Source organism: Clostridioides sp. ES-W-0016-02 (assembly GCF_020641035.1).
Taxonomy (GTDB): domain Bacteria; phylum Bacillota; class Clostridia; order Peptostreptococcales; family Peptostreptococcaceae; genus Clostridioides.
In genome coordinates this window covers 3,823,585-3,881,255 of record NZ_CP061361.1, presented here as the reverse complement: position 1 = coordinate 3,881,255, position 57,671 = coordinate 3,823,585, and the positions used below count along the sequence as shown (strand labels likewise).

Annotated in this window: 56 protein-coding genes, 6 pseudogenes and 1 riboswitch (2 of these 63 only partly in view); of the genes and pseudogenes, 53 read left to right on the top strand and 9 right to left on the bottom strand. The window is 28.5% G+C overall.

Annotated features, from left to right (window positions below; all coding sequences use genetic code 11):
* The 20 genes and pseudogenes from IC758_RS17980 to IC758_RS17885 all read left to right on the top strand — a co-directional run.
* Positions 1-168: pseudogene (locus IC758_RS17980) on the top strand (YdcP family protein) (it extends 147 nt beyond the left edge of the window).
* Between the two features lie 13 nt (positions 169-181).
* Positions 182-574, top strand: a complete 393-nt coding sequence (locus IC758_RS17975; RefSeq protein ID WP_227835036.1) for a YdcP family protein — start codon at positions 182-184, stop codon at positions 572-574.
* 6 nt (positions 575-580) lie between these two features.
* Positions 581-1,348, top strand: a complete 768-nt coding sequence (locus IC758_RS17970; protein WP_227860656.1) for a hypothetical protein — start codon at positions 581-583, stop codon at positions 1,346-1,348.
* Between the two features lie 70 nt (positions 1,349-1,418).
* Positions 1,419-2,709 (top strand): annotated as a pseudogene (locus IC758_RS17965) (FtsK/SpoIIIE domain-containing protein).
* 3 nt (positions 2,710-2,712) lie between these two features.
* Entirely contained in the window at positions 2,713-2,997 is a 285-nt protein-coding gene (locus IC758_RS17960) for a hypothetical protein (protein ID WP_413927694.1), read from the top strand.
* A gap of 264 nt (positions 2,998-3,261) precedes the next feature.
* Positions 3,262-4,449, top strand: a complete 1,188-nt coding sequence (gene mobT, locus IC758_RS17955) for a MobT family relaxase (protein ID WP_227835038.1) — start codon at positions 3,262-3,264, stop codon at positions 4,447-4,449.
* A gap of 68 nt (positions 4,450-4,517) precedes the next feature.
* The gene (locus tag IC758_RS17950; protein ID WP_227835039.1) at positions 4,518-4,739 is read left to right on the top strand and encodes a hypothetical protein; all 222 of its coding nucleotides are present in this window, start codon (positions 4,518-4,520) and stop codon (positions 4,737-4,739) included.
* A gap of 206 nt (positions 4,740-4,945) precedes the next feature.
* A complete protein-coding gene (locus IC758_RS17945) occupies positions 4,946-5,584 on the top strand; it encodes a DUF6037 family protein (protein WP_227835040.1) in 639 nt (212 codons plus the stop codon).
* 71 nt (positions 5,585-5,655) lie between these two features.
* Positions 5,656-6,159 carry an antirestriction protein ArdA gene (locus IC758_RS17940; protein ID WP_227835041.1) on the top strand — a complete coding sequence of 168 codons (504 nt, stop codon included), beginning with the start codon at positions 5,656-5,658 and terminating at the stop codon, positions 6,157-6,159.
* Between the two features lie 203 nt (positions 6,160-6,362).
* A complete protein-coding gene (locus IC758_RS17935; protein ID WP_227835042.1) occupies positions 6,363-6,542 on the top strand; it encodes a hypothetical protein in 180 nt (59 codons plus the stop codon).
* A 107-nt stretch (positions 6,543-6,649) separates the two neighbouring features.
* Positions 6,650-7,141 carry a hypothetical protein gene (locus tag IC758_RS17930; protein WP_227835043.1) on the top strand — a complete coding sequence of 164 codons (492 nt, stop codon included), beginning with the start codon at positions 6,650-6,652 and terminating at the stop codon, positions 7,139-7,141.
* On the top strand, positions 7,128-7,310 hold the full coding sequence (locus IC758_RS17925; RefSeq protein ID WP_227835044.1) for a hypothetical protein: 183 nt from the start codon (positions 7,128-7,130) through the stop codon (positions 7,308-7,310). The genes IC758_RS17930 and IC758_RS17925 overlap by 14 nt, the downstream gene beginning before the upstream one ends.
* Positions 7,311-7,529: 219 nt before the next feature.
* A complete protein-coding gene (locus IC758_RS17920) occupies positions 7,530-7,943 on the top strand; it encodes a DUF3795 domain-containing protein (protein ID WP_227835045.1) in 414 nt (137 codons plus the stop codon).
* A gap of 160 nt (positions 7,944-8,103) precedes the next feature.
* A complete protein-coding gene (locus tag IC758_RS17915; protein ID WP_227860655.1) occupies positions 8,104-8,508 on the top strand; it encodes a conjugal transfer protein in 405 nt (134 codons plus the stop codon).
* Positions 8,480-9,924: pseudogene (locus tag IC758_RS17910) on the top strand (ATP-binding protein); the annotation flags it as partial. The gene IC758_RS17915 and the pseudogene IC758_RS17910, both read left to right, overlap by 29 nt.
* Positions 9,925-9,966: 42 nt before the next feature.
* A complete protein-coding gene (locus tag IC758_RS21290; RefSeq protein ID WP_413927714.1) occupies positions 9,967-10,848 on the top strand; it encodes a recombinase family protein in 882 nt (293 codons plus the stop codon).
* A 417-nt stretch (positions 10,849-11,265) separates the two neighbouring features.
* Positions 11,266-11,514: a hypothetical protein gene (locus tag IC758_RS17900; protein WP_227835047.1), complete on the top strand. Its 249-nt coding sequence runs from the start codon at positions 11,266-11,268 to the stop codon at positions 11,512-11,514.
* A 187-nt stretch (positions 11,515-11,701) separates the two neighbouring features.
* Entirely contained in the window at positions 11,702-12,280 is a 579-nt protein-coding gene (locus IC758_RS17895; RefSeq protein WP_227835048.1) for a TetR/AcrR family transcriptional regulator, read from the top strand.
* Positions 12,281-12,336: 56 nt separating this feature from the next.
* Complete coding sequence (locus tag IC758_RS17890; protein WP_227835049.1) at positions 12,337-13,281, top strand: alpha/beta hydrolase; 945 nt, start codon at positions 12,337-12,339, stop codon at positions 13,279-13,281.
* 478 nt (positions 13,282-13,759) lie between these two features.
* Positions 13,760-14,112 (top strand): annotated as a pseudogene (locus IC758_RS17885) (RNHCP domain-containing protein).
* 200 nt (positions 14,113-14,312) lie between these two features.
* On the opposite strand, the gene IC758_RS17880 reads toward IC758_RS17885, so the two are convergent.
* A complete protein-coding gene (locus tag IC758_RS17880; protein ID WP_227835050.1) occupies positions 14,313-15,269 on the bottom strand; it encodes a diguanylate cyclase domain-containing protein in 957 nt (318 codons plus the stop codon).
* 720 nt (positions 15,270-15,989) lie between these two features.
* On the opposite strand from IC758_RS17880, the gene IC758_RS17875 reads away from it, so the two are divergent.
* The 5 genes from IC758_RS17875 to IC758_RS17855 all read left to right on the top strand — a co-directional run bounded on the left by IC758_RS17875 (position 15,990) and on the right by IC758_RS17855 (position 19,815).
* Entirely contained in the window at positions 15,990-16,985 is a 996-nt protein-coding gene (locus IC758_RS17875) for an ATP-binding cassette domain-containing protein (RefSeq protein ID WP_227851327.1), read from the top strand.
* Complete coding sequence (locus IC758_RS17870; protein ID WP_227435633.1) at positions 16,972-17,826, top strand: ABC transporter permease; 855 nt, start codon at positions 16,972-16,974, stop codon at positions 17,824-17,826. The genes IC758_RS17875 and IC758_RS17870 overlap by 14 nt, the downstream gene beginning before the upstream one ends.
* Positions 17,826-18,617: an ABC transporter permease gene (locus IC758_RS17865; RefSeq protein ID WP_227860654.1), complete on the top strand. Its 792-nt coding sequence runs from the start codon at positions 17,826-17,828 to the stop codon at positions 18,615-18,617. The genes IC758_RS17870 and IC758_RS17865 overlap by 1 nt, the downstream gene beginning before the upstream one ends.
* A 28-nt stretch (positions 18,618-18,645) precedes the next feature.
* Positions 18,646-19,185, top strand: a complete 540-nt coding sequence (locus tag IC758_RS17860; protein WP_227835053.1) for a CDP-alcohol phosphatidyltransferase family protein — start codon at positions 18,646-18,648, stop codon at positions 19,183-19,185.
* A 165-nt stretch (positions 19,186-19,350) separates the two neighbouring features.
* Positions 19,351-19,815: a hypothetical protein gene (locus IC758_RS17855; RefSeq protein WP_227435640.1), complete on the top strand. Its 465-nt coding sequence runs from the start codon at positions 19,351-19,353 to the stop codon at positions 19,813-19,815.
* A 155-nt stretch (positions 19,816-19,970) separates the two neighbouring features.
* On the opposite strand, the gene IC758_RS17850 is transcribed toward IC758_RS17855, so the two are convergent.
* On the bottom strand, positions 19,971-21,110 hold the full coding sequence (locus IC758_RS17850) for a macrolide family glycosyltransferase (protein ID WP_227435642.1): 1,140 nt from the start codon (positions 21,108-21,110) through the stop codon (positions 19,971-19,973).
* A 126-nt stretch (positions 21,111-21,236) separates the two neighbouring features.
* Complete coding sequence (locus IC758_RS17845; protein ID WP_227435644.1) at positions 21,237-21,452, bottom strand: TetR/AcrR family transcriptional regulator; 216 nt, start codon at positions 21,450-21,452, stop codon at positions 21,237-21,239.
* Positions 21,453-21,806: 354 nt separating this feature from the next.
* Here IC758_RS17845 and IC758_RS17840 point away from each other — a divergent pair, with 354 nt between their 5' ends.
* The 3 genes from IC758_RS17840 (at position 21,807) to IC758_RS17830 (ending at position 24,386) form a co-directional block, all read left to right on the top strand.
* The gene (locus IC758_RS17840) at positions 21,807-22,457 is read left to right on the top strand and encodes a PadR family transcriptional regulator (RefSeq protein ID WP_227435647.1); all 651 of its coding nucleotides are present in this window, start codon (positions 21,807-21,809) and stop codon (positions 22,455-22,457) included.
* Between the two features lies 1 nt (position 22,458).
* Entirely contained in the window at positions 22,459-23,409 is a 951-nt protein-coding gene (locus tag IC758_RS17835; protein ID WP_227860652.1) for an SDR family NAD(P)-dependent oxidoreductase, read from the top strand.
* A 263-nt stretch (positions 23,410-23,672) separates the two neighbouring features.
* Entirely contained in the window at positions 23,673-24,386 is a 714-nt protein-coding gene (locus IC758_RS17830) for a response regulator transcription factor (RefSeq protein WP_227835057.1), read from the top strand.
* Positions 24,387-24,461: 75 nt separating this feature from the next.
* Here IC758_RS17830 and IC758_RS17825 read toward each other — a convergent pair whose 3' ends face one another.
* Both IC758_RS17825 and mgtA read right to left on the bottom strand, forming a co-directional pair.
* Positions 24,462-25,991 (bottom strand): ABC-F family ATP-binding cassette domain-containing protein, encoded by a 1,530-nt coding sequence (locus tag IC758_RS17825; protein ID WP_227860651.1) that lies wholly within the window; start codon positions 25,989-25,991, stop codon positions 24,462-24,464.
* A 661-nt stretch (positions 25,992-26,652) separates the two neighbouring features.
* Positions 26,653-29,343 carry a magnesium-translocating P-type ATPase gene (mgtA, locus tag IC758_RS17820; protein WP_227860650.1) on the bottom strand — a complete coding sequence of 897 codons (2,691 nt, stop codon included), beginning with the start codon at positions 29,341-29,343 and terminating at the stop codon, positions 26,653-26,655.
* A 360-nt stretch (positions 29,344-29,703) separates the two neighbouring features.
* Positions 29,704-29,862, bottom strand: a riboswitch (M-box (ykoK) riboswitch).
* A 410-nt stretch (positions 29,863-30,272) separates the two neighbouring features.
* On the opposite strand from mgtA, the gene IC758_RS17815 reads away from it, so the two are divergent.
* From IC758_RS17815 to IC758_RS17805, 4 genes and pseudogenes are all read left to right on the top strand, one after another.
* The gene (locus tag IC758_RS17815; RefSeq protein ID WP_227824515.1) at positions 30,273-33,152 is read left to right on the top strand and encodes an EAL domain-containing protein; all 2,880 of its coding nucleotides are present in this window, start codon (positions 30,273-30,275) and stop codon (positions 33,150-33,152) included.
* A 364-nt stretch (positions 33,153-33,516) separates the two neighbouring features.
* Positions 33,517-33,609: pseudogene (locus IC758_RS21285) on the top strand (AsnC family transcriptional regulator); the annotation flags it as partial.
* A gap of 162 nt (positions 33,610-33,771) precedes the next feature.
* Positions 33,772-33,978 (top strand): Lrp/AsnC ligand binding domain-containing protein, encoded by a 207-nt coding sequence (locus IC758_RS21280; protein WP_413927693.1) that lies wholly within the window; start codon positions 33,772-33,774, stop codon positions 33,976-33,978.
* Positions 33,979-34,049: 71 nt separating this feature from the next.
* A complete protein-coding gene (locus IC758_RS17805; RefSeq protein WP_227481826.1) occupies positions 34,050-34,634 on the top strand; it encodes a DJ-1/PfpI family protein in 585 nt (194 codons plus the stop codon).
* Positions 34,635-34,638: 4 nt separating this feature from the next.
* On the opposite strand, the gene IC758_RS17800 is transcribed toward IC758_RS17805, so the two are convergent.
* Positions 34,639-34,962 carry a winged helix-turn-helix transcriptional regulator gene (locus IC758_RS17800; RefSeq protein WP_227435669.1) on the bottom strand — a complete coding sequence of 108 codons (324 nt, stop codon included), beginning with the start codon at positions 34,960-34,962 and terminating at the stop codon, positions 34,639-34,641.
* 154 nt (positions 34,963-35,116) lie between these two features.
* Between IC758_RS17800 and IC758_RS17795 the strand changes: the two genes are divergently transcribed.
* Entirely contained in the window at positions 35,117-35,635 is a 519-nt protein-coding gene (locus IC758_RS17795) for a nitroreductase family protein (RefSeq protein WP_227435671.1), read from the top strand.
* Between the two features lie 243 nt (positions 35,636-35,878).
* Here IC758_RS17795 and IC758_RS17790 read toward each other — a convergent pair whose 3' ends face one another.
* Entirely contained in the window at positions 35,879-36,490 is a 612-nt protein-coding gene (locus tag IC758_RS17790) for a phenylalanine--tRNA ligase beta subunit-related protein (protein WP_227860649.1), read from the bottom strand.
* Positions 36,491-36,660: 170 nt separating this feature from the next.
* On the opposite strand from IC758_RS17790, the gene IC758_RS17785 reads away from it, so the two are divergent.
* From IC758_RS17785 to clpP, 7 genes are all read left to right on the top strand, one after another.
* Complete coding sequence (locus IC758_RS17785; RefSeq protein WP_227481828.1) at positions 36,661-38,067, top strand: PLP-dependent aminotransferase family protein; 1,407 nt, start codon at positions 36,661-36,663, stop codon at positions 38,065-38,067.
* A gap of 168 nt (positions 38,068-38,235) precedes the next feature.
* On the top strand, positions 38,236-38,979 hold the full coding sequence (locus tag IC758_RS17780) for an ABC transporter ATP-binding protein (RefSeq protein ID WP_227435679.1): 744 nt from the start codon (positions 38,236-38,238) through the stop codon (positions 38,977-38,979).
* A complete protein-coding gene (locus tag IC758_RS17775) occupies positions 38,972-39,829 on the top strand; it encodes an ABC transporter permease (protein WP_227860648.1) in 858 nt (285 codons plus the stop codon). Before IC758_RS17780 ends, IC758_RS17775 begins: the two co-directional genes overlap by 8 nt.
* A 57-nt stretch (positions 39,830-39,886) precedes the next feature.
* On the top strand, positions 39,887-40,324 hold the full coding sequence (locus IC758_RS17770; protein WP_227435684.1) for a LytTR family DNA-binding domain-containing protein: 438 nt from the start codon (positions 39,887-39,889) through the stop codon (positions 40,322-40,324).
* A 15-nt stretch (positions 40,325-40,339) separates the two neighbouring features.
* Positions 40,340-40,783, top strand: coding sequence for a DUF3021 family protein (locus IC758_RS17765; protein WP_227481831.1), 444 nt, complete (start codon positions 40,340-40,342; stop codon positions 40,781-40,783).
* A gap of 134 nt (positions 40,784-40,917) precedes the next feature.
* A complete protein-coding gene (locus IC758_RS17760; protein WP_227824512.1) occupies positions 40,918-41,400 on the top strand; it encodes a helix-turn-helix domain-containing protein in 483 nt (160 codons plus the stop codon).
* Positions 41,397-41,981: an ATP-dependent Clp endopeptidase proteolytic subunit ClpP gene (clpP, locus tag IC758_RS17755; protein WP_227435691.1), complete on the top strand. Its 585-nt coding sequence runs from the start codon at positions 41,397-41,399 to the stop codon at positions 41,979-41,981. The genes IC758_RS17760 and clpP overlap by 4 nt, the downstream gene beginning before the upstream one ends.
* A 377-nt stretch (positions 41,982-42,358) precedes the next feature.
* Here the strand turns inward: clpP and IC758_RS17750 are convergent, their stop codons facing one another.
* Positions 42,359-42,850, bottom strand: coding sequence for a DUF2284 domain-containing protein (locus IC758_RS17750; protein ID WP_227435693.1), 492 nt, complete (start codon positions 42,848-42,850; stop codon positions 42,359-42,361).
* A gap of 279 nt (positions 42,851-43,129) precedes the next feature.
* Here IC758_RS17750 and IC758_RS17745 point away from each other — a divergent pair, with 279 nt between their 5' ends.
* From IC758_RS17745 to IC758_RS17720, 5 genes and pseudogenes are all read left to right on the top strand, one after another.
* Complete coding sequence (locus IC758_RS17745; RefSeq protein WP_227435695.1) at positions 43,130-44,206, top strand: glycosyltransferase; 1,077 nt, start codon at positions 43,130-43,132, stop codon at positions 44,204-44,206.
* Between the two features lie 78 nt (positions 44,207-44,284).
* Positions 44,285-46,333 (top strand): annotated as a pseudogene (locus tag IC758_RS17735) (exosporium glycoprotein BclB-related protein).
* A 145-nt stretch (positions 46,334-46,478) separates the two neighbouring features.
* The gene (locus IC758_RS17730) at positions 46,479-47,240 is read left to right on the top strand and encodes an epoxyqueuosine reductase (protein WP_227435699.1); all 762 of its coding nucleotides are present in this window, start codon (positions 46,479-46,481) and stop codon (positions 47,238-47,240) included.
* A gap of 263 nt (positions 47,241-47,503) precedes the next feature.
* Complete coding sequence (locus IC758_RS17725; protein WP_227435701.1) at positions 47,504-47,782, top strand: CD3324 family protein; 279 nt, start codon at positions 47,504-47,506, stop codon at positions 47,780-47,782.
* 295 nt (positions 47,783-48,077) lie between these two features.
* Positions 48,078-48,641 carry a DUF1062 domain-containing protein gene (locus tag IC758_RS17720; protein ID WP_227435703.1) on the top strand — a complete coding sequence of 188 codons (564 nt, stop codon included), beginning with the start codon at positions 48,078-48,080 and terminating at the stop codon, positions 48,639-48,641.
* Between the two features lie 280 nt (positions 48,642-48,921).
* Here the strand turns inward: IC758_RS17720 and IC758_RS17715 are convergent, their stop codons facing one another.
* Positions 48,922-49,551, bottom strand: a complete 630-nt coding sequence (locus tag IC758_RS17715) for a DUF3786 domain-containing protein (protein ID WP_227860647.1) — start codon at positions 49,549-49,551, stop codon at positions 48,922-48,924.
* 318 nt (positions 49,552-49,869) lie between these two features.
* On the opposite strand from IC758_RS17715, the gene IC758_RS17710 reads away from it, so the two are divergent.
* From IC758_RS17710 to IC758_RS17675, 8 genes are all read left to right on the top strand, one after another.
* Positions 49,870-50,529 (top strand): response regulator transcription factor, encoded by a 660-nt coding sequence (locus IC758_RS17710; RefSeq protein ID WP_227481835.1) that lies wholly within the window; start codon positions 49,870-49,872, stop codon positions 50,527-50,529.
* A 204-nt stretch (positions 50,530-50,733) separates the two neighbouring features.
* The gene (locus IC758_RS17705) at positions 50,734-51,792 is read left to right on the top strand and encodes a lysylphosphatidylglycerol synthase transmembrane domain-containing protein (RefSeq protein WP_227435711.1); all 1,059 of its coding nucleotides are present in this window, start codon (positions 50,734-50,736) and stop codon (positions 51,790-51,792) included.
* A gap of 244 nt (positions 51,793-52,036) precedes the next feature.
* On the top strand, positions 52,037-54,181 hold the full coding sequence (fdhF, locus tag IC758_RS17700; RefSeq protein ID WP_227481836.1) for a formate dehydrogenase subunit alpha: 2,145 nt from the start codon (positions 52,037-52,039) through the stop codon (positions 54,179-54,181).
* Between the two features lie 47 nt (positions 54,182-54,228).
* Positions 54,229-55,062, top strand: coding sequence for a formate dehydrogenase accessory sulfurtransferase FdhD (fdhD, locus tag IC758_RS17695; protein WP_227855655.1), 834 nt, complete (start codon positions 54,229-54,231; stop codon positions 55,060-55,062).
* An 11-nt stretch (positions 55,063-55,073) separates the two neighbouring features.
* Positions 55,074-55,247 (top strand): hypothetical protein, encoded by a 174-nt coding sequence (locus IC758_RS17690; protein ID WP_227435728.1) that lies wholly within the window; start codon positions 55,074-55,076, stop codon positions 55,245-55,247.
* Positions 55,248-55,283: 36 nt separating this feature from the next.
* Positions 55,284-55,835 carry a 4Fe-4S dicluster domain-containing protein gene (locus IC758_RS17685; protein ID WP_227435731.1) on the top strand — a complete coding sequence of 184 codons (552 nt, stop codon included), beginning with the start codon at positions 55,284-55,286 and terminating at the stop codon, positions 55,833-55,835.
* A 20-nt stretch (positions 55,836-55,855) separates the two neighbouring features.
* Positions 55,856-57,232, top strand: coding sequence for a [FeFe] hydrogenase, group A (locus IC758_RS17680; protein WP_227855654.1), 1,377 nt, complete (start codon positions 55,856-55,858; stop codon positions 57,230-57,232).
* Positions 57,232-57,671, top strand: the 5' portion of a protein-coding gene (locus IC758_RS17675; RefSeq protein WP_227435736.1) for a 4Fe-4S dicluster domain-containing protein. 76 nt of this gene lie beyond the right edge of the window; 440 of the gene's 516 nt are visible here — the first part of the coding sequence; it begins with the start codon at positions 57,232-57,234; the stop codon falls past the right edge of the window. The genes IC758_RS17680 and IC758_RS17675 overlap by 1 nt, the downstream gene beginning before the upstream one ends.

Sequence of the window (57,671 nt, the reverse complement as noted above, 5' to 3'; positions counted from 1 at the left end):
GCAGACGATATAGTTGTTATTTTACCAGCTAATGTAGGTGAAAAGTCTTTTGAAGTTGAGGAAAAGGTAAAATTAATAAATCCTAAAATAATAGCTGAAGGATATAAAATAGGAACTCGAGGTTTTACAAATTATATTTTATTAGCAGATGATATAGTAAAGGCTTAATGAGGATAAGATTATGAGATTAGCAAATGGAATAGTTATAGATAAAGAAAAAACATTTGGAGTATTAAAGTTTTCGGCACTCAGAAGAGAGGTACATGTTCAAAATGATGATGGAACAGTATCAAATGAAATTAAAGAACGTACTTATGATTTAAAGAGTAGAGGACAAGGAAGAATGATACAAGTCAGTATACCAGCATCAGTACAATTAAAAGAGTTTGATTATAATTCAGAAGTAGATATTATTAATCCAGTTGCAGATACAGTAGCGACAGCTAATTTTAATGGGACTGATGTAGATTGGTATATTAAAGCTGATGATATCACTTTGAAAATAGGACAAGGAAAATTAGCAGAAGATTTACAAGATAAGCAGGCAAGTAAAGATAATATTAAAAAGAAGTAGATTAATATGAGTAAGGATAAAGATAAGAGTATTCAAATAATTAGTAGAAGAAAATTAGATTTAAGAATAAAGAAAATACCAAAGAAAGCAGTAATTAATTTTATTAGGACGTATCACTATTCAAAAGTAATTCCTCGTCTTTGTCGTTATTTTTTAGGAGTTTATGAAGAAGACATATTGTTAGGTGTGATTGAATTAGGATGGGGAACACAGCCATTACAGACTATACGTAAAATATTTCCTTGTAATGAACTTTTTACAGAAAACTATTTGGAAATTGGCAAAATGTGTTTTCTTCCAGAAATGAATTATAATCAATATTTTGGAAGTCGAACTCTTTCACTACTAATAAGATGGTTAAGAAAAAACACAGGATATCTTTTTTTATATACACTTGCTGATGGAATAGAAGGAAAATGCGGATATGTTTATCAAGCTTCTAATTTTTATTATTGTGGTTATTTTAAGACTAGTGTATATCGAGATAAAGAAACAGGAGAAAAAATACATCCACGTAGTGCAAGAAAATTATTGGAAGAAAATGCACACTATGATGGAGTAAAAAAAAGATATTGGTTTACACATTGTTTTTGTGAGTACAAAGGTATAGAAAAAATTAATGGACTTATGTTCCGATATATATATCTGTTGACAAAAGAAGCTGATGTAATTTTGAAATACTACAAAAATTATGTAAGACATAGATATCCTAAAGATAAAAATCTATTGTTTGAAAGAAGGATTGATAATAGGAAATATGAAAAAATACAATAACCAAAATTTAATAGAAATGTAGATAGATATAATGCACAGGATTTTAATAAATATATGGAAAGGATAAAAAATGAAATTTTATAAATACAAAGGGAATAGGATAAGAGCCATTGATAAATTACTGGTTTTTCGTTTTTCAATAAGTATATTGTCAATTATATTTACGATATTATTGACAGTTCTTAATGTAAAACAGATTACAGAAATAAACTGGAAAAACATAAACTTGTTTTCTGGGAATGGGTTATCACTTTCAATATGATAGAGTTAAACAACTAATCCATCGTCAAAAATTAGCAAGAATGATATTAGAAAATAAATGGTATGAATCTGAATCTATTAAAGATAGTGGATTCTTTAAAGATTTAAATTCTAATAAGCAGAAAGAAAAAATAGTGTATTTTCCTAAAATGTACTATGAATTAAAGGATGGATTAATTTATATTAAAGTTGAAATAACTTTAGGTAAATATCAAGATCAATTATTAAATTTAGAAAAGAAATTAGAGTCAGGTTTATATTGTGAGTTAGTTTCTAAAGAGTTAAAAGACTCTTATATTGAATATGTTTTACTATATGATACTATTGCAAATAGAATATCTATTGATGAAGTTAAAGTTCGTAATGGAAGTTTAAAATTTATGAAGTCTGTGTATTGGGAGTTTGATAAGTTACCTCATATGCTAATTGCAGGAGGAACTGGCGGAGGAAAGACATATTTTATACTTACAATAATTGAAGCATTAATAAGAACTAAATCTACACTTTATATATTAGATCCTAAAAATGCAGATTCAGCAGATTTGAAAATGGTTATACCAAATGTATATTGTAAAAAAGACGATATGATTTTGTGCATAAATAACTTTTATGATGAAATGATGAAGCGTAGTGAATCTATGAAAACTATGAGTAATTATAAAATTGGAGAAAATTATGCATATCTTGGACTTCCAGCTAACTTTTTAATATTTGATGAGTATGTTGCTTTTATGGAAATGCTAGGAACTAAAGAAAATACTGCTGTTTTAAATAAACTAAAGCAAATTGTAATGCTTGGTAGACAGGCAGGTTTTTTTCTTATATTAGCTTGTCAACGTCCAGATGCTAAATATCTTGGAGATGGTATTAGAGATCAATTTAATTTTAGAGTAGCACTGGGGAGAATGTCTGATCTTGGATATAATATGATGTTTAGTGAAACTAACAAAGACTTTTTCTTAAAGCAAATTAAAGGAAGAGGCTATATAGATACTGGTACAAGTGTAATATCTGAATTTTATACTCCACTTGTTCCTAAAGGTCACAATTTTTTAGATGAAATAGATAAATTATTTGTAAAAACAGAAAAAACAGATTAAAGTTTGGAGGTGTTTAATTTCATTCAAGAAATGTATTCTATTGAAAATATTGAAGAAATTATAAGATATGATGAATACATTAAGGATTTTGAAGAACAGCCAATGGATTTTTGTAAATCATCTGGGGCTAGAATATTGCAAAGTGTTTTTTCTGAATTTACTGCTGATATGATTTGTAGTGTTTATTTAGATAGTGAACAAACAAAGGTAGAATATCCTATAAGATTTGAGTTTAATATTAATGTAGAGGATGGACAAGTGTTAGTGTATTATCTTGGATTTAGTTAAAAAAATTTAAAACAATAAGAAGCAGGCAGTAAGCATAGGCGTCGTGCGAAGCGAAAGACGCAGATGCGGATTGACCTGCTATTGGTATGGCTTTGCCATACCAATATTTATTAGCCCCTGGTATCTAACAGGGGGGCACAAATCGACTAAAACCATTTAAGTAAAACTTATAAAAGCAAGGTAGAAACAAGGTTTCAAGAGATTAGGGGTATGTGAAAAAATCAAAGGTTATTTCACATACCTTTTTTATAGGAGGACAAATGATTGAGTACAGAAGAATGGATTGAAAATCTAAAAGATAAAAGGATTGAATATGGAGTTTCTCAAAATAAATTAGCATTATCAGTAGGGATTATGAGAGAATATTTAAATAAAATAGAAAGTGGGAAAATAATAATAAAAAATGGGATAAAAGAAAAATTAATTAAATCGTTAGGAAGATTTAATCCAGAATTACCACTTACGATGATGATTGACTATATAAGAATAAGATTTCCAACAACAGATGTAGAAAATGTTGTTAATAATATATTGAAATTAAAGCTTGAATATATGATTCATGAGGATTATGGATTTTACTCTTATTCAGAGCATTATGTTATAGGTAATATATTTGTTTTAGTATCTCAAGACATAGAAAAAGGAGTTTTAATAGAATTGAAAGGACAAGGTTGCAGGCAATTTGAGAATTTCTTATTAGCACAACATAGATCATGGTATGACTTTTTATTAGATGCATTATTAGCTGGCGGTGTTATGAAGAGAATGGATCTTGCTATTAATGATATGACAGGAATATTAGATATAAAAGAATTAGTTAATAAATGCAATAATGAAGAATGCATTTCAGTATTTCGTAGTTTCAAATCTTATAGGTCAGGTGAATTGGTTAGAAGAAATGAGAAAATTGGTATGGGGAATACCTTATATATTGCTTCATTAAAAAGTGAAGTCTACTTTTGTATCTATGAAAAAGACTATGAGCAATATATAAAATTAGATATACCTATTGATGAAGCAAAAATAAAAAATAGATTTGAAATAAGGTTAAAAAATGAAAGAGCATATCATGCAGCAGTTGATTTGTTAGCAAATAGAGATGAAGAAAAGACAGCATTTTCAATTATTAATCGTTATATACGTTTTGTTGATAAAGAGGATGAGAAAAATAGAAGTGAATGGAAAACTAATGATCAGTGGAGTTATTTTATTGGTGAAGGTAGAGCTAAGTTAAAACTAACAACAAATCCAGAACCGTATAATATTCATAAAACTTTAAACTGGCTATCAAGGCAGGTTGCACCAACTTTAAAAACGATTAAAAGATTAGATGTCTTGAATAATACAACATTAATTGAAGATTTAATAAAATATGCAAACTTAACAGATCGTCATAAAAAAATAATTGAACAAAATTCAGTGAACATTGAAGATATTATCTATGATGAGTAAAAGAAAGTGTAGTTGTTTCAATAGATAAAGCAATATAGATTTAATAAAAAAGAAGGGAGATTTGAGAAATGAATTTTGGTCAAAATTTATATAACTGGTTTTTATCAAATGCACAATCATTAGTATTAACGGCTATAGTTGTAATTGGTGTATATCTAGGATTCAAAAGAGAGTTTTCAAAACTTATCGGATTTTTAGTTGTTGCATTAATTGCAGTAGGTTTAGGATTTAATTCTAGTGGAGTTAAAAATATATTATTAGAGTTATTTAATAAAATAATGGGAGTATAATGTATTGTTATGTAATATTAAAAGATGGTATAATTTAAAAAATAAAGGAAATGGTAAAATAAGTATATAGATTTTTTAGTTAATAAATAACTTATTAGATATTAGACGTTCTTTTAAGTACAAACATTAACCAGTAAATTTTATTTATGTGAATGTAAATATAGTCTATAGCTTATTGTAATGTTATTTTGAAAGAGGAGAGTATTATGAAAGAACATGAAGAAATAAGATTTAAAAATTTACCGAAGTTATTAAATGATATGAGAAAGAAGCAATGGGTTATTGATTCATTTCAATTTAAGTATAAAGATAAAATTTATATTGTTATACTTACAAAATATAAAGAAGGAGAACATAAACCTAGTAAATATGCTGTGGCTAGAATAGAGTTTATTGAATTAGATAATATACATAATTCAATTACTGGCTATATAGATTTCTTTAATGTTTACTTTAGAAGCAATCAAGAATTTTGCGATTTTTTTGGAATAAAAGATAGATTTGCAAATAGAGATTTATTTAATGATTTTTCTGAAATATTTGCTAAGTATATTCCAGAGGAAAAAATTATAAATAAAAGCGATGTTGAAAGAAGAATAATTGGAAGTAAAGTAGAAGGTGGAAATCCTAATGCGATATATTGTTATGATGTAAGGAGAAATGGGAAAAGGGAAGATGGATCTCCTAACGTAAGAAGTATTGAAAATAGTAATAAAGCACAAGCATTACGACCTGAATTATATAAAAAGTATCAAAGAGATATGAATTTGAGTTTTTTCTTTTCAGATGATCCGAATAAAGAAAGAACAGATGATGAAATTTATAAATCTTTTTCTGAAAGATAAGAAAAAAGCAGTAGATAAAAATCTACTGCTTTTTTATATCCAAATTAAATAAAAGAATGTGAGATGATACTATGGAAGAAATGAGAGTATATATTGCAAACTTAGGAAAATACAATGAAGGTGAATTAGTTGGTGATTGGTTTACACCACCGATTGATTGGGATGATTTGAAGGAGCGTATAGGATTAAATAGTGAATATGAAGAATATGCAATACATGATTGGGAGTTACCATTTGAAATTAGTGAATATACATCTATAGAAGAAATTAATAGCTTATGTTCTATGGCAGAAGAATTAGCATCTACAGATATAGGAGAATCAATAAATGATATTCAAATAGCTTTTTTCTCTAGCTTTGAGGAATTATATGAACATAAAGATGACATTATTTATTATCCAGATTGTGATGATATGACAGATGTAGCTAGATATTTTATTGAAGAAACTGGGGCTTTAGGAGAAGTACCAGTTAGTTTACAAAATTATATTGATTATGAATCATATAGATGTGATTTAGAAATAAGCGGTAGTTTTGTAGTAACTAATCATGGGGTATTTGAGTGTTTAAATTAAAAATTAATAGTTTTGATTAAGTGTTGATTGGTGATATTTGTTATAATATAAGTATATTTAAAAGTCACATCTATTATTAGCATAAGCAAAGTCATTCTCAGAACAAGAGAAAGAAGAATCATTAACTTTCATGATTATTAAAAAATTAGGAGGAAGGATAATGAAAAAAATAATTACCACAGTAAGAGGTGTTGCTGCACTTTGTGGAATGTTTGCATTTTAACAGCAAAGTGGGATTTAATTTTATATTAATAATGCTTATAGCACAGACAATATCTGAGATTTATGAGTATAAGGAAACAAAGAAAAAAAGACATCTAATAATACCTGTATTAGCTGTAATTTCATGTGCTGTTTTTGTTTGTATAAAAATTTTAAGCTAAAAAAATAATTTATTGAAACTTTTTATTACGAGTATAATATGAGATAGACAAATTAGAATTTTATAGTTAACATATAAAGAATTTGCGTAATAGAAAAGGAGAAGAAAATGTATAGTATAGATAGTGATGTAAAATTTCCTGATATGAGTCATTATGATATGAACAATCCAGGAAGTATGGCATTATATTTAGCACATTGCGATTTTTATCCATTTAGAAATGTAATAGAGAATAATAAGATTGCTTTAGATGCTATATCAGAGGGGTATAGAGAAATTGTAAGAGAAGCTACTAAAATAAATGATTTTAAAACCGAATGTTGGGCGATGACAAGTGGTACATTGCATTCATGTAGAGTAGATTTACTAACACAGTACTCTTTATTATTAACAATGGTTTCATTGTTAGAAGAAGCAGTTAATACACTTTGTAGACTTTATCATAATGTATATAAAATCGAAAAGGAATTAAAAGATATAAAGGGGAGTGGTTTAGAGCGAGCTGCAAAATGTATAAAGGAAGGGATTAAGATAGAAGGATTCAAATCTGATAAATGGGAATATATAACAGAAATAAGAGATGCATATGATTGTTCATAATGGTGGAAGAGTAGTTAAAGAAAAAGACTTTAAAAAATTTGACAAGTTTTCTATAGGATATAGGGATGAAGATAAACAGATTTATTTGCAATATACAGATATTACTAAGATGTATGATGCAATTATGGAATTTATAGATAAATCATTTAGGCTAATTCCTAATATATAACATAAAAAATAATTTAAAATATATGGTAATAAAATTATTTGAGAAGTTATGTTTTTTTAGCTATACTTGATAAAATTCCAGTTTATCAGGCGGATTATGAGCATTAGTTTGATATGGATCTTTTATATTCTACTAAAGCTAATCTTGATCACAAGTTAGCTGTTAATTTTGACGTTCAGTGAGGGAATTTATATAATTCTACAAAGGGGGGGAATTATTATGAAAATGCCGAAAGAACCGATAGAGACGATTATGTTTGCTCCTTGTGGAATGAACTGTATGGTTTGCTATAAGCATTGCTATCATAAAAAACCATGTGCAGGTTGCTTGAACAGCGATATTGGAAAACCCGAACACTGTCATAAGTGCAAAATTAAAGACTGTGTTCATGAAAAAGGTATTTCATATTGTTATGAGTGTAACGAGTACCCATGTAAGCTGATTAAAAACTTTGAAAAAAGTTACAATACTAGATATCGTGCAAGTCTTGTAGCGAATAGCCTGTTTGTAAAAGAAAATGGTTTGAATGCCTTTATGGTGCAACAAAAAGAAACATTTATGTGTCCTATCTGTGATGGAATAATTTCTATTCATGACCTTGAATGTAGCGAATGCCAATGGGGAGTAAAATGAGTATAATCTTTATTTCAACAAATTCTAATTTAACGATTAGAATTTAAGGAATAATATTAATATTTGCGAGTTAAAAGTGGACAATTAACCTTGTCCATTTTTTGATGTCCAATATCAACCTTAATTTTAAAAAGAGACTAAATAAAAAGGAGGAGTATATTTGAAAAAAATTAAGTCATATACAGGTATTTGGAATGTAGAGAAAGTTATTTATGCAATAAATGATTTTCAACTGCCATTTCCAGTTACTTTTACACAAATGACATGGTTTGTATTAATACTTTTTATAATTATATTATTTGGTAATTTACCCCCATTAGCTATGATAGAAGGAGCATTTCTAAAATACTTTGGAATACCAGTTTTTATAACTTGGTTTATGTCTCAAAAGACTTTTGATGGAAAGAAACCTTATGGATTTTTAAAGTCAATAATCTTATATTCATTTAGATCTAAAATAACATATGCAGGAAAAAGTATTAAATTTAAAAGTAAAATTATTGATGAAAATATAACTATAGTAAGGAGTGAGTTATATGTTCCCAATCAAATCTATAGAAAATAATCTTGTACTTAATAAGGAAGGAGAATGTTTTGCTTATTAAGAATTAATATCATATAACTATTCATTCTTATCAGCAGAACAAAAATTTATTGTACACGATAGTTTTAGGCAATTAATAGCACAAAATAGAAATGGCAAAATTCATGCACTTCAAATAGCAACTGAAAGTTCTATAAGATCTACACAAGAAAGGTCAAAGAAAAATATCACAGGAAAATTAAAAGAAATTGCTTACGAAAAAATAGACAAGCAAACAGAAGCACTTGTTTCTATGATTGGCGATAATCAAATTGATTATCGCTTTTTTATTGGATTTAAGCCTTTAGTTACAGAAGAAGAAATGAATATAAAGAATATAAAAAAGTCAGTATTAGCTAATCTATCAGATTTTATATATGATGTTAATAATAAATTGATGGGTGATTTTGTCAGTATAAACAATGATGAAATTATGAGATTTTCAAAAATGGAAAAGTTATTAGAAAATAAAATCTTAAGAAGATTCAAAGTTAGAAGGCTAGATAAAAATGATTTTGGCTATTTAATTGAACATAATTATGGAAAGAAAGGCACAGCTTTTGAAGATTATCAATACCATTTACCTACAAAGAAACTTAAAGGAGAAACATTAGTAAAGAAATACGATCTTATAAAGCAAACTAGATGTCTTATAGAAGAGAAGCAAAGATACTTAAAAATTATACATGAGGATTCAGAAAGTTTTGTAGCTTATTTTACTATTGAAAGTATTATTGTAGAAATGGATTTTCCATCTAGTGAGATATTTTATTATCAGCAACAACAGTTTACATTTCCTATTGATACTAGTATGAATGTTGAAATTGTAACAAATAAAAGGCTTTAACTACGGTTAGAAATAAAAAAAAAGAATTAAAAGATTTAGATAATCATGCTTGGCATGCAGGGAATGAAACAGGAACAAATGTAGTAGAAGCGTTAGATGCTATAAATGAGCTTGAAAATAATTTAGATCAAACAAAAGAATCGATGTATAAGTTAAGTTATGTAATTAGAGTATCAGCAGATAGCATTGATGAATTAAAACGTCGTTGTGATGAGGTTAAAGATTTCTATGATGATTTAAATGTAAAGTTAGTACGTCCAATGGGAGATATGATAGGATTTCACAATGAATTTATACCTTCAAGCAAAAGATATATAAATGATTATATACAATATGTAACTAGTAATTTTTTAGCAGGTTTAGGATTTGGAGCAACTCAACAGCTTGGAGAAAATGAAGGAATATATATTGGATATAGTTTAGATACAGGAAGAAATGTATATCTGAAACCAGCTCTTGCAAGCCAAGGAGTAAAAGGTTCTGTAACTAATGTATTGGCAGCAGCATTTTTAGGTTCATTGGGAGGTGGGAAATCATTTGCTAATTTATTATACAGATTTAATTAAAAAAATAATGAATGGAATTTTGTTGATATCTATGCTGATGAAGGAATAACAGGAACTCAAATTTCTAAGAGAACAAATTTTCAAAGATTAATTAATGATTGTATGAATGGTGAAATAGATGTGGTTATTACTAAATCAATATCATGTTTTGCTAGAAATACATTAGATACTTTAAAATATGTTCGTATGCTTAAAGAAAAAAATATAGCTGTTTATTTTGAAGATGAAAAAATAAACACTTTAACAATGGATGGTGAACTATTATTAGTAGTGTTAAGTTCTGTAGCACAACAAGAAGTTGAAAATATCTCTGCAAATGTAAAAAAAGGACTGAAGATGAAAATGAGTAGAGGCGAGCTTGTTGGTTTTCAGGGATGCTTAGAATATGATTATAATGTAGAGGACAAAAGCATAACTATTAATAAAGAAGAAGCAGAAATAGTTCGATATATATTTAATAGATATATCGAAGGTGCTGGAGGAAGGCTAATTGGTAATGAATTAGAACAATTATGGTATAAAACTAAACGAGGAAGTTCTACATGGCATGAATCTACTATACTAGGTATAATAAAAAATGAAAAGTATAAAGGGGATGTACTTTTAGGAAAAACATTTACTTTAGATCCTATATCAAAATGCAGGTTAGAAAATTATGGAGAAGAAGATCAATTTTATCTAAGAGAGCATCATGAGCCCATAGTGAGTGAAGAAGTTTTTGATAAAGCTCAGGCTATAAGATTAAAAAGAAGTATTCCAAGAGGGTCACATGAAACAGAAGGATTTAAACGTCAGAAGTATAGTAGAAAATATTCATTTAGTTGTATGATAGAGTGTGCATTTTGTGGAGGAACATTTACAAGAAGATGTTGGCATAGTGGAACTAATCATTCTAAAGTAGTATGGTAATGTGTTGTTTCAACTAAAAAGGGAAAGAAATATTGTGAACATAGTAAGGGGATTCTAGAAAAAGTATTTGAAGATGCTTTTATTGAAAGTTATAGACAATTATGTGGGGATAATAAACAAGTCCTTGAAGAATTTTTAGCTAGATTATCAGATACTTTAAATGAAAGTAATGTTGAAAAGAGATTTCTAGATTTAGAGAAACAAATAGATACATTAGATAAGAAAAGAAAAAAACTCATAGATATGAGATTAGAAGATATAATTGATAAGGAATCATATGAAGAAAAGTATGATGATTTAACAGTTGAAATAAAGAAACCTAGTAAAGAGAAATAAACTCTTAAAGCATCATTAATAAATGAAAAGAGTATAAAAGCAAGAATTAAGGAATTTAGAAAGACACTTGAAAGAAATGAAGTGTTAGAAAAATTTTATAGATATGTATTTGAAAGCATAGTAGATAAGGTTATAGTTAGAGCTATTAATGAAGATGGTATAGTTGATCCTTATAAAATAACTTTTGTTTATAAAACTGGCTTTGATGATAAACAAGATGGACATAAATTTATAAATAAGAGTCCGTTAGAAGCGTATTCAAAAGATAATAACGATAATAAAAAGGAGTGTTCATATACTAATAATGAGACATGTGGAAACTGTAGCTAAGATAATCAAGCAATAGTAATGTATATATTAAGATTTAAACAATAAAACAGGAAAGGCTCTTTAGGGAGTCTTTTTTCTATTTCATAATTCAATAATGAACAAAATTAAAATTCTGTTTTTTAATAATGAACATACATTGTAATTATTATTATCTGCAAGTATGATATTTCTAGGAGGATTACTAAAGATGCAAATAAAAAAAGAAGAAATAGAAAAGAAAATTGCAGAAGTTGCAACAAACGAATTTTTAAAAAAAGGTTATGAAAATTCTTCTATGAGAACTATAGCGAAAAAAGCTCATACGTCTATTGGAAATATGTATCATTATTATCCTAATAAGGAAGAACTTTTAAAATTTATAATAATGCCAACAATTAATGTAGTTGAGGAAAATCTATCAAAGCACGTTTGTTTAGAAGAAAATAAAGTGATAACAAAGGAATCGGCTTTACTATATCTAGATGATTTAGATAACTTTTTAGAAAAAAGTGGATTTAAATATTTTCTAAATAAAAATATGATTATTCTTCTTAAGCTAGAAAGTACTGATTTAGTAGTTTACAAAGAAAGAATTATTAATAATTTATGTAATCATCTAAAATGGCATTTAAATATAGCTGATTTTCATTACTCTAAAATGATAATTAATATGTTAATAGATTGTATTAAATATATACTTATTGAGTATGATGATTCATATGAAGTATACTCACAATTTTCTAAAATATTCCGAATACTTTGTACGGGATTAATTGGACAAATATAACGATATAATCTAAAAACAAAATATCATTAACTAAAATGAGAGGAGCTTCGTAAAATATGCAATATTATAAAAATCAAACAGAATGGAAATTAGTACAATCCTTTTTACCTTTAAATAATCAGTTAAGAGAAAAAAATTTACCTAATGAATATTTTATAAAATGGGAAGAAATAAATATTCACATTGACCATTATAAAGTTGATAATCACAAGGGTACTATCATTATGTTTCATGGGGTTGGTGGGAATGGACGATTACTTTCAAGTTTGTCTCTACCTTTAGTAGAAGCAGGATATGAAGTCATTTGCCCAGATTTGCCACTTTATGGGAATACAGAAATATTAAGTGTTTCTAAAATCACTTATGATACATGGGTTAACTGTGGAACTTTTTTGGTTAACTACTTTCAAGATAAAGGTAAAAAAATATCATTATTTGGACTAAGTGCAGGTGGATTTTTAGCATATCAAGTGGCATGTAATTGTAAAAATATCTATGCATTAATGGCTTCTTGTTTTTTAGACCAACGTATTCCAATAATAATTGAACAAACAGCTATTTCACCATTCATAGGAAAAGTAAGTAAAAAATACCTACCTATAGCAAATAAGTTATTTCCTAATTTCAAGATACCTATTAAACTAGTGGGAAATATGAAAAAAATTGTAAATAATAAGGATTTAGCAGAAATTCTTATTAAGGATAAAAAATCTTCTGGGAGCAAAGTAACAATATCTTTTTTATATGGGATGCTGAACCCTTCTGTTAATATAGAGCCAGAAAAATTTAATTATTGTCCAGTGTTATTAGTTCATCCTGAAAATGATTGTTGGACAGATGTATCATTAAGTAAACTGTTTTTTGACCGATTAATAGGTAATAAAAAGATTACGATGCTTGAAGGTGCAGGGCATTTTCCAATAGAAGAAAATGGATTGAATAAAATGAGTAGTACTTGTATTATGTTTTTGGAACAATGTTATGAAATAACAAATTTATAGAATTATATTTATGTATTGCCATAAGGAAAAATATAAAAAATACTTATTATAAAAAATTAATATTAAGTGAATATTAGATTTGAAAAGACTCCTAAATGCTATAGAATAAAGAAATGAGACAAACCTAAATATATGAGTATGTTAAACTACACTTGAATATAAAAATATTTTATAGTAAAGTATCAGTAATAATATTAGTGAATGAGTGTCTTGCTCAGCATTTATAGATAACTAACATATGACAACAAATAATAATATTATTACATATTACTTTGTTAAATTGTGGTGTAGTGGGCTTTAATTTGCTATACCTTTATTAATTTTACATAGAGTTATTTTGAATATAATTATGTTGAAATAGAAAAGATTAAATTTTCCAGTCTACAGGAGTTTTCTATTTTTGTGTAGGTAAATATGTATATCACATAAAAAGTTAGATATAAATACCTGTGGAATTTTTTTGTAGTAAACACAAGATATGGAGGATTCAAAAAGGAATTATCCAAATAGAAAGCGAACTTATTATCAGGATAACACCTGTCTAGATAATTTTATTTGCACGAAGTGTGCTTGCTTTGTAGTTTCAGAAGGCTCTGGGATACAACATAGAAATCACTGTACTCATTGCCTACACAGTTTCATGTGGATATTATTCCTAGTGATCGTGCCACAGATTGTGATGGTAATATGGAACACATTGGAGTATGGGTGAGAAAAAATGGTGAGTGGGCAACTATTTTGCAGAGAAGGAAAAGAAATTCAAAAACATTACAAAAACAAATAAAATCATTAAAAAACATTCTAAAAATAAATAAGATATTTCAAACCTGAGTGCAGTTGTTCTACCATATTTATTCATTTGTTGATGGATTGAAAGGCTACTTATTTATTGAAGTTCTAGTTATCAGATAGTCAGATGAACAGATACAGAGCCGATAAACTTGTTGGCGATAGCAGTATATCAGCTCTGTGTCTGTGTACTTTTTATGTTCCTTTAGCATTCATATTACAAATACATCAAATAATACTGCTTAAAACCAACTAAATTTTCCTTTGTTGTTTCTTTTTGTATAATATAGAGCATAATCAGATTGTTTATATAAAGATTGAAACGTATCTAAGTTGCTTTCTAGTTTTGATATGCCTATAGAGCAAGAATTGATATCAGAACATAACTTTGCAACTTTTTTTGCTTTATTTTCAACATCTTCCTTAGACTGATTGATATATTCAAATACAGCAAATTCATCTCCTCCAAGTCTTCCAATAATAGCATTATTGGTAAACACTTTAGTCAAAACATTAGCAAATTGTATTAATATTTCATCTCCTCTAATATGACCAAATATATCATTTATTTGTTTAAAATTATCTAAATCAAAAATATAAAAATACCCACATGAAGTAGTTTCTAGCATTTCTTTTATATGTACTTCAAAAAAATGACGATTATATAATCCAGTCATAAGGTCTTTTTCTGATTTCAACTTAAATTCATTAGCCATAGCTAGAGCTTCTTTTGCTTTTTCAGTTATTGTTTTAGGATAGTATTCATCTTTTACCTGATCAAAGTTTGGAATAGAATGGTGTATATGGAGCAGTGTGATTTTACCATCTATAACTTTATATACCATAGTAAATCGAGTATCCATTTCTACATAGATGTCTCTTTCTAAGTACTCTTCTTCTATTACCCATAGAGTTCCATATACTATAAAAGTTTCATTTGTAACTTTAGTACATGAGTACCACTCATCTATAATTTTAAAATTTATTTCTTCTGATTCTATTTGGTCTTTTTCAAGATTTATAATGAAGTTCTCTAATGATGTATAGAATTCATGTTTTCCTGTTCCAAACAATGTAAAATTATCATCTAATAAAGACATGATAAATTGTAAGCCATCCTCGTCTGGATTTAAAATATAAATGTGCCAGATTTTCTTTGATAAATCACATAATTGTTCTTGTATTGTATTATTTTCCATAGAGTAACCCCTTAAGATTTGTAGTTTATAATTCTTTTAGTTAGTACTATTTATTTGGATGCTTGTGACAATATTATAATATAGAATTAAAAAAATTGCATCTGATTTGTACAAGAGTGTACTTTATAAGAAGAAGCATAGGGTAATAATTTCTGATGTAAATAATGTATTTTAAAATTTTTCTTAAAGCAATTAATGAAATTTAATTTCAATTGTAAAGAAATAAAATAAATTTAAATATATGAGCATCTTAAATTATACTTGAATATAAAAAAATTTTATGGTAAAATATCAGCAATAATATTAGTAAAGGAGTGTCTTGCTTGATGTCGGAGTTATATATAATGGTAACCAACAAGTAAATAGTTGGAGACGCATAGGTATTCTGTTTAATCAGAATTTTTAAGTGTATTTTTGATACATTTAATTGTTGTGTCTTGTTCTGCCTTTATAGATAACTAACATATGACAACAAATAATAATATTATTATATATTACTTTGTTAAATTGTGGTGTAGTGGGCTTTAATCTGCTACACCTTTATTAATTTTACATAGTGTTATTTTGAATATAATTATGTTGAAATAGAAAAGATTAAATTTTCTAGTCCACAGGAGTTTTCTGTTTTTGTGTAGGTAAATATGTATACCACATAAAAAGGCAGATATGAATACCTGTGGACTTTTTTTGTAGAAAATACAAGATATGGAGGCAATAAAAATGAGTATTATTGAGCTTAATGAACTGACTAAATCTTATAGGAGATTTGAGAAAGAACCAGGATTTATGGGAAGCATAAAATCTTTATTTAATAGAAAATATACAGAAAAAACAGCTATATCATCCCTTAATTTAAAAATAGAGGAAGGAGAATTTGTTGGATTAATAGGTAAAAATGGAGCTGGAAAAACAACTCTTGTCAAAATAATGACTGGAATTATTGCTCCATCTTCTGGAAAAATTTCTGTCATGGGTTATTATCCAAATAAGTTAGAAAATAACTTTAAAAAACAATATGCTGTTGTTATGGGGCAAAAAAGTCAGCTATTTTTTGAATTGACGCCAGCAGATACATTTCTTTTATTTAAAGAGTTATATGATATATCTGATGAAGAGTATAAAAAGAATTTGGATTATTTTATAGAGTTGTTTGAAGTATCTGATTATCTAAATGTTCAAGTTAGAACACTTTCTTTAGGAGAAAGAATGAAAATGGAGCTTATTGTAGCACTTCTTCATAATCCTAAAATTTTATTTTTAGATGAACCAACAATAGGTCTAGATGCAGTGGCACAAAAACAAATTAGGTATTTTCTGAAAGAAGTAAATAAGAAAAAAGGTACTACAATAATGCTTACCTCTCATTATATGGAGGATATAAAGAGCCTTTGTAGTCGAAGTATTGTCATAGAAAATAGTCATAAAATATATGATGGCTCTACAGATGAATTATTTAATCATTTTCAAAAATATAAGAAAATAACAGTTAGCTTCACTGATGAAACTAAAATTTTATTTCCAAAAGACTATAAGATTATTGAGCAAACAAAACATAAAACATCAGTAATTGTACCAAAAGAAAAAGGTAATGAAACTGTTAAATGGATTTTTGATAAGTATGATGTTGAGGATGTAACAATTGAAGAAGAAGATATAGGGAATGTTGTAGAACGAATATACAAAGAAGGATGTGAAGAGTATTATGAACAACTATAATGAAGCATATTCAAGACAATCATTGTTTTATAGATTTAAACAAAATATAAGAAAGTACTATGAAATAGCTAAAATTAATTTCAAAGTACAACTTATTTGGAGGTTTGATGTAGTAGTTAACATGATGTTTACTATTATAAAAATTTTATTTGCTTATATTTTGTGGAAGGCAATTTTTGGTGAAAATGACATAGTTTCTGGCTTTACATTTAATTCAATGTTGTCCTATTATATAATAAGTTCATTTTTATCAGGTATTGATATGTCAAGAAGTACAAGTGAGGAGATATGCAATCGTGTAAAGTTGGGTACATTTTCAAAATACATGATTATTCCGATTGGTGCACAAAATTATTTTTTTGCTAAAAATTTTGGAATGACCTTTTTTTACTTAGTATTTAATATGATTTCTGCTTTTGTATGGATTTTTATATTTAAAATAGATTTTGCTTTTACATCAAATCCAATACAAATTTTAATTTCAATTTTGATGATTTTCTTAGGGCTTATTTTTATGATGCAGCTTCATTTCTTTATTGGAATTTTATCATTTAAATTTCTAGAGATTGGTTTTTTTAGAATGATAATCGATAACATAACTGAATTTGTTACAGGAACAATGATACCGCTTGTTCTTTTGCCAGAAGTTGTAGTAAATGTTATGAAATTGTTTCCATTTTATTACACAACCTATTTACCATCTATGTTATTAATAGGTAGAAATAGTAATGATGCAGTACAAGGACTGATTATTATAGCATTATGGGTTTTATTCTTCTTTATAGTAAATAAAATTGTCTATAAGAAGATGAGAACACTATTTGATGGGGTGGGGATATAATGAAAAAAAAATTTAAAATAATATTTATGTTACTAAAAATGAAACTATCAAAAATGATGGTGTTTAGATTTGATTTTTTTGGAGCATTTTTTGTAGATAGTTCATTATTTATATTACAATTGTTAATGTTTAATGGCATTTACTCTCATGTAGATTCAATAGGAGGTTGGCAGCGTGGAGAGATGATAATATTTATAGGAACTTTTTCATTAATAAATGCTATAAATATGACCATTTTCTGTTTTGGAATTTATGATATTCCACGCAAAATTCAAGAAGGAGAATTAGATTATTATATTACAAAGCCAATAGACCCATTGTTTAGATTGACATTTGAGAATATTAATATCGGTTCATTACCTTTAGTTTTTGCAAGTATACTTATAGTTGTATATGGAGTATCTGGATTAAATTCAGAAATAAATTTTGCTATGGTACTGGCATATACATGTATGGTGTTATTGATGACATTGCTTTTTTATGATGTGTGTATTATATTTCGGACAATTCCATTTTTTGTTATATCATCCTCTGCTATAATGAGATTGGAAGATAATTTACTACCAATGAATATGAAAATTCCAGGTGTAATTTATGAAGGTATTTTTAAGCTACTATTTTATTTGATTTTACCATATGGAATTATGTCAACAATCCCAACTCAAATTTTGTCTGGGACATTAACAATAAAAGGATTAATCTACTCAATTAGTATTGTATTTGTATTTACAGTATTTATGTGGAGGTTTTGGAAATTAGGACTGAAACATTATAAAAGTGCAAGTAGTTAATAAATTTTCAGTTTAGAGGTGACAAGGAATGAAAAATATAGCAAATATTATTACTATACTTAGAATCATTTTATCAATAGCTTTGCTCAAAATAGAGATGTTTTCTTCTTTATTTTTTACAGTCTATATTATGTGTGGAGTAAGTGATTTTCTTGATGGATATATAGCTAGAAAAATGAATATAGAAAGTAAGCTTGGCTCAAGGCTTGATAGTATGGCTGATATATGTTTAGTAATATCAATGTTTATTATTATGCTTCCAGTGATAAATATTTCAAAATATATAGTATTATGGATATTAACAATTGTCCTTGTTCGAATTACATCAATAATTATAGTGATTCGTAAATACAACACATTTGCTATATTACATACATATGGAAATAAATTATCTGGTTTTATGTTATTCTGTTTACCTTTAGTTTATAATATTATGAATACAAATTTACTTGCAAGTATAGTTTGTGTTGTAGCAAGTATTTCAGCCACTGAAGAAGTAATAATACATATATTATCTAAAGAGTTAAAAATAGATATTAGTAGTATTATAGAAGTACTTATTTCATAAACCTGTTTCATATGATACTAGACAATAGAAACTAAAATTTATGTAAGTATTGATTAAAAGACGAAAAATAATTAGATTAAAGATTAAGGTATTATACTTATCATATATGATATTATAATAGCAAGATATATTAAAACTCTATTTAAATAATTATATATGATTTTTATGGGATTATATACGATTGTAGATACTATATTTGTATCTAGATTTGTAGATACAAATGCTTTATCTGCAATTAATCTTGTCTGTCCTATTATTAATATTATTGTTGGACTTGGAACCAGGCTTGCTACTGGAGGAAGTGCTATTGTAGCTTGCAAGATGGGGAATGGATATGGATGGAGCAAAGAAAATTTTTACTTTGATTATATTATCTGTAGCTATAATTGGAATACTAATTACCAGTATAGGTTTACATCATCTATGTTTACAGCATTATCTAATGGAAAGATATCTGCAATATTATCTTTTTTACGTACATTTGGTTTTATAACTATAGGTTTATTGACATTACCAAATATCTTGAATATAGATGGAATATGGTTAGCAGTGCCAATTGCTGAGTTTTTAACCTTATTTTTAACAGTTAGTTTTATATATAGATATAAGAATAAGTATAACTATATATAAATACAATAATAAATATAATTAATATATATCTTTTTCGACTGTACATCATTTAGCCCATAAGTAACGATTTTTCATTTATTTATGGGCTTTTATTGTATTCTTTCCTTTGGATTCATTCCTTAACTGACAAGTTTGTTCCTAACAACAGTACGATTTTAATGTTCTTTTACCATTTTGTTATCCATATACTGAATAATCAAATCAGCACCAAATTCATTACCACCTGCATTTCTAATTTCTTTTTGCATAAGCAATATACTTTGAGCTATAGTCGAATCATTAAGAACAGCTAAGGTAGAATTTTTAAGAATGTCACTTGTAATGTGTTTGTGAGAAATCTTTTTTCCTAAGTTTAAGCGTTCAATTTGCTGTGCGTTAGTTGGTTGGTCACTTATAAACGGAATAACCACCATAGGAACGCCAAAATAAAGAGACTCCATAACACTATTTAAGCCACCATGAGTTATAAAAACACTTGCTTTTTCTAATATTTCAAGCTGTGGTACAAAAGGGAAAATATAAAAATTATTTGGTATCTTACCTAAATCTGATATATTTATTGAATTACCAACAGATATAATGACAGTTACATTTTCATCTTTAAAAGCATTGATACATTTTTTGTAAAATGACATTGCTTTATTTACAATTGTACCTAGAGAAATATAGACCAAATTATTTTTTGATTTTGGCAATATAAATTCATTTTTTTTATTACGTTGATAAATAGAGGTACCCAGAAACTTAAATTTATTTTCTGAAAAATCTTCTGCATATGGTTGGAATTTTTTTACAGTATATACAAGATTAAGTTCTGGAGGATTTTCAGTAATCTCTTTTAACCAAGAATCAGTCTTTAATTTAATTCCCTTTGACACTTTTTTAGTCCATCTACGACATACCCATTCAAAACGAAATACACTTAACACGCCACCCGAATTAATAAATTCTTTCATCAAAACTTTATTAGTAGCTGGTGCAGTAATAATCCTAATAACAGGTTTATTGAATCTCTCTGCTATATGTTTTCCTAGAAAGAAAAAATGCTCATAAATAATTAAATCGAATTCATGTGCTACCTTTATAGAGGCTTGATAGACATTTTTTATTTGAATAGAAAGTTTTTCGTTATCTTCATAATAAAGGAAATCAGCTCCCACTTCTAAGACTTTATCTTTCCATTCTTCAGTTAGTAAGTATGTTACAGAATTACCTCTATTCACTAATTTTTCCACTAACCCAAGGGTAGGGTATACGTGTCCAGAAAAAGGTAAATTTATAAATAAAATTTTCATAATCAAACCTCCTTAAAATGTTTTTATTATATATTCACTTTGTAAATATAAGAGGTGGAACTTTTAACGTTCTACCTAAAAATTCAGAAATAACTGTATGCTGTTTATTTTTATTGGACCTTATTATTAACTAATTTGTAAAATAGTGAAATGCTCTAATGATTTGTAAAATAGCTCTTGCTTAGAGCTAAAATAATGATAAAACATTCCAACTTCTCCATTAACCTTATTTAATATCATGCTAACAGAGATGATTTCATACCCATACTTTAAAAATAATTGAATAGCAGAATCTAGTATTTCTTCTCTTTTTCCTCCTTCTAAAGCAGATTTTCTTGCCATAAAATTAGCATCTTATTCAAATAAACAGAATATTGTTCTGTTTATATTTTATAATACGATTTAGATAAAGTCAATTATAAACAGAATATTGTTCTTATAATATAAAATATTAAAGCTTACACATGTGGAAGTATGATACAAATCTTTAATTATTTATCTTAAAATATTCTAGGTGTTATCATTAAGACTATTACTGTTTTCTTATTAAAGCTATAAAATCTATATAAAATTAATTTTCTAGAGTTCTTAAAAGATTATTACTGCGATTTTAAAGGTGTTACTTTGACTTTTTTAGTGATTGATTTTATCTATTAGAAATGTTACTATTAGTAATATAAAAGGAGAGTAAATAAAATGGACAAAATTATTTTAGGATTACTTATGCTTAAGAAGCTGACAATTTATGAACTGAGAAGTGTCATAGAAATGAATTTCACTTCGATGTGTAGCAACAGTATGGGAAGTATTCAAGCGGCAATAAAAAAGTTGCTTGAAAAGAAGATGATAGTGTATGAAGAGTTTGTTGAAAATAGTGTCAATAAGAAATTTTATTCATTAACGGATGCAGGAAAAGCATGTTTTTTAGAATGGGTAGAGACGTCTATGGTTGCAGGTAAAGTGAAGGATATGGAATTAAGTAAATTATTTTTTATGGGATTTGTTCCAACACAAAAAAGATTGTCACTAATTCAATCTTATATTGTTGACCTCAAAAAGGAAAGAGAGCAGTTGGAGAATATCAAAATACAAGACATCAATGTTGCAAAATTACAGTATATTACCTATCTAGAAGAAAATCAAGAACAGTTTAATCACTTTTTACAAGATACTGAACATTCCAACATACAAAGAGATATTCAAGATATAATTGATTTTGAGTTATTGACCTTAAAGTTTGGAATTGACAGGACAAATTTTGAAATAGCATGGTTTGAAAATTTAAAGAAGAAATTAATTAATGAGTGGCCAAACAATAGTCAGAATCAAGGAAAAGGGGGTAGCTAACATGAAAGGAACTGTAATAATAACTGGAGCTAATTCAGGGATAGGAAAGGCAGCAGTATTTAAGTTTGCATCAGAGGGTTATAGGATTATAATGGCATGTCGTAATATTCAGATTAGTGAACCCGTGTGTCAGGAAATTATAGCTAAAACTAAAAATATTAATGTGGATTTGCTTCAACTAGATATTTCATCGAGACAATCAATTTATAGTTTTTGTGAGACCTATAAAAAAAAATACAATGTATTGGATATCTTAATCCATAATGCTGGACATTTTAAACATGGAGAAAAAAATTTTCAACGAAGTATTGATGGTATAGAATTAACATTTGCTACCAATCTATTTGGGCCAGTTCTTATGACCAATTTATTATTGGATATGCTTGCTAAATCAAAAAATCCTAAAATTCTAAATGTATGTAGTACAAATATAAAGCATTTTTTTGATGAAAGAAGAAAAATTAATTTTGGAGTTTTAAGTGGTGAAACTGTAGAAGATAAAGAATATAATTCTTATAAAATTTATGGAGATTCTAAAATAGCTTTACTTATGGTTACAAGTATGATGAAACAAGAATACAAGCCTTATAATATAAGTGTAAATGCAATTATGGTTCCAGCAACAAAAATGAGTAAAGAAACAATTAAGAAATTTAATTCGTATTGGAAAGTACTTGCATTTTTACAAAACATTATTATACCAAAATCAGAAATTATTGGAGAGGCTTACTTTTCGATTTGCACCTCTAATGTTTATACAGGTATGACTGGAAAACTAATAAATCACCAAGGAAAGATTGTTGAAATGGCTAATGACTCAATATCATTTATAAAAAGCATTACAAGCACAGATGTTTATCCACCTTATGTCAATAACAAAGAGACAATAGAGAAAGTATGGACTATATGTAAACAATATGTTGAAAATGCTAAATGTAATTTGCTAGCATAACACATATAATTCATAAGGTTATTATAGCAACAACATAATCTTATTAATATTTCTAAAAGGATGGAATATTCTTGATAATTCTGTTCAAACGTTATTTAATTGTTTGAATTAATATGAGAAAGATTACAATTAGCTATAATTTAATTTATAATTGATATGTACTTGATTTTGTTTAATTATTTGAATATACTTTAAGCAGAACACATAGAGTTAGAGGGTTAGTAGATAAAAGACAATAACTCTTTATTAGGAGTGATTTTACTATGGAAACATACTTTGATAAGAAAATATTACTTGTTGATGATGAAAAAGATATAATAAATTTAATTGAGGAAGTATTGATAAAGGATGGCTTTAAAAATATTGTTAAAGCTTATAATGGCTTAGATACGATTTCTTTGTGTAAGATAGAATGTCCAGATGTTGTTATTCTCGACATAATGTTACCTGATGTAGATGGCATAGAAGTGTGCAAAAAAATTAGAGAGTTTTCATATTGTTCAATTCTCTTTCTTTCATCAAAAGATGATGATATTGACAAGATACTTGGTCTTAGTAGTGGAGGAGATGATTATATAACAAAGCCATTTAGTCCAAGAGAAGTTGTTTTTAGAGTCAAATCTCAGTTGCGTAGACAACAATATCAAAGTGTTGTATCATCAGAAAATTCAATAATTAGGTTAGGTAATATTACAGTTGATACAGAAGGATGCCGTGTGTATAAAGATGAAAATGAAATTGAGTTAACAGGTAGAGAATATCAGCTTTTAAGTTATATGGCTCAAAATTTAAATAAAATTATAGGAAAAGAAAGTCTTTATGAACAGGTATGGGGTGTATATAGTAGTATATGCGACAATACAATTATGGTACATATAAGACATCTAAGAGAAAAGATTGAAGATAATCCTTCAAATCCTAAAATACTTATAACAGTCAAAGGGCTTGGATATAAGCTTGTGAATAGAGTTGATTAGGCTAAATTTTAGTGATTGTTTTTTAGGCACTCATTTATGAGTGCCTATTAATATGCTTATACTTTAGTAAAATATTTACGATTTCAAATTAAATACCTTGTCAATCCAACCTTTATAAAACTTTTCTTCGTGAGAAACTAAAATAATACTTCCCCTAAATTGTTTCAAAGCATTTTGTAAAGCATCTTTTGTTTCTGCATCAAAGTGGTTAGTTGGTTCATCTAAAATCAAGAAATTACAAGGTGACAACATCACACAACATAATTTAACCTTAGACTGTTCACCACCACTTAGTGTGGAAACACTTCTTGAAACATGTTCTTCTTTTACACCACACTTGGCTAAAGAGCGTCTGATTTCCTTTGTGCTTAATTTTGGATATATATCTGCCATTATTTGAAGTGGTGTTTTAATAGGATTTTCCCATTTTAAATCCTGCTCATAATAACCAATTTTTATCTGGTCTGAAAAGAGGAAGCTTCCAGAAATACAAGGGATATCTTTAACCAATGTTTTTAACAAAGTGGATTTACCAATTCCATTAAATCCAGTTATAACTACTTTTTGACCTGCATTAACAGAAAAATTTAATTTTGGTAGTAATGGATAATAGTATCCAACTTCAAGATTAGTTACTGTGAGTGCGTTTTGCACAGATATTTCAATTTCTGCAAATTGGATACATGGTTTTCCTGTAAAGTTAGGAGGAGCTATTTTTTCTATTCTATCCAATTGTTTTTGTCTTCCTCTTGCAATTTTTGAATTTACACCAGCCTTATTTTTACGTATAAATGTTTCTTCTTTTTCTATTTTCTTTTGTTGCGCTTGATATTTTCTAATATAATCCTCTCTTAAGTGTGATTTTTGTTTAAGAAATTCTGAGTATTTTCCATGATACTTTTTAATCATTCCAAATTCTATATCGAGAATACCTGTGGAAATTTTTTCTAGAAAGTCGAAATCATGGGAGACTACAATAAATGCACCTCTAAATGTATTTAGATAATTGGCAAGCCATTCAACATGCTCTTTGTCTAAAAAATTTGTTGGTTCATCTAATAATAAAACTTCATAATTAGAAAGTAGTAATTTTGCCATAATTACTTTTGCTCTTTGACCTCCACTAAGTTCCCCAATAATACGATTCATTCCTATTGAATCTAGTCCAAGACCATTTGCTACCTTATTTATTTCATTGTCTATAGAGTAGAAATCACTTGCTATTAATTGCTCTTGATAAGTTGATGCCTTAATAAGTTGTTGCTCATTTCCAGATATAGAACTTTCTTGATATAGCAAATTCATTTCTTTCTCTATTTTATAGAGGTCTTCAAATGCAGTGTGTAAATACAATGATATTGTTGTATCTCTATTAATATCTGCATATTGGTCCAAATGACCTATTTTGATATTAGGTTGCCACTTAATCTCTCCTGTATCTGGGATAACTTCTCCTAATAAAATTTTAATTAAGGTGCTTTTACCTACACCATTTTGGCCAACCACACATATATGTTCGCCTTTAAATAAATCAAAGTCAGCTTTTTCGTACAGTGATTTATCCATAAAACATTGTGATAAATTATTTACTTTTAATAAACTCATAATTCAAACTCCTTTTTTACTATAAAAATTTTATGAAAATAAAAAAGCAGAGGAATAGCATTATAAAATGCCGACCTCTGCTTTTGGAAAAACAAAAGGCCATAGATAAGCATTGCTATCTATGGCCATAAAATCTATATATCTATCGGCAAATAGGTAAATTTAAATAAGCATAGCTAAAAAACTACACTAAACCTATATTTGCCGATGAAGATAGAAGCTTTAAGCTTCCAGATTAACCTCTACACAACGCTTCATCATATACATTTGTGTAGAGTTAAGTTTTCTAACAAGTTTAACTAATTTTATATAAATCATAATTATTCACATCCTAATCTCAATATTAATTCTAATTCATTTATATTTAAATTGCACTATTGTACTTTTGATTTTTTTCATTTAATTTAATACATATATCACTAATTATAGCTTAAATCATGTTATCATAATACTTAATTATAGTCAATATAAAAGATATTTTTACACGAGAACTTTTATAATACAATAAGTTTAAGTTATATTATAAAAATAAAGGATATAAATTAATTACAATAAAATAGAAGCTACTTACAAGATTTTAAAAAAGTAAATAGCTTCTTTTATTTGAATATATTTTAAAATATTTATATATTATATATTATATATTATATAAATATTTAAATTATAGCAATTCTCCATATTTTTTTATAAAGATTTTTTTTATCATAGTTACCAATACCATATAAGATAAGATAGTAAAAATTAACCCTATAAAATAGATATTTGGCAGTGGAATCATACCAATAGCATTTCCAAATGATGTATAAGGTATAATAGTTCCAATTGTAATTCCTATTGTTGTTAAGAGCGTTAGTCTCCATGAAGCTCTACTTTTAACAAATGGAATGTGTGGAGTTCTTATCATATGAATAACCAATGTTTGAGACCATAAAGATTCTACAAACCATCCTGCATGAAATAGAGATATAAAACCAAGTTGACTTGTAGTATCTAAGCTATGAAAACTTCCGCCAAATACTCTTGGACATATGAAAAAATACATTAATATATATGTTGTAATATCAAATATTGAACTAGTTGGACCAATCCAAGTCATAAATTTACTTATAGATGATGAGTCCCATTTTCTTGGGATTTTTAGATAATCATCATCTACATTATCCCATGGAATAGTTATACATGAGATATCATAGATTAAGTTTAGCACTAAAATTTGAATTGGTAACATTGGTAAAAATGGTAGAAATGCACTTGCTATTAATACAGAAAACATATTGCCAAAATTAGAACTTGCTGTCACCTTTATATACTTTATAATATTTGCATATGTTTTTCTTCCTTCAATAACACCTTCTTCTAATACCATAAGGTCTTTTTCAAGCAGTATAATATTTGCACATTCCTTAGCAATATCAACAGCTGTATCAACAGATATTCCAACATCAGATTCTTTCATAGCAGCAGCATCATTTATACCATCACCCATAAAACCAACCGTATGACCATTTCTACGAAGAGATGCGACTATACGAGATTTTTGCTCTGGAGAAAGTTTTGCAAATATACTTGTACATTTCACCATTTCATCAAGTTTAGTATCACTCATGTCTTCTATATCTGAACCAAGTAGGATATTTTTAACTTTAATGCCTACTTGTTTACAAATACATTTTGTTACTGCATCATTATCACCAGTTAGGACTTTTACATCAACTCCATTTTCAAGTAATGCTTTTATAGCATTAGCTGTACTTTTTTTTGGAGGGTCTAAAAATGCAAGATAACCTATTAAAACCATGTTACTTTCGTCAGAAACTGAAAAAGAATCTATAGGTGAAGGGTTGTTTTTTTGGGCAATGCCTAAAACTCTCATCCCATCATCATTATACTTAGAAACAGTTGTAAGAATTTCCTTACGTATTTCATTAGTGATTAACTGAATATCACCTTTATATTCAACATGAGTACAAATTGATAGCATTTCTTCAATAGCACCTTTTGTAATAAGCTGAGTTTTTCCTAGTTTATTTTTAACAACTACACTCATTCTTCTTCTATTGAAATCGAATGGGATTTCATCAATTTTTGTGTAGTTTTTCCAAAGTTCTTGCATACCATGTTCATTTGCATGGTTGATAATAGCTATATCCATAAGGTTCTTAAGACCTGTTTGATGGTAACTATTTAAAAATGCATGACGAAGAACTCGTCTATCTTCCTTGCCATGAATATCAAGAGAATATTCTAAGATTACTTTATCTTGAGTCAAAGTTCCTGTTTTGTCAGTGCAAAGTATATCCATAGCACCAAAGTTTTGGATAGAACTTAAGTTTTTAACAATAACCTTTTTCTTTGACATAGCAACTGCTCCTTTTGCAAGGTTTGCAGATACTAACATTGGTAACATTTCTGGTGTAAGTCCAACTGCTACTGAAAGTGCAAACAAAAATGCTTCTGTCCAATCACCTTTTGTAAAGCCATTTACAAAGAGAACAATTGGAACCATGACAAACATAAATCTTATAAGTAACCATGAAACTGAATTAACACCCTTTTCAAAACTTGTTATAGTTTTTTTATTTGTTATTTGTTGAGCAATAGAACCAAATATAGTACAATCACCTACTGCAATGACAATAGCTATAGCTGAGCCACTGATTACATTACTACCCATAAATGCAAGGTTGTCTAAATCAAGAACATTATTTGAAGTACTTTTTTTAGTATTATAAAACTTTTCTATTGGTTCACTTTCTCCTGTAATAGAAGACTGACTAACAAATAAATCTTTAGACTGTAATATACGTACATCAGCTGGAACCATATCACCAGCAGAAAGATGGATAATATCTCCAACTACAACTTCTCTTAGTGGTATTTCCACTAATTCTTTAGAATTACGCATAACTGATATAGTAGTATTTACCATTTCACTTAGAGCTTGAGCTGCTTTTCCAGAGCGAGATTCTTGAATAAATTGCAATAGACCACTTATAGTTACCATTGTTAAGACTATAATAACTGTAGTTGCATTTTTATCATGAGGTTTTGCTAAAATAACATCTGTAATAAAGGAAATTATAGCTAAAGTAAGAAGTACAATAGTAAAGGGATTTATAAAAGATTTTATAAGTTTTTTTATAAAAGAATCACCTTTTTTTTGAGTGATTTCATTTTTGCCGTACTTATCTTGCATTTTATTAACCATTTTTTCACAATAGCCATTATAAGAATTTTCATATTCGTTTAATAAAATACAGGCGCTCATTGTAGCTGAATCAATTAAACGTTCCTTTGAAGTTGAACTAGATGAAGTTCTTGTAATAAATTTTTTATTTAATTTTTTTATCATGTCTAAATCCTCCTTAATAATTATCTGCTTTGTACAGAAAAAAGGAAGTAAAGACATAAGCCTGTGACGAAAACACATCGCTTATTTTATATTTATTAAAAACAGGTAGAAGAAATAAGACGTACAAAATAGTACATGTATTCTTCAAATAAGTGACTACTTCGCCCGACAGGGCTTATGCTACTACTACTTCCTACGTCCATTTTCTCCACCTCCTAAATTCAAAATATATAAACCTATAATAGACAAATAGGTATTAAAAAATCCCTTGTCAAAGCAAGAACAATGACAAGGGATTTAAATCCATATAAAAATAACCAAGGTATAAAAACCTAAGTATATTTATAAAACAGTACAAACTGTTTCATTCATCGTTCAAGCTTTAACTTCATAGGGCGATGAAATTGCGTTAGATTATGCCTTGGAATCGACATAAACTGTTGACCTTCTCATAGTGTCTCCACTATTTTGCGGCAGCAACCCGTATCCCTATGGTAGCCTCACCTACCGAAATATTTAATTTCTCTAAAATTGTAAGCTATAAAAAAATATTTGTCAATAGCTTGAAAAAAACTAAGTACAGTTAATATTTTCTATTACTTGCTATAAATTACATATTTTTCCCTAGCAGAATATATTCATAAAATATTGCGACTTATAAAATCAAAGGTGTAGTATTGTTGAACTTTTAATGGTATGCTAAGATATTTATATAATTATAATAAATAAAAATATATAATTACTATATAAAGTTATACTTTTAGAGTAATCACTAAAAATATATGTTTATTTATTCTTAGATAAACATATATTTTTTTAAGTATTAAGTATAATGATAAGTTTATGTATGATATAAATCTAAGTAATGTATTATTAGAATGATTATAAATAATTTGAGGGAAGGTTTTATATGAGGGGGGATAAAGTTTGTGTCAATTAAGAGACTGATTTTCATCGTATTTTTAATTAATTGTATGATATTTATGTGTTTTCCAATACAATCACTTGCAAAGACAGAAAAACGTGTTATAAAAGTAGGTTTTTTTGATTTTGAAGGATATCATGATTATGATAAAAATGGAAATAGAAATGGGTATGGATATGAATATCTTCATGAGATTGCAAAGTATACTGGCTGGACATATGAGTATGTATCTGGTACATGGGAAGAGTGTCAAACTATGTTAGAAAATGGACAGATTGATTTACTTACTTCTGCACAATATACAAAAGAACGTGCTGAGAAATTTGATTTTTCAGAGGTACCTATGGGAAGTAGTTATGCACGACTTACAGTAAAAAGTGGAAATTCAAAGTATACACCAAATGATTATAAAAATTTTAATGGAATAAAGGTTGGACTACTTTATGGAAATAGTAGAAATGAACATTTAAAGAAATTTGCAAATGAAAAAGGATTTAATTACACATTTAAATATTTTAAAAATCAGGAAGAATTGGAAAATGCATTAAAAAGTGGAAAAGTAGATGCTATATTAACTAGTAGTTTGAGAAAAGTCAAAAATGAAAGCGTAATTGCGCAATTTGCTCCATCCCCATTTTATTGTATTGTAAAAAAAGGTAACACTGAACTGTTACAAGATGTAAATGAAGCTTTAGAAGATATTGAGATGGACAATCCAGCATATAAGTTTAATTTATATAGTAAGTACTATCAGTCTAGTAATAAAGATACATTTATTCTTTCCAGGGAAGAAAGCAATTACTTAAAAAAAAATAATCATATACGTGTAGTAAGTATGCCAAACTCATATCCATTATCATATTTAGATACAGGTAGACTTAAAGGTATTGTACCAGATATATTTGATTTAATTGTAAAAGAGCTTGGATTAAGTATAGATTATGTAAAAGCTAATTCATATAAAGAATCGATTGATATGGTAAAAGAGGGAAAGGCAGATGTTATATGTTTTTTTAATTCAGATTATGGGTGGTCAGAGCAGAATGGAATTAAGATTACATCTCCTTATATGACATTGAACTATAGCATTATAACTAAAAATTATAAAAATACCAAAATTGATAATATAGCTGTTGCTGAGAGCGATACATTCAATGATGAGTATATCAAAGAACACTATAAAGGTAGCAATATTCAAAGATATAAATCTGAAGAAAAAGCTATAAATGCAGTAAAAAGTGGAGATGCAGATGCAGCATTTGTAAATACATATTCTGCTGAAGACTATATACAAAAAGATTATAATAATTTAAAAGCAATTCTAGTTAATGATTATAAAACTAATATATCTTTAGGTGTTGGAAAAAATATAAATCCAACATTATATTCCATTTTGGATAAGAGAATAAATGCACTTAATAAAGATGAGTATTCAGAAATTATTGCAAAGCATACAATTTTTCAAGACTATAAAATTAGTTTATCACAGTATATTCATCAGCATCCAGTTCAAACAGTTTTAATTTCTTTTTGTTTCTTTTTAGTTATAATAGCAGTACTTTCTTATGTTATTGCAATCAACAAAAGACATTCCAATCATATTTTTGATTTGGCATTTAAAGATGTAGAGAATGGAGTTTGGAATTACAATGGATTTGAAGATCAAGCACCACGAATTCTAGAAAAGCATAGAGAAAAATTTTATACAGTAATTGCTTTTGATATATCTAAGTTTGCTATCATAAATGAAAATTATGGTAGAGATTCTGGAGATATGATTATAAAAGAAGTTGCATCAGTTTTGAATAGAGTTATTGGAGACAGGGCATTAATAGCTCATGTAAAAGCAGACCATTTCCTTTTGCTCCTACCCTATGATTTAAAAGAAGATTTGGAATTAACTCTTATTGATATAAGTAAAAGTATTTCATACTTTGAAGTTAAGGGGATTGGCATTAAAGTAAAGGCAAACTTTGGAGTATATATTATCAAAGAGCAAGACATTGTTATTACAAAGGCTATTGATTATGCTGAAATTGCTAGAAGAAAAGCAAAAAGAAGTAATTCATCTATTATATATTTTGATGAATCTCTTAGAGAAAGTCTTAACAAAGAAAAAGAGATTGTTGATAGGATAGATTATGCATTAGAACATAATGAATTTCAGGTTTATTATCAACCTAAGTTTGATATGAGAACAAATAACATTATTGGTGCAGAAGCACTTGTTAGATGGAATCATAAAGAACTTGGATTTATGAATCCAGGAGAATTTATACCTATACTTGAAAAGAGTGGTGGAATTATAGATGTTGATTTTTTTGTGTTAGAAGAAGTATGTAAGTTGACAAGATTTTGGATAAGTTCTGGAGTTAAACCCATTTCAATCTCTGTAAATCAATCAAGAGTACATTTTCAGAAAAAAGATTATATAAATAGATTACAAAGTTTGCTTGCTAAATATGATATACCTAAAAGCATCATTGAACTTGAGATAACTGAAAGTCTATTTGAAAATGATAGTATATCAAATGATATGATAAATGAGATTAAGGAACTTGGTTTTTTAATTTCTGTTGACGATTTTGGTTCTGGATATTCTTCATTACATCTTCTTAATCAAGTTTCTGTAGATATTCTTAAAATAGATAAATCTCTCTTAGATAATTCTGAAGGAAAAGGTAAGGTAGGTAAGATTATTAGTAAAGTAGTTGAGATGGCAAATGACTTGGGATTAGAGGTGATTTGTGAGGGTGTTGAGAGGATAGAACAAGCAGAATTTTTAATGAGTATTGATTGTTACTATGCACAAGGTTATTTGTATGCAAAGCCTATGCCAAAAGATACATTTCTTAAAGAAGTAGATAAATTTAAAGGTATGTAAAAGAATACATATAATATATGTATATAGAGAAATACATATATTATTAATACTAAGTAATGATTGTAATTTTATAAATATATAAATTATAATCATTACTTTTTTTATAAAATAAAAAAGTTTGTTACTATAAAATAATAATTCGAAGAGTATTAGCTTTACACTTAGAAAAATTTAGTTGATATACAATAAAAATACTAATTTTAATTTAGTTTAAATATTTTAAGTGTGTCATGTATGTTGTATTTAATTAGTTTAAAAATTTAATGATAAATACTATATTTCATTAAATTTTATTGAAATAATTTAAATTATTTACTTATTTTAAATTATTAGATAAAATCATATTAAATAATTAAGGAGGTGAATAGACATAGACGAGATAGATTTAAAAATAATTAATTCTCTAAAAAAGAACAGTAGAGCCTCAACTTCTGAAATAAGTAGACAAGTTAATCTATCAATACCAGCAGTTTCAGAGCGTATAAAGAAAATTGAACAGTCAAATATAATTCAAAAGTATACTATTCAAATCAATCGAGAAAAAACAAAGTATAAACTTTTAGCTTTCGTATTTATCAATACAGATTTATCTAAAAGTATAGAAGAGTTTAAGAAGATTATGTTGGAGTATGATACTGTATTAGAATGTCATCACATTTCAGGAGAATATGATTATTTAATAAAAGTATTAGCAGAGGATACAAATGAACTTGAAGAATTTATATCAATAACTTTGAAAAAAATTAGAGGAATCCAGAAAGCTAATACAACCATTGTTTTATCAACAATTAAAGAGGAAATTAATACAATCAAAGATATTTTTTAGATAAGCATATACTAAAATATTGATTATATTAATACCTACTTTCTTACATATTTTTAGGAGGAAAATACAATATGAAAGTTTTAGTTTTTTTAGCAAAAGGTTTTGAAACTATGGAATTTAGTGTATTTGTAGATGTTATGGGATGGGCTAGAAATGATTATGATTACGATATAGATGTAGTAACTGGTGGATTTAAAAAGCAAGTTGTAAGCACATTTAATGTTCCAGTATTAGTTGACAAAACAATAGATGAAATATGTGTAGATGATTATGATGCATTAGCTATTCCTGGAGGATTTGAAGAGTTTGGATTTTATGACGAAGCATATGATATATCTTTTTTAGACTTAATAAGAGAGTTTGATGCAAAAGGGAAGATAATTGCTACTATTTGTGTAGCAGCTTTACCTGTTGGTAAAAGTGGTGTTTTAAAAAATCGTAAAGCTACTACATATCATTTAAAAGATGGTCAAAGACAAAAACAGTTAAGTAAATTTGATGTAAATGTAGTCAATGAGCCAATTGTTGTAGATAGAAACATTATAACTTCATATTGTCCAGAAACCGCACCACATGTAGCTTTTAAGCTTTTAGAAATGTTGACATCTAAGGAACATATGGAAGTTGTAAAATTAGCTATGGGATTTAAATTATAATAAATTAAAGATTATTTAAGTAATCAGAACCCCAATCACACATAACATCTAAAATAGGAATAATGCTTTTTCCAAAATCAGATAATGAATATTCAACTTTTGGAGGTACAACAGGATAAACAACTCTTACAATTAAGCCATCTGTTTCTAATTCACGTAATTGTTGAGTTAGCATTTTAGCAGTTGCTTTAGGTATTAATTTTTTAAGTTCATTAAACCTTAATGTAGTATCTTTAAGATGCCAAAGAATAAGTGTCTTGTATTTACCACCAATCAATGCAAGGGTTGCTTCTATAGGACAACTGTAATTACTTGAACATTTTTTCATTTTTTTAGACCTCTCAATATATTTTGAAGTACCCTTTTTGGTACTATGTTACAAAAAAGTACATTATTGTAATATATAATTATAGTGATAAGATTATAGCATAGGTTAAATAAATCATCAACTTAGCCTAATAAAATGATAGGGGGGGAAATAAATGAATTTTGTTGAAATCGCAAAAAAAAGATATTCTTGTCGTAATTATCAGGATAAAAAGGTTGAAAAAGAAAAGCTTGAGAAAATTTTAGAAGTTGCTAGAGTAGCTCCAACAGGGGGTAATCGTCAGCCTCAAAGATTAATTGTAATACAAGAAAAAGAAGGTCTTAATAAAGTTTCTAAGGCTGCGAATATATATGATGCACCATTAGCAATTATCGTATGTGGGGATAAGGATAAAGTTTGGACAAGACCTTTTGATGGTAAACAACTTACAGATATTGATACAAGTATAGTTACTGATCACATGATGTTACAAGCAACTGAACTTGGATTAGCGAGTGTATGGGTATGCTATTTCAATCCAGATGTAATTAGAGAAGAATTTAATTTGTCAGATAATCTTGAGCCAGTAAATATATTACTAATAGGATACGAAGTTGGAACACCAGAAAGTCCAAATAGACATGATAAAACTCGTCTTCCTTTAAATGAAATTGTTTCTTATGAAACTCTTTAGATATAAAAGTAAACTATCTATATGAGATATATAATGAGTTATTTTTTTAAATAAAGTTTTAAAAAAAGTTAATACTTATATAAAATTAATTTTAGTGAAGTATATATCTAGTTGAACAATGATGTATACTTCACTATTTTGATTACTTAGAATACCCACTAATACTTTGAATATCTGCTAAGCTTAAATTTTCATTATATTAACTAAAATACATTGATATTAATTAAAATATATTTATATTAATTAAAATACATCAATTAAATCAATTTTCGAGTCTGGAAAACCGCTTAAAATATAATCCTTTATATCACTTAGGTGGTTATAAATTTGTTTTTCATAAATTCCATCAGGAGCATATACAAAGTATAGAATATTTTTAGTTTTTTTTGTAATTTGTGTACGATTATCTGGTCCATTAAGAATACTAGATAGTATACCAAGGTTATCTGATAAAAATAAATCGTCTTTTGTTAGAGTTTGCTTTCTTTCTCCTATACCATAAAAATGTTCATTTTCATTTGCTAAATCTATTTTTAAAGGCAATTCTATCTTATCAAGGTCATGTCCTGCTGTTAGAAGAAGATTTTTTAATTCTGCTAAAAACATTGCTTGAATAGGCAGATTTACATTTGGAATACCTTTTGATTTTAGTAAAAGGGATTCTAATTGAAGTAATACAGGATAAGTTTTTTTAAATTTTTTATAATACTTTATGTAGTTGGAAAGAGGCTCTGTTTTAATTTTTTCTTTGCGATTGTATTCAGGGTTTTGTGCAATAATATTTTCAATTTCAGAGTTTTTAAGAAGTAAAAAATTTTCTTCATTAGGTGTTGAATAGGTCATATTTACAATCATAACTCCAAATTTAATATTGGGATAAATTTCCTTTGTGTTACTTGATTTTCTAACATAATTTAGACTCCTTTTAATTTTTTGTTTTATGGTATAATCTTAGCAAGTAAAAAATGGATTTTGTAGTTCCATTTTTATAGTAATTTTATAGAACCACTTTTGGAGGTATTAAAATGTGGATTACAATTAATAGAAATAGTGGCATATCATTGTCAAGACAAATTTATTGTGAGATAAAAGACATGATTTTAAGCGGGAGCTTAAATTTTGAACAAAAACTACCTTCATCTAGAACTTTGGCAAAAGAACTTTCTGTATCACGAAATACAGTGTTAGATGCATATAATCAATTAATTGCAGAGGGATATTTGGAAACAAGGCATGGCTATGGCACAACTATAGCCAAAGTAATATTAGACCATCAAATTGACTTTAAGTTAGACTATACTTCTGAAATTAGAGATAGTTTACATGAGTATAAACAAAATAATTATATAGATTTCTGTTCTGGAATTCCAGAATTAAAGCTATTTCCACGCAAAGAATTATCAAAGTTATATAAACAAATACTACATGATTTGTCACACTTAGATTTTAGATATAATAGTACTGCAGGGGTGTGGAAATTGAGAGAAGAAATATCACAATATTTATTTCGTATTAGAGGAATTAGATGTAGTCCACGAAATATTATGATTGTTTCTGGTTCAACACAAGGGCTATCTTTAATATCACAAGTTTTATATAAAAATAATCAAAAAGTTATTGTGGAGGATCCTATTCACAAAGGATTGTTAAAGGTAATTTCTACTGTGGGATATTCAGTTGTTGGGATTCAAGTGGATGATAAAGGTATAAATACTAACCTAATAAAATCTATAAAGGATGTTTCTTTTATATATACAACACCTTCACATCAATATCCATTAGGTGGTATTTTACCAATTCAAAGAAGACTAGAACTTATTAAATATGCAGTAGAGAATAATTGCTATATAGTTGAAGACGATTATGACAGTGAATTTAGATATGAAGGTCAACCAATTAGTTCCCTCTATGAACTTAATCCAAATAAAGTAATTTATATAGGTTCGTTTAGTAAAATACTATCTCCAGCCATTCGTATGGGATTTATGTTGTTGCCAGATGATATAATAGATGATTATAAATCCTTAAAAATGTATTCTGATGTTCATACAGAATCTATATCTCAGTATGTTCTAGCTGAATTTATTAAAAATGGAGGTTTGGAAAAACATATATTTAAAATGAAGAAGTTATATAATAGAAAGCGTAAATATCTTATTGATATTTTGAATATTGAATTTATAAATGAATTTAAAATAAAGGGTCAAGTAGCTGGGCTTCACATAGTTGTTCATTTTTATAATGTTATTTTTACTGAAAAACTAATCAATCAAATTTATAAAGCAAATATCAGGGTTTATCCTATACAGCAATATGCAATTGAGAATAAAGCAGAATATGACCATGAAGTTGTCCTAGGATATGCTCATCTTAATTTTGATGAAATTGAACAGGGAGTAAGAATGCTTAGAAAAATAATACATACAAATTAAGATGTATTAGGAAAGGTTTTTTACAATATCTTATTTTTAGGTATGTATTTTACTTTAGTTTTTTTACAACTCACATATTCATTTATACTACATACTTCCAGTTGTATTGTGTGGACAAATTACTTATTGTATTCTGAAATCATCAATTAAGGAAGGTAGATGAAATGTATGAATAAGATAATAGAAGTAATTAATTTGCAAAAAAGCTATGATACTTTTAAAGCTGTGAAAGGGATTGATTTTTATGTAGAGGAAGGGAATTTGTTTGCATTACTGGGAGCTAATGGTGCTGGAAAATCTACAACAATTGATATTCTTTGTACGTTATTGAGTTATGATAGCGGAGAAGTGATTATAGATGGGCATAAATTAGGTGTAGAGGATAATAAAATTAAAGAAAAAATTGGAGTAGTATTTCAAGAAAGTATACTAGATTCACTTTTGACAGTAAGAGAGAATCTTACAATTCGTGCAAAATTTTATATCAAGAATAAAGATAAAGTAAGACAAATTGTACATAAAGCTGCTTTATCTGTAGGAGCTATGGAATTTATAGATAGACCATATGGTAAATTGTCTGGAGGTCAAAAGCGTAGGGCTGATATAGCAAGAGCTCTTTTAAATACTCCTAAAATACTGTTTCTAGATGAGCCTACAACAGGGCTTGACCCAGAATCTAGAAAATGTGTATGGGATACTATATTAAAATTACAAAAACAATATGGTTTTTCTATAGTTCTTACAACCCATTATATGGAGGAGGCTTCAAAAGCTGATTATATTGTAATGCTTGACTATGGTGTTATAACAGCAAAAGGTTCACCTCATGAACTAAAATATAAATACAAAGCAAATAATTTAGATGATGTATTTTTGAATATAGTTAGAAATAGAGGTGAAAAAAATGTTTAATATAGCACAAAGAAATATAATGATTTTTTTAAGAAATAAAAGAGGAGTATTTTCATCTTTTTTAGGTGCAATAATTGTAATCGGCATCTATGTTATTTTTTTAGGAGAAAATTTAAAGGAAGGTTATCCAAATATTAAAGATATAGACATATTAATGAATAGTTGGGCAATGGCAGGAATTATTTCTGTTGTTTCTGTAACTACAACAATGGGTTCTTTTGGAGTTACAGTATTGGATAAGGAGTTAAAAAGAAACAAAGATTTTTATTGTTCACCTGTTAAAACAAGAGAGCTGGCAGGAGGATATATTTTAAGTTCATATTTAATTGGTGTAATTATGAGTATATTTACATTTATACTTGCAGAGATATATATTGTATCAAGTGGGGGACAATTTTTACCTATGCTTTCTATTATAAAGGTTATTGGTGTAATTTTATTAACCGTTTTATCATCTAGTGCAATGATATTTTTTATTGTAAATTTGTTAAATAGCATAGATACATTTTCAACTGCTTCTACGATTATAGGTACTCTTATTGGATTCTTGACAGGAATTTATATACCTATTGGAAGCTTACCTCAAGCAGTGCAAACCCTTATAAAGTTATTTCCAATTTCACATGGGACTGTATTGCTTAGACAAATTATTACGGAGCCTCCATCAAAAGTAACATTTGTGGATTCAACAAATGCATTAACTGAATTTAATGAGCATATGGGAGTAACATTTGGTGGTATTGGAAGTTTGTCTGAAAATTCAATTCATATTATGTTTCTAGTTATTTCTGCAATAGTATTTTATTTTGTTACTATACTTATGGTATCAAGAAAAAAAGCTAGAAATTAATAGTAGGAAAATATACTATAGTCTTTTTATAGAAATCAAAAGAAAGGATGTGTTAGAGTGAAGGTAATAATTGAAACTCCCTTAGACGGAGAAGAGGATGAAATTATAATAAGATGCAGAAATATTGATGATGAAATACTTAAATTGATTTTTAACATCAAGATGCAAAGAGAGTCTCTTATAGCATATAAAAATGAACAACTCTATCGTATCAATCCTTTAGATGTCTATTACTTCGAATCTGTAGATAACCACACTTATCTTTATTGTAAAAATGATGTTTATGAGTTTAAGAAGAAGCTTTATCAGATTGAGGAAATTTTTTTTAATAGTGACTTTCTTAGAATATCTAAGTCTGTAATATTAAATCTTACAAAAATAGACTCAATTGTACCAGCGTTTAATGGTAGATTTGAAGTAATACTAGATAATGGTGAAAAGACAATTATTTCACGCCAATATGTACCAATGTTGAAGAAAAAACTAAAGATATAAAGGAGTTGATTGAATATGAATTTAATAAATACACTAAAGTATGTAGTTCGTTATTTTTGTATGATAACTACAGGAGTTTTAATATCTGTTTTTACTTCTTGTTTAGTATTTAGCCCTGATGAGACATTTAGTATAAATATTTTCCAACAGATTTTATTAATTGCATTGGTCACATCTCTATCCACATTAATTTTTTATTCAAAACGAGAACTAGGTAGAAAAGAGTTACTAATTCGCCAAGTAATTCATATAATTTTTCTATTTGTTTTCGTTCTGTGGTTTTCATTTAAAAGTAATTGGATTGATAGTGGTCATATTTTTCAAACTCTGTTTATAGCACTATCTATATTTATTATCTATCTTTGTATAACACTTGCTACTTGTAAAAGAGATAAGGAAGAATCTATTTTATTAAATAAAGGTTTGAAAGAATATAGGAAAAATAAAATTAGTAAATAATAGCTAAGACAATTCAACAAATTATAAATTTATTATTAATTGAGTTTTTATATCAGTCATTAATTTAAGATAGCAATTTATATTAAGAAGAAAATTCTTGTATGAGTTATAATACTTAAAAGGAGATGATGAGGTTGAAAACAAATACAGATGTAATTATGGAAATCATTGATTATATAGAAGAACATCTTACAGAAAATCTAAATCTAGATAAAATGGCTGATGTTGCTAGTTATTCAAAATATCACTTACACAGAATGTTTACAAACATTGTGGGATGTACTATGTATCAATATATTAAAAGAAGGAGACTTACTGAAGCAGCTAGACAACTTGTATTTACAGATAAATACATTATAGATATAGCTCTTACAGTTGGATATGCTACACACCAGTCTTTCACATTAGCATTTAAAACTTTATATAAAGAATCTCCACAAGTATATAGAAGTAAAGATGAATTTTATCCTATTCAACAAAGATTTGTTTTAAATCCAAATCATCAAATCCAAAATGTAGATTGTATTTCTTATACAAGTATTAGTTATGAACGAAGAAGAGATGAAATCAATTCTTATCTCAACTTTAATATTAATTGTGAGGTGAAAGTAGCATGAGTTTAGTACCACATGTAATTGAACAGACAGGTCAAGGTGAAAGGTCTTATGATATATATTCAAAACTATTAAAAGATAGAATTATATTTATAGGCGAAGAAATTAATGATGCTATTGCAAGTTTAGTAGTAGCTCAATTACTATTCTTAGAATCAGAAGACCCAGATGCAGATATAACTATATATATAAATAGCCCAGGAGGGGCTGTAACATCAGGGTTTGCTATATACGATACTATGAACTATGTAAGATGTGATGTATCAACTATTTGTATTGGTATGGCTGCAAGTATGAGCGCTTTTTTACTTTCTGGAGGTACAAAAGGAAAAAGATATGCCTTACCTAATGCAGAAATTATGATACATCAACCTATGGGTGGAGCTAAAGGGCAAGCAACAGATGTAAAAATAGCAGTAGATAATATGTTGAGAACAAAGGAAAAATTAGATAGAATTCTTTCTGAGAATACTGGAAAATCAATAGAAGATATTAGAGTAGATACAGATAGAGATAATTTTATGACTGCAAAGGAAGCTAAAGAATATGGATTGATTGATCATATAATGGAGAAGTGTGAGTAGAGTATTATTTTAAAAGCTTAATTTATAGTATATAACTAATGTCAAAATAATCATGTTTAAATGAACATGATTATTTTTTTGTTTAAAAAAAGAAGTTTTTTAAAATGTCAAGTAAATAAGTAATAAATAGTAATTTTACGTATCAGTTTAGAGATTTTCTAGAGATATTAACCAATGTGGTTGCAATGATATGATAACTTATAGACCACACTGGTTAATTTGCATAAGGGGTTAATTTAGATGTAAATCCTATGAACTTATGATAAAAGATAAAGAAGATTATAAATATAAGTTTATAATATATAATTGCATACTATTATGCAGATAATAAATACAAAAAATTGATATAAAAAGTTCAGTAGAAAATATTAATTTTTTTAATCAACTAATAATAAGCCAAAGTGGTTTTGAATTTCTCCTTTTTCTCGTAAAGTATTTATTTCAAGTCCATTTGACCTTACTGTAGCAAAAACATCAATACCACATGCTTCCATTGATGGAGCAGTCTTGTTAGGAAAACTACAAGTATCAGGATTACATTTAGCACACTTTGTACAAGGGCCACTTCCAAAAGCAATTGATTTATAATATCCATCTAAAAAAAGTTCTCTTGCTATTTCAACAGCTAAAGGAGTAACAATACTCATTTTATGACATCGAAATAAAATAGCTTTTTTGTAACAATCTATTATTGCTTGCGTCTGTTGATAGGTTGGAGTATTGGGTGGACAACAATGACTATGACCATATGTATTACAACCAAACTGACACTTATAAATTGTCCATGCTGCTGTGACAATCGTTTTAGGGTCTATTGAAACTGCAATGTCAGCTCCACTAGATTTTAATATTTCAAAGTATTTTTTCATAATTTACCTCCTATCAAAAATAGTTTTATTTTTTATCTTGTATGAATGGTTAAATTTTACGTATTCTTATACTTATGGTAACGCAAAAATAAATATCAATCAAATCGATATATTTAAATTATGAATTAAATAAAAATGAACTATAAACATATATGATAAATAAACTTACCTACTAATTTTTTGTCGTTAAAAATTTTCCATATTTCAATAACAAAATAAGAGTAAATACCATATATTACTTATGTCTGTAATATATAAAAGACAAAGGAGTTGTACATTATGATTACAATAAGTTTGTGCATGATTGTTAAAAATGAAGAAGAAGTTATAGGCAGATGTTTAGAGTGTGTAAAGGATCTAGTAGATGAAATTATAGTTGTAGATACTGGTTCCACAGATTCCACAAAAGAAATAGTTTCAAAATATACAGACATGGTGTACGATTTCGAATGGATAGATGACTTCTCTGCTGCGAGAAATTTTTCATTTTCTAAAGCTTCTAAAGACTATATAATGTGGCTTGATGCAGATGACATAATTTTAGAAGAGGATAGAAAAGAACTATCAAAAGTTAAAGAAAATTTAGATACTTCTATTGATATGGTCATGGCAAAATACAATGTATCATTTGATGAAAACGGAAAACCAACTTTATCATATTATAGAGAACGCTTATTTAAGAGAAGTTCTAATTATAAATGGGTTGACCCTATTCATGAAGTAATACCTCTTGTTGGAGAAATATTTTATTCTGACATTGCAATATCACATAAAAAACTTCATAGACAGGACCCTTTAAGAAATCTCAGAATTTTTGAAAAAATGATTTCAGAAGGTAGGATATTGGAGCCAAGACATCAGTTTTATTACTCAAGAGAATTGTATTATAATGCAAGATATAAAGATGCTATAGAAGGTTTTACTAAGTTTTTAGACTCTTCAAAAGGGTGGATTGAGGATTGTATAAGTGCTTGCAGAGATTTAGCCACATGTTATTACTTAATTAATGATGAAAAAAGTGCCTTATATTCTTTATTTAGAAGCTTTGAATTTGATGAGCCAAGAGCAGAAGTTTGCTGTGATATAGGAAAGCACTTGTTTGATAGACAAAGATATAAAGAAGCTATTTTTTGGTATAAAGTAGCATTAACTAGAGATAAAAATGACATTAATGGAGGATTTAAGTCAAATGATTGTTATGGATACTTACCATATATACAATTAAGTGTATGCTATGACAAACTAGGAGAAATGGATAAAGCGATATCTTATCATGAAAAAGCAAAAGAAATCAAACCTAACGATAGTGCTATTTTGTACAATGAAAATTATTTTAGTAAATATAAAAGTTATTGATAAGTCACAATAATACTAATTTTGACATATTATATAGAGAGCATGAAAGCTCAAATATATTAGGAGGTGCTTTAAGTAATGAGTAGAAATAAATATTTTGGCCCATTTGATGGTAATAACCATGATAACAACTATGATGATTGCAATAGCAGTTGTGATAGTTGTAATAGTTGTGACTGTCATCATGGTTGCCCACCATCATGTATAGGTCCAACCGGACCAATGGGTCCAAGAGGTAGAACAGGTCCAACAGGCCCAACAGGTCCAACTGGACCAATGGGTCCAACAGGCCCAACAGGAAACACAGGAGTAACAGGAAACACAGGAGCAACAGGGTTAATAGGTCCAACAGGTCCAACAGGGTCAGTAGGTCCAACAGGAGCGACAGGAGCAACAGGATTTGGAGTAACAGGCCCAACAGGTCCAACGGGAGCAACAGGAAATACAGGAGCAGATGGAGTAACAGGCCCAACAGGTCCAACAGGAGTAACAGGAGCAAATGGAATAACAGGTCCAACAGGGATAACAGGAGCAACAGGATTTGGAGTAACAGGCCCAACAGGTCCAACAGGAGCAACAGGAGCAGGAATAACAGGAGCAACAGGTTTAATATATCCAACAACAGGAGCAACAGGGACACCTGGAGCAACAGGTCCAACAGGAGTAACAGGAGCAACAGGAGCAGATGGATTGGCAGGTCCAACAGGGTCAACAGGAGGAGCAACAGGAACACCTGGAGCGACAGGAGTAACAGGTCAACAGGAGCAACAGGAGATACAGGAGCAGATGGACTGGCAGGTCCAACAGGAGCAACAGGAGCAACAGGAGCAGATGGACTGGCAGGTCCAACAGATTCAACAGGAGCAACAGGAGTAGGAATAACAGGAGCAACAGGTTTAATAGGTCCAACAGGAGCAACAGGAACACCTGGAGCGACAGGTCCAACATACCAAACAGGAGCAACAGGAGCAAATGGATTGATATACCAACAGGAGCAACAGGAAATACAGGGGCAGATGGAGCAACAGGTATCCAACAGGGAGCAACAGGAGATACAGGAGCAAATGGATTAGTAGGTCCAACATAGGTCAACAGGAGCAGCAGGAGCAGATGGAGCAACAGATCCCAACAGGTCCAACAGGAGCAACAGGGGTAGGAATAACAGGAGTGACAGGAGCAACAGGAGCAACAGGCCCAACAGGAGCAGATGGATTAGTATATCCAACAGGAGCAACAGGAAACACAGGAGCAGATGGAGTACCAGGTCCAACAGGTCCAACAGGAGCAACAGGAAATACAGGAGCAGATGGAGCAACAGGCCCAACAGGAGCAACAGGAAATACAGGGGCAGATGGATTGGTAGGTCCAACAGGAGCAACAGGAAATACAGGAGCAGCTGGAGCAACAGGAGTAACAGGCCCAACAGGAGCAACAGGAAATACAGGAGCAGATGGAGCAACAGGACCAACAGGAGCAACAGGAAATACAGGAGCAGATGGAGCAACAGGACCAACAGGAGCAACAGGAAATACAGGAGCAGATGGAGCAACAGGAGTAACAGGTCCAACAGGAGCAACAGGTCCAACAGGGGCAACAGGAATACCAGGAGCTAGTGCTATAATACCTTTTGCATCAGGTATACCACTAGCACTTACAACTATAGCTGGTGGATTAGTGGGCACACCAGGATTTGTAGGTTTTGGAAGTTCAGCTCCAGGCCTAAGTATAGTTGGTGGAGTAATAGACCTTACAAATGCAGCAGGAACATTGACTAACTTTGCATTTTCAATGCCAAGAGCTGGAACAATAACATCTATTTCAGCATATTTTAGTACAACAGCAGCGCTTTCACTTATTGGTTCAACAGTCACAATTACAGCTACACTTTATGAATCAACTGCACCAAACAACTCATTTACAGCTGTACCAGGAGCAACAGTTACACTGGCTCCACCACTTACAGGTATATTATCACTTGGTTCAGTTTCTAATGGAATTGTAACAGGATTAAATATATCAGTAACAGCACAAACTCGATTCTTACTAGTATTTACAGCGACAGCGTCAGGACTTTCATTAGTTAATACTGTAGCAGGATATGCAAGTGCAGGAATTTCGATTAACTAAATTATATAATTAAAAAAAGGCTTCTAGTATCTGATTGATATTAGAAGCTTTTTTATATTAATTGATGAGCAGAATATAGCATACTATTATATAATATAAAATAATAGTATTAAATTAGAAAGAGATACTTTTTTGGGGGGATATTATGAAAAATAGAATTGAAAAATTAATGAATAACTTTGTAAAAGATTATTATAATTCAAATGATGTGACTCAAAAGTGGCAAGAGCTTTTATTTGCCTATGCTTCTGCTGAAGATGAAATGTTTTATCAGTTAAAAAATATTGTAGGAACATCTCATGCTATGCCAAAAGATTTTTTAAAAGATGGTAAGACTATAATTACATATTTTATACCCTTTGATAAAAACATAAATAATAGTAATATTGGAGGGCTCGAATGTTCAGAAAGTTGGGCAAGAGCTTATATAGAAACTAATAAATTGATTTCCGATTTAAATAATTTTTTATGTGAAGAGCTAGGCAACATGGGATTTGACTCCTATGCTATTCCTGGGTCATATAATTTTGATAATGATAAATTGATTAGTGATTGGTCACAAAGACATGTAGCATTCATAGCAGGTCTTGGAACTTTTGGTCTAAACAATATGCTTATTACAGAAAAAGGATGTTGTGGAAGGATAGGAAGTATAATCACAAGCTTAAAGTTAGAACCAACTAAAAGACCAGAAAAGGAATACTGCTTGTATAAACATAATAATAGTTGTAAAAAGTGTGTAAGTAAATGTGTGAAAGAAGCTTTAAAAGAAGATGGGTTTGATAGAAATAAGTGTTATGAAATGTGTATGATAAATGAGAAAAAATATTCTTATATAGGTGGATGTGATATCTGTGGAAAATGTATAGTTGGAGTTCCATGTTCAGTAATAAACCCATCAATGTAAAAGTTTTTTTTTAATTAACAATTCTAATTTGATATATAATAAACTACAAATATAAATAAAAAATAAAGAAATTATGTTGATTGACAACTATTTGTGCTATTGATAGACTTATATGTATCGCTGTGATATAAGGAGGGGTGAGACTTTATGCTTGATTTAATCTTTATTTTTGCATAGCAAGGGCTATTGCAACTATAAAATTTAATATACAGATAGCCCTTTGCTATTCCTAATAAAAAATTACTGTTTAATAGGAGAGCAAAATGAGCTATAAAAAAGCAATACATATATTACCAGAAGAATTACTTGAATTGATACAAGAATATGTGGATGGAGAATGTATTTATATTCCCAGAAAATCAAACAATAAAAGAGAATGGGGAAGTAATACATCTACTCGTGAAGATTTAACAATTAGAAATATGCAAATTTATGAAGATTATCAAGTTGGTCATGATTTGCAGTATTTATCAGAAAAATATTATCTGTCTTTGAAGAGTATTCAAAGAATTATATTACAAGAAAAAAGAAAAGATATTTAAATGTAAGCCAGTATAGTTCTATAACTATACTGGCTTATTTTCTTTTGTTAAAAATGTTTAAGGTATAGTTTTTTTTTAGTGGATGCTATAATTTAATTAATTTCAGAAGCTTATATAATAAGAAAATTCAGCAGTAGTGTCGATATTAAGAGAAAATAATTTATTATATAAGTGTGTAATTGAAATTTAAATTTATTAAAAATTAGGAGGTACTGTTTTGAAAAAAATGCTTGATTATATTCCACCTTTTCACGACTTTCTATTTTAGCAATATTATAGAAAGGAAAATGTATTTATGCAAAAAATTACTTGGGAGATTGAGTATAAATCCCAATTGCCAGTAATTAGGTACTGTAAAAAATGTGGGAAAAAGACTGAATACATTTGTTCAGATTTATTTAGAGTGAATGCCCAACATAAGTATTTAGATATTTGGTTAATATATAAATGCTCAAATTGTGATTCAACATGGAATTCAACCATATATTCTCGTATTAATCCAAAAAACTTAAATCCAGAGATATTAGAACAATTTTATACGAATGATTATAATCTTGTTAAACAATATGCTATGAATGTTGAGTTTTTACATAGAAATGGGGCGAAAGTTGGCATCCCAGAATATAAAATAGTAGGTCAAGATATTTGTATTGATGACTCTACACAAATTCGTATTGCAAGTAAGTATCCATGTCAATTAAAGGTATCCACGTTATTACGTGAGAAGCTTGGCATATCTAGAAAGGTCTTTGAAGACATGTTAGACTGTGGGATGATAAAAAGTATATCTGGAGTTGACCTAAGGAGAAGTAAGTTAAATTATGAGATTGTGTTACAAATTGGAAAGAGTAAACAATAATATTTAAATCGGTTAGACCAGCCAGTTTAACATGTTTTATGTAACATCATTTTAAATAAGTATAGCAGCTTTAAAAAATACAAAGAAGCTATACTTATTTGTGTATAATAACATTATCTTTTTTCTAGATTTTCTAATATCTCATAGTAGTGTGTTGTAGCTAGTGTACTTGGCTTACCTTATCTGATAAATATTGATTTTCTACGTTCATTTCTTAATTCCATTTCATATTAGATTCTGACTAAATTTATCAAGAATTCTACTACAATAGTATCAATGTTTATAATTGATTTACTTTATTCAAAATTGCATCTATAGCTGTGTCAGGAACAACTGCTAAGTCTTCTGCATTAAAATAATAAATTATATTAGAGTCAAATAATATATTTGAATTTGGTGGAAATTCATCATCTCCAAACCAAAGTATAAATATCATAGAAGTATTACCTATGTATGTAAACTTATAAGCTAGGTCACCCATCTTTACTTTTTCAGCTCCAATATTCTCCATGACCAGTTTATATTTATCTATTTTAGATGTAAAGATTTCTGAAAGTCTTGCTAGAGTTCTATTTAGAAAGTTAGGATAATAGACATTGCCTCCAGGAACTTCTTTAAAAGTTATATATTTATTTGTAAGAGGTATACCTTTAGAATTACACAAATACCTAAGCATTAGAATCTTAAGTTCGAAATTTTTACAGAGCCTTCCATTGCTATTCCAAACTTCTCCACTCGGATAATCAACTATATACTGTCTACCAAAAAAATCAATAGTAAATTTGCTTGAATCACTATTAAAGTCAATATTACTTAAATTACTAATTGTATGAGGGTCTAATTCTTTGAGTTTTTTTCGTGCATAATCAAATGGAACATTATAATTACTTGTTTTGATATTTTTATCCATAATATTTTCCTCCGATTTAAAGACCTATGTATATATTTATAAAAAGTTTTCTTATTATTGATTTTATTATATATCCAGAATATTACAATATTAAATTAATAAATAAATTTTGCTATTTAAAGGAATCTATGTAAAATAAATATTAAGTGTTTAAAATATAAATTTTTTATGTTTGAAGTGTTAAAATGATTCTGCTATAAAATATTAATTAATTGCTTTAAGTTATAATATAATAGTATGAGATTTTATATAAATTTATAAAGATATAACTAAATATATAAATTAAGGTGTCATTAAATATGTAATGGAGGTGTTAGTATGTCTAAGATACTAGTAGTAGATGATGAATTAGATATGTTAAAGTTAATTGAAAATATATTAAAAAGAGATGGGCATGAAGTAAAGGTAATTAGTGATGTAGAAAACATTTTTGATATTGATTATAATCCTTTTAATCTAATAATATTAGATGTAATGATGCCCAAAATGGATGGTTTTGAAGTATGTAAAATTATAAGAAATAAGGTTGATTGTCCAATATTGTTTTTGACAGCTAAAAATATGGAAAGTGATGTTATGTATGGTCTTGGTATAGGGGCAGATGATTATATTACAAAGCCTTTTGGTGTAGGTGAGTTAAGAGCCAGAATAAATGCTCATTTGAGAAGAGAAAATAGAGAGAAAAAAAATTCATTAACTATATCAAATGTTCAATTTAATTTTTTGGGAAAAGAAATTTCTGTTGATAATAATAAGATAAATTTTACTAAGAGTGAGTACCTAATATGTGAATTTCTAGCAAAAAATAAGGGACAAGTCTTTTCAAAAGAAAGAATATATGAGCATATATATGGATTTGATGGAGAAAGTGATATAAGTGTTATTACAGAACACATAAAAAATATACGAAGCAAGTTGAAATCTTATGATATTTATACAATAGAGACTGTATGGGGGATAGGATATAAGTGGATATAATAAAGTATTACTCAGTGCAAATACATTATATATCTACAAAATGTTTGTAAAATATTAATCTATATATTAAAATTTAATTTATAGATTAATATTTTTTGTAAATTACAAAATTGTAAGGTATTTTGTTATAAAATATTAATATTAGTAGTGTATACTAATAATATGGTGTTTAATATAAATCTTGAGCAAAGGATGGTTTTTCTAATGGATAAACTAAAAAATATTAGAAAGAGTCTACTACAGTATACATTTTTATTTTTATTAATAGGTATAACAATTTACTTGGTATTTAAAACATTAGATATTAAGATGTTATCAAATGTTATAACTATGGTAGATAAAAAGTTTTTATTTGTAGGGGCTTTGGCAATAATGTCTCACATAATGCTTGAAGGATTAGTAATGAAGATAATTATAGAAAGTACTCACAAAGTCAATATTAGATTTATTGGTTTCAAGCTAGCCATTATGGGATTTTATTATAATCTAATAACTCCATTTGCTTCAGGAAGCCAACCAGTACAAATATATGTACTTAAAAAATGCAAAATGCCACTTAGTAAAGCAAGTGCAGTTGTTACAAATAAGTCTATTATTTTTCAAATAGTAGTTACTGTTTATTGCACAATATTAGTATTAATGAATCTAGCTATGCTAGAAAAACAAATGAAAGTAATCATGCCCTTAGTGTTTCTAGGAATAGCAATTAATTCATTTGTTTTAATTATGATAATTTTAGTTATTTTAAATCCTCAAAAAATAAAATATTTTATGAGAGTTTCAGTAAAATATTTATCAAAATTTAAGTTTTTAAGATTCCTAGAGAGTAAAGTAGACTCTATAGAAAATTTTATAGATGATTATAGTAAAGCAATAAGTTTTTTTGCTAAAAATAAAAAAGTATTGATTTTAACTATTATAGTGACTTTTATTCAATTAAGTGCTTACTTTAGTGTATCATTTTGGATATATAAAGCATTTAATTTACAAGGTTATAGTTATATTTATATATTAACACTACAAGCTTTTTTATATATGGCAATATCTCCAATACCAACACCTGGTAATGTAGGAGCTAATGAATTAGCATTTTTCACTATATTTAAATCAGTATTTCCTCAACCTCTAATGGGTTATGCAGTATTTTTATATGGTGGATTTATGTACTATTTGATTCTGATTGGAAGTGGTATCTTTACTGTAATCACTCACTATAGAATGAAAAATAGAATTGGTAGAAATGCCATTTTAAGTGAAAATTAGATAAATCTAAATAAGCATATAGTAAAAAATATGTCATAAGAACTATAATATTTTAATTAGGCGATTAAAATATAAGGATTGTTATGACATATTTTTTTTAAAATTTAAAAGGAATTGTGAGAAAATTGTTGAATTTAATAGATAATATTGCAAAATATTTGTAAATTTTGCATATTATAAAAGTACTTTATTATCTTTAAGGTAAATTTTACTCATCAGGGGATAAATCTAAGGGGGGAAATGTATGGAGAAGAAAATTTTAACAGTTTGTCCATACTGTGGAGCTGGATGCCAATTATATCTAGTAGTAAAAGATAACAAGATATTAAAAGCGGAGCCAGCTGATGGTAGAACAAATCAAGGAAGTTTATGTTTAAAAGGTCGTTATGGATGGGATTTTCTAAATGACCCTAAAATTTTAACACCTAGGCTAAAAAAACCAATGATAAGAAAACAAGGTGTGTTAGAAGAGGTTGAATGGGATGAAGCTATAAGTTATACAGCTTCAAGATTAAACGAAATTAAAGAAAAATATGGTCCTGATTCTATTATGGGAACAGGCTCTGCAAGAGGGCCTGGTAATGAAGCAAATTATATAATGCAAAAATTTATGAGAGCTACAATAGGAACTAATAATGTTGACCATTGTGCTCGTGTCTGACATGCACCATCTGTAGCCGGTCTGGCTTACTCATTAGGTAGTGGTGCAATGTCTAATTCTATACCAGAAATAGAAAACGCAGATGTTTTATTCATATTTGGATATAATGGAGCAGATTCACATCCAATAGTTGCAAATAGAATAATTAAAGCTAAGAAAAATGGAGCTAAGTTAATTGTTACTGACCCTAGATTAACTGAGTCTGCAAGAATTGCTGATATACATCTACCTATAAAGGGTGGAACAAATATGGTTTTAGTAAATGCTTTTGGAAACGTTTTAATAGAAGAAGGTCTTTACAATAAAGACTTTGTTCAAAACCATACACAAGGATTTGATGAGTACAAAGAAATTGTTAAACCATATACAGCTAAATATGCTGAGAAGCTGACAGGAATTCCAGAAGAACTTATAAGAAGAGCTATGAGAGAATATGCAAAAGGTAAGAAGGCAATGATACTTTATGGAATGGGTGTCTGCCAATTTGGTCAAGCTGTTGATGTAGTTAAAGGGCTTGCATCAATTGCTCTACTTACAGGTAATTTTGGTAGAGAAAGCGTTGGAATAGGACCTGTACGTGGACAAAATAATGTTCAAGGAGCTTGTGATATGGGGGCTCTTCCTAATGTATATCCTGGTTATCAAAATGTAACTGATGATAAGATAAGAGAAAAATTTGAAAATGCTTGGGGAGTAAAGTTATCTCCTAATAATGGATATAGTTTAACTCAAGTTCCAAATTTAGTGTTAAAAGAGAAGAAGCTTAAAGCTTATTATATATTTGGGGAAGACCCAGTACAAAGTGACCCAGATGCATCAGAAGTTAGAGAAGCTTTAGATGAGTTAGAGTTTGTTGTTGTTCAAGATATATTTATGAATAAGACAGCACTTCATGCTGATGTTATACTTCCAGCTACTTCTTGGGGCGAACATGATGGAGTATATACATGTGCAGATAGAGGATTCCAATTGATGAGAAAAGCTATAGAGCCACAAGGAGATGTAAAACCAGACTGGCAAATTATAAGTGAAATTTCTACAGCAATGGGATATCCTATGAACTACAAAAATACTAGAGAAATATGGGATGAACTTAGAGCATTATGTCCAAATTTCTTAGGTGCTACTTATGAAAAAATAGAGGCCCAAGGTTCTGTTCAATGGCCTTGTAAGAGTGAAAGTATGGAAGACAAAGGAACTATGTATCTATATGAAGGACAAAAATTCTCTACTCCTAATGGAAGAGGTAATTTATTTGCTGCAGAATGGAGACCTCCTATGGAAGTTGAAGATGATGAGTATCCATTTAGTTTATGTACTGTGAGAGAAGTTGGTCACTATTCAGTAAGAACTATGACTGGTAACTGTAGAACACTTAGCTCATTAGAAGATGAGCCTGGTCGTGTTCAAATAAATTGTAATGATGCAGATAGATTAGGAATTGAAGATGATGAACTAGTTAGAATTAGTTCAAGAAGAGGAAGTGTAATAACAAGAGCAACAGTAACTGACAGAGTTAAAGAAGGAGCAACATATATGACTTATCAGTGGTGGGTTGGAGCTTGTAATGAGCTTACAATAGCAAACTTAGACCCTATATCTAAAACACCAGAATACAAATATTGTGCTGTTAAACTTGAAAAACTTGATGACCAAGAGTTAGCAGAGAAATGTGTAAGAGAAGAATATCAAAGTCTTAAAGATAAAATGACTGCCACAAATGTTTAGTAGTTATTAGATTAAAGATTTATAAAAAGCGGAAGGGCAAATATCTTATGGAGAATATATACTCAAAAACTAAGTCCCAAGAAAATAGTAAAGGTGAAGTTTTTGAAAACAGTTATAGTTTAGTAGATTATGAATACATGAATTCTTTTAAATTAGAAATAAGCAAAATAAATGAACATGATTTATCAAATGAATATGAAGAAATAATTGCAGAATATCCACTTAGCTTTATTTTAAATGATAAATACATAAATACATTTTTATGTACACCATATAATTTAAAAGAGCTTGTAGTTGGTTTTTTGAGAACAAAGGGATATATAGAAAATAAAAAAGACATATTAGATATAGAAATAAATGATAAGGAACGTGTTACAAAAGTAACTATTCAAGAGAGACATAAGGATGAAGAGGAACAAATTATATTTTTAAACTCACTAGACTATATAAGTTGTGCTCCTGTAGAGAGTAATATAAAAATAAATTATGATGCGATTTACAGTATAATGGATAAAAACTTAAATTCGTCAGAATTATTTAAAAATACAGGTGGAGTACATAGTGTATCCATATTTGATAATGATAAAAAAATAGTGACCTGTGAAGATGTAGCAAGGCATAACGCAATGGATAAAGCAATAGGGTTTTGTGTTTTAAATGAAATATCACTAAAAGATAAAACTGTAGTTGTAAGTGGGAGAATATCTTTAGAGATGATGCTAAAGGCAGCTATGACTCAAATTCCTATTGTAATATCAAAATCAGCACCAACTAATTTATCAATAGAGCTTTCTAAAAAATTAAATATAACTCTTATTGGATTTGTAAGAGGAAGACGAATGAATATCTATGCAAATTCACAGAGAGTTATCAAAAAGTGAGACTGAAGCGTATGTATGCTAATAAAGAAGAAAAAAAATATTCAAGATGTGAAGTGTGTGGAGTAGTAATTGATGATACTGACAAAGTATATGCCAATAAATATAATTTGTGTAAAAAATGCAAGCGAAATATAAGTATTGAAAAAACACTAAAATATATAAATATATATAATAAAAATAACTAGGGACTTAGAAATATACAAATTGAAAGGTGGGATAATATGAATAATAAAATAGGCTCTTTTGTAATAGCAGACCCAAGTAAATGTACAGGTTGCAGATCTTGTGAAGTAGCTTGTTTTACAATGCATAACCAACATAATAATGTAGGATATACGGTTGGGACAGTTGACATACCAGTTATACCTAGACTCTATTTAGTAAAAGGTGATACTTTCTGTATGCCAATACAATGTAGACATTGCGAAGATGCTCCTTGTCTAAATTCATGTCCACAAAAAGCTATAAACAAAGAGAACAATGTCATGTTTGTTAATGAAGAAAAGTGTATAGGGTGTAAAACTTGTCTCCTAGCATGTCCTTTTGGAGCTATAGATTTACTTCCACAATATAAAGATGGTAAAGAAGTAGAACAAGTAATTTTGGAAGAAAATAAAAAAATAGCGTATAAGTGCGATTTATGTAAAGACAATGAAAAAATAGCTTGTATAAGCGCATGTCCTCAAGATGCATTAAAACTTGTTACTCCAATAGATGACAAAAAAGCTAAGAATAGACAAGCTGCACTTAGTTTATTGTTGACAAATAAATAAAGGATAAAGGGGTGACGTTTATGATAATAAATATAGATAAAGATTTATGTACTGGATGCAGAGAATGTTCAAAGGTATGTCCAGTAAATGCTATTGAGGGGGAAGAAGGAAAACCACAAGAGATAAACCTAGATAGATGTGTTATGTGTGGTCAATGTGTTCAAACTTGTAAATCGTATGCTTCAGTTATAGATGAAGGATTTGAGTTTTTGAAAGATAAAAAACAGGAACGAAAAATACCAGAATCAATAAATGAACCTATATTCGCAGCACATAATGTATGCGATGTAGATAGGGTAAAAAAAGCTTTAAGTGACCCAGATGTATTTACTATGGTTCAATGTGCACCAGCAGTTAGAGTAGCTTTGGGAGAGGATTTTGGATACTATCTAGGATATTTAGGTGCTGGAAAAATGGCAGCAGCGCTTAGAGCATTAAAATTTGATAGAGTTTATGATACTAATTTCGCAGCTGATTTAACTATAATGGAAGAAGGTAGTGAGTTAATTAAGAGGGTTACAGAAGGTGGAACTCTTCCAATGTTTACATCTTGTTGTCCAGCTTGGGTTAAATTTATGGAAAAAAATTATCCTAAGTTAACTAATCACTTATCTTCTTGTAAATCACCTCAACAGATGGGTGGCGCAATATTTAAGACATATGGCGCAGAAATAAATAATGTGGATGCATCTAAAATATTTAGTGTTTCTATAATGCCGTGTACATGTAAAAAGTATGAATGTGATAGAGAAGAGATGGATTCTAGTGGATATAGAGATGTAGATGTAGTGTTAACTACTAGAGAACTAGCTTACCTAATAAAAGACATGGGAATTGATTTTAAAAATTTAAGAGAAGAAAAGTTTGACAGCCCTTTAGGTAGTTACAGTGGAGCTGGAACTATATTTGGTGTTACTGGTGGAGTTATGGAAGCAGCTATAAGAACAGGTTATGAGCTTATAACTGGAGAAAGCATACCTAATGTAGAAGTAAAACAAGTACGAGGAGAAAGTGGTTTTAGAAAATCAACTATTAAGGTAGGAGATTTAGACTTAAGAGTTGGTGTAGTAAGTGGACTGCAAAATGTAATACCAGTACTTGAAGATTTAGAAAAAGGAAAGTTGGATATAGATTTTATAGAGGTTATGACTTGTCCTGTTGGATGTGTAAGTGGTGGAGGTCAGCCAAAAGTTTTACTAGAAGAGTATAAAGAATTAGCCTATGAAAATAGAACAAAAGCAACATATGTGCATGATGAACACTTGGCAATTAGAAAATCTCATGAAAATTCTGACATTAAAAAATTATATGATGAATATCTAGTGGAGCCATTAGGAGAAAAATCTCATCATTTATTACACACTACATACTGTATAGGAAAGGAAGTGGCTAAGTAATGAATTATTTTGTTATAGCAGACCCTGATAAGTGCATAGGATGTAGAACTTGTATGATAGGATGTGTGGTTGCACATTCAGATGAAGATATTTTTTACAAAAGTCCAGACGAGATAAACTTTAATCCAAAACTTTCTGTCATAAAAACAAAGGAAGTTAGTGCTCCAATACAATGTAGACATTGTGAGGATGCTCCTTGTGCAAAGGCCTGTCCAAATGGTGGTATAGTTAGGGTGGGTAATACAATAAAAATAAATGAAGAAAATTGTATAGGATGTAAGACTTGTATGCTGGCATGTCCTATAGGAGCAATAGATATAGTTACACTAAAAGATATAGACAAAGGAAAGCTTTGCTTTAGAGAAAGAATGACAGCAAACAAATGTGATTTTTGCATAGATTCACCAGAAGGACCAGCATGTGTAAATGTATGTCCAAC

Coding starts and splice junctions, on each gene's coding strand:
- IC758_RS17975 (WP_227835036.1), top strand. CDS start 182: ATGAGATTAGCAAATGGAATAGTTATAGATAAAGAAAAAACATTTGGA.
- IC758_RS17970 (WP_227860656.1), top strand. CDS start 581: ATGAGTAAGGATAAAGATAAGAGTATTCAAATAATTAGTAGAAGAAAA.
- IC758_RS17950 (WP_227835039.1), top strand. CDS start 4,518: ATGAATTTTGGTCAAAATTTATATAACTGGTTTTTATCAAATGCACAA.
- IC758_RS17945 (WP_227835040.1), top strand. CDS start 4,946: ATGAAAGAACATGAAGAAATAAGATTTAAAAATTTACCGAAGTTATTA.
- IC758_RS17940 (WP_227835041.1), top strand. CDS start 5,656: ATGGAAGAAATGAGAGTATATATTGCAAACTTAGGAAAATACAATGAA.
- IC758_RS17930 (WP_227835043.1), top strand. CDS start 6,650: ATGTATAGTATAGATAGTGATGTAAAATTTCCTGATATGAGTCATTAT.
- IC758_RS17925 (WP_227835044.1), top strand. CDS start 7,128: ATGATTGTTCATAATGGTGGAAGAGTAGTTAAAGAAAAAGACTTTAAA.
- IC758_RS17920 (WP_227835045.1), top strand. CDS start 7,530: ATGAAAATGCCGAAAGAACCGATAGAGACGATTATGTTTGCTCCTTGT.
- IC758_RS17895 (WP_227835048.1), top strand. CDS start 11,702: ATGCAAATAAAAAAAGAAGAAATAGAAAAGAAAATTGCAGAAGTTGCA.
- IC758_RS17890 (WP_227835049.1), top strand. CDS start 12,337: ATGCAATATTATAAAAATCAAACAGAATGGAAATTAGTACAATCCTTT.
- IC758_RS17880 (WP_227835050.1), bottom strand. CDS start 15,269: ATGGAAAATAATACAATACAAGAACAATTATGTGATTTATCAAAGAAA.
- IC758_RS17875 (WP_227851327.1), top strand. CDS start 15,990: ATGAGTATTATTGAGCTTAATGAACTGACTAAATCTTATAGGAGATTT.
- IC758_RS17870 (WP_227435633.1), top strand. CDS start 16,972: ATGAACAACTATAATGAAGCATATTCAAGACAATCATTGTTTTATAGA.
- IC758_RS17865 (WP_227860654.1), top strand. CDS start 17,826: ATGAAAAAAAAATTTAAAATAATATTTATGTTACTAAAAATGAAACTA.
- IC758_RS17860 (WP_227835053.1), top strand. CDS start 18,646: ATGAAAAATATAGCAAATATTATTACTATACTTAGAATCATTTTATCA.
- IC758_RS17855 (WP_227435640.1), top strand. CDS start 19,351: ATGGGATTATATACGATTGTAGATACTATATTTGTATCTAGATTTGTA.
- IC758_RS17850 (WP_227435642.1), bottom strand. CDS start 21,110: ATGAAAATTTTATTTATAAATTTACCTTTTTCTGGACACGTATACCCT.
- IC758_RS17845 (WP_227435644.1), bottom strand. CDS start 21,452: ATGGCAAGAAAATCTGCTTTAGAAGGAGGAAAAAGAGAAGAAATACTA.
- IC758_RS17840 (WP_227435647.1), top strand. CDS start 21,807: ATGGACAAAATTATTTTAGGATTACTTATGCTTAAGAAGCTGACAATT.
- IC758_RS17835 (WP_227860652.1), top strand. CDS start 22,459: ATGAAAGGAACTGTAATAATAACTGGAGCTAATTCAGGGATAGGAAAG.
- IC758_RS17830 (WP_227835057.1), top strand. CDS start 23,673: ATGGAAACATACTTTGATAAGAAAATATTACTTGTTGATGATGAAAAA.
- IC758_RS17825 (WP_227860651.1), bottom strand. CDS start 25,991: ATGAGTTTATTAAAAGTAAATAATTTATCACAATGTTTTATGGATAAA.
- mgtA (WP_227860650.1), bottom strand. CDS start 29,343: ATGATAAAAAAATTAAATAAAAAATTTATTACAAGAACTTCATCTAGT.
- IC758_RS21280 (WP_413927693.1), top strand. CDS start 33,772: ATGTTGGAGTATGATACTGTATTAGAATGTCATCACATTTCAGGAGAA.
- IC758_RS17805 (WP_227481826.1), top strand. CDS start 34,050: ATGAAAGTTTTAGTTTTTTTAGCAAAAGGTTTTGAAACTATGGAATTT.
- IC758_RS17800 (WP_227435669.1), bottom strand. CDS start 34,962: ATGAAAAAATGTTCAAGTAATTACAGTTGTCCTATAGAAGCAACCCTT.
- IC758_RS17795 (WP_227435671.1), top strand. CDS start 35,117: ATGAATTTTGTTGAAATCGCAAAAAAAAGATATTCTTGTCGTAATTAT.
- IC758_RS17790 (WP_227860649.1), bottom strand. CDS start 36,490: ATGATTGTAAATATGACCTATTCAACACCTAATGAAGAAAATTTTTTA.
- IC758_RS17785 (WP_227481828.1), top strand. CDS start 36,661: ATGTGGATTACAATTAATAGAAATAGTGGCATATCATTGTCAAGACAA.
- IC758_RS17780 (WP_227435679.1), top strand. CDS start 38,236: ATGAATAAGATAATAGAAGTAATTAATTTGCAAAAAAGCTATGATACT.
- IC758_RS17775 (WP_227860648.1), top strand. CDS start 38,972: ATGTTTAATATAGCACAAAGAAATATAATGATTTTTTTAAGAAATAAA.
- IC758_RS17765 (WP_227481831.1), top strand. CDS start 40,340: ATGAATTTAATAAATACACTAAAGTATGTAGTTCGTTATTTTTGTATG.
- clpP (WP_227435691.1), top strand. CDS start 41,397: ATGAGTTTAGTACCACATGTAATTGAACAGACAGGTCAAGGTGAAAGG.
- IC758_RS17750 (WP_227435693.1), bottom strand. CDS start 42,850: ATGAAAAAATACTTTGAAATATTAAAATCTAGTGGAGCTGACATTGCA.
- IC758_RS17745 (WP_227435695.1), top strand. CDS start 43,130: ATGATTACAATAAGTTTGTGCATGATTGTTAAAAATGAAGAAGAAGTT.
- IC758_RS17730 (WP_227435699.1), top strand. CDS start 46,479: ATGAAAAATAGAATTGAAAAATTAATGAATAACTTTGTAAAAGATTAT.
- IC758_RS17725 (WP_227435701.1), top strand. CDS start 47,504: ATGAGCTATAAAAAAGCAATACATATATTACCAGAAGAATTACTTGAA.
- IC758_RS17720 (WP_227435703.1), top strand. CDS start 48,078: ATGCAAAAAATTACTTGGGAGATTGAGTATAAATCCCAATTGCCAGTA.
- IC758_RS17715 (WP_227860647.1), bottom strand. CDS start 49,551: ATGGATAAAAATATCAAAACAAGTAATTATAATGTTCCATTTGATTAT.
- IC758_RS17710 (WP_227481835.1), top strand. CDS start 49,870: ATGTCTAAGATACTAGTAGTAGATGATGAATTAGATATGTTAAAGTTA.
- IC758_RS17705 (WP_227435711.1), top strand. CDS start 50,734: ATGGATAAACTAAAAAATATTAGAAAGAGTCTACTACAGTATACATTT.
- fdhD (WP_227855655.1), top strand. CDS start 54,229: ATGGAGAATATATACTCAAAAACTAAGTCCCAAGAAAATAGTAAAGGT.
- IC758_RS17690 (WP_227435728.1), top strand. CDS start 55,074: ATGTATGCTAATAAAGAAGAAAAAAAATATTCAAGATGTGAAGTGTGT.
- IC758_RS17685 (WP_227435731.1), top strand. CDS start 55,284: ATGAATAATAAAATAGGCTCTTTTGTAATAGCAGACCCAAGTAAATGT.
- IC758_RS17680 (WP_227855654.1), top strand. CDS start 55,856: ATGATAATAAATATAGATAAAGATTTATGTACTGGATGCAGAGAATGT.